Source organism: Delftia sp. Lp-1, assembly GCF_020523835.1.
In the GTDB taxonomy this organism is placed as follows: domain Bacteria; phylum Pseudomonadota; class Gammaproteobacteria; order Burkholderiales; family Burkholderiaceae_C; genus Comamonas; species Comamonas acidovorans.
Genome location: NZ_JAJALJ010000001.1, coordinates 1,136,538 through 1,194,208, shown reverse-complemented (window position 1 = coordinate 1,194,208; position 57,671 = coordinate 1,136,538). Strand labels below are relative to the sequence as shown.

At 67.5% G+C, this 57,671-nt stretch carries 47 protein-coding genes (2 of these 47 cut by a window edge); 16 read left to right on the top strand and 31 right to left on the bottom strand.

The features are described from left to right. The 23 genes from LGR64_RS05230 to surE all read right to left on the bottom strand — a co-directional run. On the bottom strand, positions 1-576 hold the beginning of the coding sequence (locus tag LGR64_RS05230) for a YncE family protein (protein ID WP_442873802.1). Its footprint begins 657 nt before the window's first position; the window shows 576 of its 1,233 coding nt (coding positions 1-576); its start codon is at positions 574-576; its stop codon lies off the left edge, out of view. A 182-nt stretch (positions 577-758) separates the two neighbouring features. Next, positions 759-1,283, bottom strand: coding sequence for a phosphoribosyltransferase (locus LGR64_RS05225; protein ID WP_012206807.1), 525 nt, complete (start codon positions 1,281-1,283; stop codon positions 759-761). Positions 1,284-1,326: 43 nt separating this feature from the next. Further along, on the bottom strand, positions 1,327-2,703 hold the full coding sequence (locus LGR64_RS05220; protein WP_012206808.1) for an adenylosuccinate synthase: 1,377 nt from the start codon (positions 2,701-2,703) through the stop codon (positions 1,327-1,329). Positions 2,704-2,742: 39 nt separating this feature from the next. Next, positions 2,743-3,891 (bottom strand): ATP phosphoribosyltransferase regulatory subunit, encoded by a 1,149-nt coding sequence (locus tag LGR64_RS05215; RefSeq protein WP_012206809.1) that lies wholly within the window; start codon positions 3,889-3,891, stop codon positions 2,743-2,745. Between the two features lie 200 nt (positions 3,892-4,091). After that, the gene (hflC, locus tag LGR64_RS05210) at positions 4,092-4,982 is read right to left on the bottom strand and encodes a protease modulator HflC (protein ID WP_063325331.1); all 891 of its coding nucleotides are present in this window, start codon (positions 4,980-4,982) and stop codon (positions 4,092-4,094) included. 12 nt (positions 4,983-4,994) lie between these two features. Then, positions 4,995-6,389 (bottom strand): FtsH protease activity modulator HflK, encoded by a 1,395-nt coding sequence (gene hflK / locus LGR64_RS05205; protein WP_012206811.1) that lies wholly within the window; start codon positions 6,387-6,389, stop codon positions 4,995-4,997. A gap of 71 nt (positions 6,390-6,460) precedes the next feature. After that, positions 6,461-7,675: a GTPase HflX gene (gene hflX / locus LGR64_RS05200; protein WP_141834423.1), complete on the bottom strand. Its 1,215-nt coding sequence runs from the start codon at positions 7,673-7,675 to the stop codon at positions 6,461-6,463. Positions 7,676-7,742: 67 nt separating this feature from the next. After that, the gene (hfq, locus tag LGR64_RS05195; protein WP_012206813.1) at positions 7,743-7,994 is read right to left on the bottom strand and encodes an RNA chaperone Hfq; all 252 of its coding nucleotides are present in this window, start codon (positions 7,992-7,994) and stop codon (positions 7,743-7,745) included. Positions 7,995-8,096: 102 nt separating this feature from the next. Beyond that, complete coding sequence (gene der / locus LGR64_RS05190; protein WP_012206814.1) at positions 8,097-9,443, bottom strand: ribosome biogenesis GTPase Der; 1,347 nt, start codon at positions 9,441-9,443, stop codon at positions 8,097-8,099. A gap of 15 nt (positions 9,444-9,458) precedes the next feature. Next, a complete protein-coding gene (gene bamB / locus LGR64_RS05185) occupies positions 9,459-10,616 on the bottom strand; it encodes an outer membrane protein assembly factor BamB (protein ID WP_141834795.1) in 1,158 nt (385 codons plus the stop codon). A gap of 20 nt (positions 10,617-10,636) precedes the next feature. Beyond that, positions 10,637-11,320: a YfgM family protein gene (locus tag LGR64_RS05180; RefSeq protein WP_012206816.1), complete on the bottom strand. Its 684-nt coding sequence runs from the start codon at positions 11,318-11,320 to the stop codon at positions 10,637-10,639. Positions 11,321-11,390: 70 nt separating this feature from the next. Beyond that, positions 11,391-12,650 (bottom strand): histidine--tRNA ligase, encoded by a 1,260-nt coding sequence (gene hisS / locus LGR64_RS05175; protein ID WP_216595210.1) that lies wholly within the window; start codon positions 12,648-12,650, stop codon positions 11,391-11,393. 179 nt (positions 12,651-12,829) lie between these two features. Then, positions 12,830-14,113: a flavodoxin-dependent (E)-4-hydroxy-3-methylbut-2-enyl-diphosphate synthase gene (gene ispG, locus LGR64_RS05170; protein ID WP_230355053.1), complete on the bottom strand. Its 1,284-nt coding sequence runs from the start codon at positions 14,111-14,113 to the stop codon at positions 12,830-12,832. A gap of 2 nt (positions 14,114-14,115) precedes the next feature. Continuing rightward, positions 14,116-15,111 carry a RodZ domain-containing protein gene (locus LGR64_RS05165; protein ID WP_230355052.1) on the bottom strand — a complete coding sequence of 332 codons (996 nt, stop codon included), beginning with the start codon at positions 15,109-15,111 and terminating at the stop codon, positions 14,116-14,118. Beyond that, complete coding sequence (gene pilW, locus LGR64_RS05160) at positions 15,104-15,964, bottom strand: type IV pilus biogenesis/stability protein PilW (RefSeq protein ID WP_442873801.1); 861 nt, start codon at positions 15,962-15,964, stop codon at positions 15,104-15,106. The genes LGR64_RS05165 and pilW overlap by 8 nt, the downstream gene beginning before the upstream one ends. A gap of 49 nt (positions 15,965-16,013) precedes the next feature. Further along, positions 16,014-17,138 (bottom strand): 23S rRNA (adenine(2503)-C(2))-methyltransferase RlmN, encoded by a 1,125-nt coding sequence (gene rlmN, locus LGR64_RS05155; RefSeq protein WP_230355051.1) that lies wholly within the window; start codon positions 17,136-17,138, stop codon positions 16,014-16,016. 92 nt (positions 17,139-17,230) lie between these two features. Beyond that, entirely contained in the window at positions 17,231-17,656 is a 426-nt protein-coding gene (ndk, locus tag LGR64_RS05150; protein WP_012206822.1) for a nucleoside-diphosphate kinase, read from the bottom strand. Between the two features lie 169 nt (positions 17,657-17,825). Further along, on the bottom strand, positions 17,826-19,229 hold the full coding sequence (locus LGR64_RS05145) for a pseudouridine synthase (protein WP_230355050.1): 1,404 nt from the start codon (positions 19,227-19,229) through the stop codon (positions 17,826-17,828). After that, on the bottom strand, positions 19,226-20,035 hold the full coding sequence (gene scpB, locus LGR64_RS05140) for an SMC-Scp complex subunit ScpB (protein WP_230355049.1): 810 nt from the start codon (positions 20,033-20,035) through the stop codon (positions 19,226-19,228). Before scpB ends, LGR64_RS05145 begins: the two co-directional genes overlap by 4 nt. Before the next feature lie 110 nt (positions 20,036-20,145). Continuing rightward, positions 20,146-21,216, bottom strand: coding sequence for an RluA family pseudouridine synthase (locus LGR64_RS05135; protein ID WP_230355048.1), 1,071 nt, complete (start codon positions 21,214-21,216; stop codon positions 20,146-20,148). Next, complete coding sequence (locus tag LGR64_RS05130) at positions 21,216-22,094, bottom strand: peptidoglycan DD-metalloendopeptidase family protein (protein ID WP_034396301.1); 879 nt, start codon at positions 22,092-22,094, stop codon at positions 21,216-21,218. Before LGR64_RS05130 ends, LGR64_RS05135 begins: the two co-directional genes overlap by 1 nt. A 13-nt stretch (positions 22,095-22,107) precedes the next feature. Continuing rightward, positions 22,108-22,896, bottom strand: coding sequence for a protein-L-isoaspartate(D-aspartate) O-methyltransferase (locus LGR64_RS05125; protein WP_013801166.1), 789 nt, complete (start codon positions 22,894-22,896; stop codon positions 22,108-22,110). Continuing rightward, positions 22,893-23,678 carry a 5'/3'-nucleotidase SurE gene (gene surE / locus LGR64_RS05120; RefSeq protein WP_043782596.1) on the bottom strand — a complete coding sequence of 262 codons (786 nt, stop codon included), beginning with the start codon at positions 23,676-23,678 and terminating at the stop codon, positions 22,893-22,895. Before surE ends, LGR64_RS05125 begins: the two co-directional genes overlap by 4 nt. Before the next feature lie 117 nt (positions 23,679-23,795). Here surE and LGR64_RS05115 point away from each other — a divergent pair, with 117 nt between their 5' ends. The 5 genes from LGR64_RS05115 (at position 23,796) to LGR64_RS05095 (ending at position 31,162) form a co-directional block, all read left to right on the top strand. Beyond that, complete coding sequence (locus tag LGR64_RS05115; RefSeq protein WP_012206829.1) at positions 23,796-24,776, top strand: NADPH:quinone oxidoreductase family protein; 981 nt, start codon at positions 23,796-23,798, stop codon at positions 24,774-24,776. Between the two features lie 58 nt (positions 24,777-24,834). After that, positions 24,835-26,433 (top strand): GGDEF domain-containing protein, encoded by a 1,599-nt coding sequence (locus LGR64_RS05110; RefSeq protein ID WP_141834415.1) that lies wholly within the window; start codon positions 24,835-24,837, stop codon positions 26,431-26,433. Positions 26,434-26,493: 60 nt separating this feature from the next. Further along, positions 26,494-28,128, top strand: a complete 1,635-nt coding sequence (locus tag LGR64_RS05105) for an alkaline phosphatase D family protein (protein ID WP_063325339.1) — start codon at positions 26,494-26,496, stop codon at positions 28,126-28,128. 137 nt (positions 28,129-28,265) lie between these two features. Further along, positions 28,266-29,495, top strand: coding sequence for a sodium/glutamate symporter (gltS, locus tag LGR64_RS05100; RefSeq protein WP_230355047.1), 1,230 nt, complete (start codon positions 28,266-28,268; stop codon positions 29,493-29,495). A 23-nt stretch (positions 29,496-29,518) separates the two neighbouring features. Next, positions 29,519-31,162 carry a phospholipase D family protein gene (locus LGR64_RS05095; RefSeq protein WP_230355046.1) on the top strand — a complete coding sequence of 548 codons (1,644 nt, stop codon included), beginning with the start codon at positions 29,519-29,521 and terminating at the stop codon, positions 31,160-31,162. A 16-nt stretch (positions 31,163-31,178) separates the two neighbouring features. On the opposite strand, the gene LGR64_RS05090 is transcribed toward LGR64_RS05095, so the two are convergent. Beyond that, positions 31,179-32,501 (bottom strand): NAD(P)/FAD-dependent oxidoreductase, encoded by a 1,323-nt coding sequence (locus tag LGR64_RS05090; RefSeq protein WP_013801159.1) that lies wholly within the window; start codon positions 32,499-32,501, stop codon positions 31,179-31,181. Between the two features lie 397 nt (positions 32,502-32,898). Between LGR64_RS05090 and LGR64_RS05085 the strand changes: the two genes are divergently transcribed. From LGR64_RS05085 to LGR64_RS05075, 3 genes are read left to right on the top strand one after another with little or no spacing between them, the layout of a single operon-like run. Further along, positions 32,899-33,174 carry a ParD-like family protein gene (locus tag LGR64_RS05085; protein ID WP_012206835.1) on the top strand — a complete coding sequence of 92 codons (276 nt, stop codon included), beginning with the start codon at positions 32,899-32,901 and terminating at the stop codon, positions 33,172-33,174. Then, positions 33,171-33,977, top strand: coding sequence for a type I methionyl aminopeptidase (gene map, locus LGR64_RS05080; RefSeq protein WP_034396318.1), 807 nt, complete (start codon positions 33,171-33,173; stop codon positions 33,975-33,977). Before LGR64_RS05085 ends, map begins: the two co-directional genes overlap by 4 nt. A 2-nt stretch (positions 33,978-33,979) precedes the next feature. After that, on the top strand, positions 33,980-34,315 hold the full coding sequence (locus LGR64_RS05075; RefSeq protein ID WP_012206837.1) for an SMR family transporter: 336 nt from the start codon (positions 33,980-33,982) through the stop codon (positions 34,313-34,315). Between the two features lie 27 nt (positions 34,316-34,342). Here LGR64_RS05075 and LGR64_RS05070 read toward each other — a convergent pair whose 3' ends face one another. The 3 genes from LGR64_RS05070 to LGR64_RS05060 form a co-directional block, all read right to left on the bottom strand. Then, positions 34,343-35,989 carry an acyl-CoA synthetase gene (locus tag LGR64_RS05070; RefSeq protein WP_192366349.1) on the bottom strand — a complete coding sequence of 549 codons (1,647 nt, stop codon included), beginning with the start codon at positions 35,987-35,989 and terminating at the stop codon, positions 34,343-34,345. Positions 35,990-36,462: 473 nt separating this feature from the next. Beyond that, entirely contained in the window at positions 36,463-37,935 is a 1,473-nt protein-coding gene (locus tag LGR64_RS05065; RefSeq protein WP_230355045.1) for a hypothetical protein, read from the bottom strand. Positions 37,936-37,938: 3 nt separating this feature from the next. Beyond that, complete coding sequence (locus LGR64_RS05060; RefSeq protein ID WP_230355044.1) at positions 37,939-39,273, bottom strand: SPFH domain-containing protein; 1,335 nt, start codon at positions 39,271-39,273, stop codon at positions 37,939-37,941. A gap of 247 nt (positions 39,274-39,520) precedes the next feature. Between LGR64_RS05060 and LGR64_RS05055 the strand changes: the two genes are divergently transcribed. The 5 genes from LGR64_RS05055 to LGR64_RS05035 all read left to right on the top strand — a co-directional run bounded on the left by LGR64_RS05055 (position 39,521) and on the right by LGR64_RS05035 (position 47,868). After that, positions 39,521-40,246: a response regulator transcription factor gene (locus LGR64_RS05055; protein ID WP_012206841.1), complete on the top strand. Its 726-nt coding sequence runs from the start codon at positions 39,521-39,523 to the stop codon at positions 40,244-40,246. Beyond that, a complete protein-coding gene (locus tag LGR64_RS05050; RefSeq protein ID WP_230355043.1) occupies positions 40,243-42,459 on the top strand; it encodes a sensor histidine kinase in 2,217 nt (738 codons plus the stop codon). Before LGR64_RS05055 ends, LGR64_RS05050 begins: the two co-directional genes overlap by 4 nt. 41 nt (positions 42,460-42,500) lie before the next feature. Beyond that, positions 42,501-44,534, top strand: a complete 2,034-nt coding sequence (gene dnaG / locus LGR64_RS05045; RefSeq protein WP_034396333.1) for a DNA primase — start codon at positions 42,501-42,503, stop codon at positions 44,532-44,534. 263 nt (positions 44,535-44,797) lie between these two features. Beyond that, complete coding sequence (rpoD, locus tag LGR64_RS05040) at positions 44,798-47,239, top strand: RNA polymerase sigma factor RpoD (RefSeq protein ID WP_013801152.1); 2,442 nt, start codon at positions 44,798-44,800, stop codon at positions 47,237-47,239. 149 nt (positions 47,240-47,388) lie between these two features. Next, the gene (locus LGR64_RS05035) at positions 47,389-47,868 is read left to right on the top strand and encodes a CYTH domain-containing protein (RefSeq protein WP_034396335.1); all 480 of its coding nucleotides are present in this window, start codon (positions 47,389-47,391) and stop codon (positions 47,866-47,868) included. 72 nt (positions 47,869-47,940) lie between these two features. On the opposite strand, the gene LGR64_RS05030 is transcribed toward LGR64_RS05035, so the two are convergent. Then, positions 47,941-48,447, bottom strand: coding sequence for a GNAT family N-acetyltransferase (locus LGR64_RS05030; RefSeq protein WP_230355042.1), 507 nt, complete (start codon positions 48,445-48,447; stop codon positions 47,941-47,943). Between the two features lie 41 nt (positions 48,448-48,488). Further along, complete coding sequence (gene pdxR / locus LGR64_RS05025) at positions 48,489-49,997, bottom strand: MocR-like pyridoxine biosynthesis transcription factor PdxR (protein ID WP_230355041.1); 1,509 nt, start codon at positions 49,995-49,997, stop codon at positions 48,489-48,491. A 145-nt stretch (positions 49,998-50,142) separates the two neighbouring features. On the opposite strand from pdxR, the gene gabT reads away from it, so the two are divergent. The 3 genes from gabT to LGR64_RS05010 all read left to right on the top strand — a co-directional run bounded on the left by gabT (position 50,143) and on the right by LGR64_RS05010 (position 54,046). Beyond that, positions 50,143-51,453, top strand: a complete 1,311-nt coding sequence (gene gabT / locus LGR64_RS05020; RefSeq protein WP_071956548.1) for a 4-aminobutyrate--2-oxoglutarate transaminase — start codon at positions 50,143-50,145, stop codon at positions 51,451-51,453. 30 nt (positions 51,454-51,483) lie between these two features. Further along, positions 51,484-52,941 (top strand): NAD-dependent succinate-semialdehyde dehydrogenase, encoded by a 1,458-nt coding sequence (locus LGR64_RS05015; protein ID WP_096913723.1) that lies wholly within the window; start codon positions 51,484-51,486, stop codon positions 52,939-52,941. Between the two features lie 127 nt (positions 52,942-53,068). Next, positions 53,069-54,046 (top strand): ketopantoate reductase family protein, encoded by a 978-nt coding sequence (locus LGR64_RS05010; protein ID WP_230355040.1) that lies wholly within the window; start codon positions 53,069-53,071, stop codon positions 54,044-54,046. Here LGR64_RS05010 and LGR64_RS05005 read toward each other — a convergent pair. Further along, positions 54,034-56,211: a TonB-dependent receptor domain-containing protein gene (locus tag LGR64_RS05005; RefSeq protein ID WP_230355039.1), complete on the bottom strand. Its 2,178-nt coding sequence runs from the start codon at positions 56,209-56,211 to the stop codon at positions 54,034-54,036. The two genes, LGR64_RS05010 and LGR64_RS05005, sit on opposite strands and share 13 nt — an antisense overlap. A gap of 212 nt (positions 56,212-56,423) precedes the next feature. Then, positions 56,424-57,671, bottom strand: the 3' portion of a protein-coding gene (locus tag LGR64_RS05000; protein ID WP_230355038.1) for a sulfite reductase subunit alpha. Its footprint extends 138 nt past the window's final position; 1,248 of the gene's 1,386 nt are visible here — the last part of the coding sequence; its start codon lies off the right edge, out of view — the gene reads right to left on this strand; its stop codon occupies positions 56,424-56,426.

Genomic DNA, 57,671 nt, shown 5'->3' with positions numbered 1-57,671 from the left:
CGGGCTGAAGCGCAGGTGATAGGGGTCGATGATGTCGCGGATCACGCGCTGCACCTCGCCCGTGCGCGGATCGACCAGGGTCAGGGTGTCGCCCAGCGCATTGGCCACGACCAGCGATTTCTCGTCCGGCGTGAGGTACAGGTGATGCGGCTCCTTGCCCGTGGGAATGCGGGCCGTCTCCTGCCAGGTGACCGGGTCCACGATGCTGATGTTGGCATCAAGCGAGTTGAGCACAAAGATGAGTGTGGGGCCTTGGGTCTGCGGTGGCGGCGTGACACGCGCGACCGGGGCCGTGGGAGCGGCCGTAGCCGAGGGAACGGACGGCGCGGCAGGAACGGCGGCCGCCTGGGCCGATGCGGCTTGCGCCTGCACGGCAGCAGACGTGGCCGAGGCCGCGCGGGCCGATTTGGATCCGGGCAGCGATGCCACGGCCAGCCAGGCCAGCGCACCGCCGCCCACAACCAAAGCCACAGCCGCGCTCAAGCGCCCGACGGAAAGACGTTTCACAAAGCACCACCTTCTGAGAATCTGCGCAGTGTAGCTGCGCCAATCAGCCCCTCGGACGCTCTGGGGCATCGGCTTTTGCTGCTGTGCAAAAAACCGACATTTGCGCGACGTTGGCCCGAGATATCGCGGCAAGCGCGCCAATCCATGACTTGCATCAAGGCATGACAACGGCGCATGGAAATACCCGCCACAACGAAAAAGGGAGCCGACAGGCTCCCTTCGCTGGCATGCACCCGAAGGCGCAGTGGCAATCAGATCTTCCACTTCTCCATGAGCTTTTCGGGACGCAGGGTGTCGTAGTGCTCGAAGGGCTGGTGGATCCAGGGGTTGGTCGGCAGGTAGTCCACCGAGTAGTCGGGCGTGAAGGCCGACAGGCCCTTGGTCCAGATCACGGCGCTGCGCAGCTCGGTGATCGGCGGGTAGTTGGTCTTGAGCATGGCGATCACGGCGTTCAGCGTGTGACCCGAATCGGCCAGGTCATCGACCAGCAGCACGCGGCCGGCGATCTCGCCCTTGGGCGTGGTGATGAAGCGCGCGATGTCCAGATGGCCCTGCACCGTGCCGGCTTCGGCGCGGTAGGAGCTGGTGGACATGATGGCCAGCGGCTTGTCGAAGATGCGGCTGAGCATGTCACCGGGACGCAGGCCGCCACGGGCCAGGCAGAGAATGGTGTCGAATTCCCAGCCGGACTGGTGCACTTTGATCGCGAGCTTTTCGATCAGTCCGTGGTATTCGTCGTAGCTCACATACAGGTGTTGACCGTCTTCCGTCAGCATGGAATGGCTCCTGGTTCAATCTTGGGGTTCAGCCGCCAGTGGTTCACTGGGCGGCGTAGGGGTTTTGCATCAGGATGGTGTGATCCCGGTCGGGGCTGGTCGAAACCATGGCGATGGGCACGCCCGTCACTTCCTCGATGCGCTCCAGATAGCGGCGGGCATTGGCCGGCAGCTTGTCGTAGTCGGTCACGCCCACGGTGGAATCGGTCCAGCCGGGGATGGACTCATAGATGGGCTTGCAGCGGGCGATCTCGTCGGCGCCCATGGGCAGCAGGTCGATCTTCTCGCCATCGAGCTCGTAGCCCACGCACAGCAGCAGTTCCTGCAGGCCGTCGAGCACGTCGAGCTTGGTGATGCACAGGCCCGACAGGCCGTTGACCTGGGCGCTGCGCTTGAGCAGCGCGGCGTCGAACCAGCCGCAGCGGCGCGAGCGGCCGGTGGTCACGCCCTTTTCGGCGCCCACGGTGCTCATGTGCCAGCCCGGCGTGCCTTCCTTTTCCCAATCCAGTTCGGTGGGGAAAGGACCGCCGCCCACGCGGGTGCAGTAGGCCTTGGTGATGCCCAGGATGTAGTGCAGCATGCCGGGGCCCACGCCCGAGCCTGCAGCCGCATTGCCGGCGACGCAGTTGGACGAGGTGACATAGGGATAGGTGCCGTGGTCCACGTCCAGCAGCGTGCCCTGCGCGCCTTCGAACAGCAGGTTGGCGCCTTCGGCGTGCGCGGCGTTCAGCTCGCGGGAGACATCGGCCATCATGGGCTTGAGCAGCTCGGCATGGCGCATGGCTTCTTCGTACACCGCGTCGAATTGCACTTCGCCATCCTTGATGTACGGCTTGAGCGCGTCACCGAAGGTGAAGTTCTTCGAACCCAGCACGTTGACCAGGATGTGGTTGTGCAGAGCCAGCAGTTCGCGCAGCTTGGTGGCGAAGCGCTCGGGGTACTTGAGGTCCTGCACACGCAGTGCGCGGCGGGCAATCTTGTCTTCGTAGGCGGGGCCGATGCCACGGCCGGTGGTGCCGATCTTCTCGGTGCCGCCCTGCTCGCGCGCAGCTTCGCGCGCCACGTCCAGCGCCGAGTGGAAGGGCAGGATCAGCGGGCAGGCTTCGGACACGCGCAGACGGTCACGCACCTGCACGCCAGCCTTCTCCAGGCCTTCGATTTCCTCGAACAGCTTGGCGGCAGAGAGCACCACGCCGTTGCCGATGTAGCACTTCACGCCGGGGCGCATGATGCCGCTGGGGATCAGGTGCAGTGCGGTCTTCACGCCGTTGATGACCAGCGTATGGCCAGCGTTGTGGCCACCCTGGAAGCGGACCACGCCCTGGGCGCTTTCGGTCAGCCAGTCCACCAGCTTGCCCTTGCCTTCGTCACCCCACTGGGTGCCGACCACGACCACGTTGCGACCTTTGGTAGCTTTCATATTCAAATCCGATGAAATCCGAAGAAATTGACAAATGCGTCAGATGGCTTGCACGGCCCACTGCCCGGCAACCTGCACGAGCTCGCGGTCGCAGTGGAATTCGTCCACTTCGCTTTCATGCCCTGGCAGCACGCAGACCACGGTCTCGCCCTGCCGGCGCAATGCAGCAATGGCAGCCGCAACCTGGGGATCGTCGCCCCAGGGCGCGCGGATGGCAGCCTTGAGCGGGCGCTCGGGCACGACGGCGACGAGCTGCTTGATGTCCAGGCTGAAGCCGGCGGCGGGCCGGTTGCGGCCAAAGACCGCACCCACCTCGTCATAACGGCCGCCGCGCACCAGCGCATCGCTGGCACCCGGCACATAGATGGCGAAGCGCGTGCCGCTGTAGTAGGCATAGCCGCGCAGATCGGCCAGATCGAAGCTCACGCTCACGCCCTCCAGGCGCTGCGCCAGCCAGCGCAGCTGGTCCAGCAGCGGCTGCACGCCTGCGGTGCGGGCCAGCAGCTTCTCGGCGCGGTCCAGCACCTCGATGCCGCCATACAGCTGCAGCAAGGCCATCAGTCCCTCGCGCGAGGCGGCAGGGAAGTCGCGCGTGAGGCGCTCGAGTTCGCTCGCATCCTTGGCGGCCAGCGCAGCGTGCACGCCGCGCAGCACCTGCATGTCCACCATCACGCCAGCAAGCAGGCTGCGCACGATGCGCACATCGGCCAGATCGACATTGATGTTGGTGACGCCTGCGCTGCGCAGGCAGTCCAGCGCCAGGTGCAGTGCCTCCAGGTCGGCTTCCATGCCCTGGTGGCCGTAGATCTCGGCACCGAACTGCAGCGGCTCGCGCGTGGCGCGGGGGCGGTCAGGGCGGGCATGGACGACGGGGCCGCAGTAGCACAGGCGCGTGAGGCCCTTGCGGTTGAGCAGATGGGCGTCGATGCGGGCCACCTGCTGCGTGGTGTCTGCACGCAGACCCATGGTGCGGCCTGTCAGCTGGTCGATGAGCTTGCAGGTCTGCAGGTCCAGCGCCTCCCCTGTGCCGGTGAGCAGGGATTCGAGGTACTCCAGCATGGGCGGCATGACCAGTTCATAGCCATAGCCACGCGCTGTATCGAGCAGGCCTCGACGCAATTCTTCGATGTGCCGGGCCTCGGAAGGCAAGACATCGGCGATGTGATCCGGCAGGACCCAAGCAGACATGGAAAAGGGGGAGGCTGTTAAAAACGTGATTCTACCGGCTGTTGCGGGCCAGCCCAAATTGGGGGTGACCCAAGGCCCACGGCGGGTGTTCGGTATTCCGAATCGATTCGGTGCACGGGCGACAGCGGCGGCGCAAGAAAAAACGGCGCCCCAACAGGGGCGCCGTGCAGGGGCCGGGCGGCGTTGCCGCTCAGGCGCGCTTATTTTCCAGAGCTTCCACCACTGCGGTAGGCCTTGAAGAAATCGGTCTGCGAAGGATCGAGCACGAGCACATCGCTCTTCTTGGCAAAGCTGGCCTTGTAGGCCTCCAGGCTGCGGTAGAACTGCGCAAACTGCGGGTCCTTGCCAAAGGCCTCGGCGTAGGTCCGGGCGGCTTCGGCATCGCCCTCGCCCTTGACCTTCTGGGCATCACGGTAGGCATTGGCGATGGTGATCTCGCGCTGGCGATCGGCCTCGGCGCGGATCTTCTCGCCTTCGGCGGCGCCGGTGGAGCGCAGCTCGTTGGCCACGCGCTTGCGCTCGGCTTCCATGCGGCGGTAGACCGATTCCGTGATCGTCTCGGCATAGTCCACGCGCGTGATGCGCACATCGACCACGTCCACGCCCCAGGGCTTGGCGCCGCGCACGGTCTCCAGCACTTCGCGCTTGACGTCGTTCATCAGCGCATCGCGCTTGCTGGACAGCAGTTCGCGCACGGTGCGGCGGTTGATTTCCTCCTGGAAGGCATTGCGCACCACGCGGTTGAGCTGCATGGCGCCGGCCGACTCGTCCAGGCCCACATTGCGGATGTACTCCGACGGATCGGAGATGCGCCAGCGCACGTACCAGTCGATGACCACGCGCTGCTTTTCGGCAGTGAGCATGGGCTCGGTGTCGGTGCTGTCCAGCGTGAGCAGGCGCTTGTCGATGTAGCGCACGTTCTGGAACGGCGGCGGCATCTTGATGTTCAGGCCCGGCTCGGTGATCACTTCCTTGATCTGACCCAGGGCATAGACCACGCCGAACTGGCGCTGATCGACGACGAACAGCATGGAGCTGAGCAGCGCGAGCGCCAGAAGAATGCTGGTGATGAAAAATCCAACTCGGTTCACTTGGGCTGCTCCTCAGCGTGCTTCGCGGTCACGGCTGCGACTGCTGTCGCGGCTGCGCGCATCGTTCGAAAGGCCGGGAATGGCGGCAGGCGCAGGCGCCTGGGTGCTGGGGGCCGCCGAGCTGTCGGCTGCCGGCACATTGCCGCTCACGCCTTGCATGATCTTGTCCAGCGGCAGGTACAGCAGGTTGGAGCCCTGGCGCGATTCCACCAGCACCTTGGTCACGTTGCCGTAGATCTGCTGCATGGTTTCCAGGTACATGCGGTCGCGCGTGACCTGGGGAGCCTTCTGGTACTCGGTGAACACCGAGCTGAAGCGCTGCGCATCACCCTGGGCCTGGGCCACGATGCGGGCCTTGTAGCCGTTGGACTCTTCCAGCAGGCGCGCCGCCGAGCCGGCTGCGCGCGGCACCACGTCGTTGGCGTAGGCCTGCGCTTCGTTCTTGGCACGCTCACGCTCCTGGCCTGCACGCAGCACGTCGTCGAAGGCGGCCTGGACCTGCTCGGGCGGACGCACGCCGCCTTGCTGCAGGTTGATGCCCACGACTTCCACGCCCACCTTGTAGCGGTCCAGGATGGTCTGCATCAGGTCGCGCACGCGCGGGGCGATCTGGTCGCGCTCCTCGGCCAGCGCCGTGTCCATCTTCATCTTGCCGACGACTTCGCGCACGGCAGTCTCGGCGGCCTGGACCACGGCCTCGGACGGGTTCTTGCTCTCGAACAGCCAGGCGCGCGCGTCGCTCAGGCGGTACTGGACGGCGAACTTGATCTCGACGATGTTCTCGTCCTCGGTGAGCATGGCCGACTCGCGCAGGCCCGTGCTCTTGATGATGGTGTCGCGCCCCACGTCGGCCGAGCGGATCTGCGTCACGAAGACCAGTTCATGGCGCTGGATCGGGTACGGCAGCCGCCAGTTGATGCCGGCGCCCACCGTGCTCTTGTACTTGCCGAACTGGGTGATGACGGCCTGCTGGCCTTCCTGGACGATGAAGATGCCCGTGCCCATCCAGATGATGAAGGCAATGCCGGCGATCAGGCCCACGCCCATGCCGGCGCTGCGCATGTCCGGCGGCTGGCTGCCGCCGCCATTGCGGATGGGCGGCTGGCCACGGCCGCCGCCCGGCTTGCCGCCGAACAGCCCCGAGAGCTTGCGGTTGAGGTCGCGCCACAGCTCATCCAGATCAGGCGGCTGGCCGCCGCCCGACGAGGGGCGGTTGTCACGGCTGTCGCGGTTGTCGCGTGCAGGTTCCGCAGGCGGGGGCGGCGGCGCGGGACGGTCGGCATCGGGGCGCGAAGCATCGTCGTTCTTGTCGTCGCCACGTCCCCATCGCGGATCATTCAGGTTGAACATCCCGCGAAGGCGCTGCGGCAGCATCGCCCAGCGATGGGCGCGTTGTGAAAGATTCATGCGAGAAGTCTCGGTTTCTTCGGTAAAGACAGGGACCCAATCGGCATTTTGCCCAATCAGGGCGCTAGCCCCTAGTATTCGGCGTCCTGCCCAGGGGGCATCGCGCCATCCACCTCCTCCTGATCCCGCTCATCACCACCGTGCGCTTCGGCGTGTTCCGCCTCCGCGCGCAGCGCATGCTCGGCCAGCAACTGCCGCAGCTGCGGCAGCCCCTCGCCGGAGCGGGCGCTGACGAACACCCGTGAAACAGGCAGCCCGTCAAGCTCGTACTGGTCCTGCAACTGCGCTGGAAGCCGCTCCGGATCGACGGCGTCCAATTTGTTGAAAACCAGTACCAGAGGCACCTCCTGGGCACCGATTTCCTTCAGAACTTTCTGGACTTGTTGGATTTGCTCTGGGAAATTCGGATTGGAGGCGTCGACCACATGCAGCAGAAGATCGGCATCGATCGCCTCCTGCAACGTGGCCTGGAATGCATCGACCAGGCCGTGCGGCAGGTCGCGGATGAACCCCACGGTATCCGACAGGGACACCGATTGCTGGGCTTCATTCAGGTACAGCTGGCGCGTGGTCGTGTCCAGCGTGGCGAACAGCTGGTCGGCCGCATAGGCGCGCGCCTTGACCAGCGCATTGAACAGCGTGGACTTGCCGGCGTTGGTGTAGCCAACCAGAGAGATATTGAAGATGCCATGGCGCTCGCGCCGCCGACGCTGCGTGGCGCGCTGCTTCTTGACCTTCTGCAGCCGCTCCTTGGTGCGCTTGATCGACTCGTCGATCATGCGGCGGTCCAGCTCGATCTGCTTTTCGCCAGGGCCGCCACGGCCGCCGATGCCGCCCATCTGCCGCTCCAGGTGGGTCCAGCGCCGCACGAGGCGCGTGGCCACGTATTGCAGGCGCGCCAGCTCCACCTGCAGCTTGCCTTCATGGCTGCGGGCGCGCTGGGCGAAGATCTCCAGGATCAGCAAAGTGCGGTCGTTGACCGGCATCTGCAGATGGCGTTCCAGATTGCGCTGCTGGGCCGGGCTCAGGGCCTGGTCGAACAGCACTTCCTGGGCACCGTGCATCTGGGCGAGCATGCGGATTTCGTCGGCCTTGCCACTGCCCACGAACAGCGCCGCATCGGGCACCTTGCGCTTGCAGGTCAGGCGTGCAACGGGACGCAGGCCGGCCGTGCCGGCCAGCAGGCCCAGCTCTTCCAACTCGCCATCGAAATGGGGAAAGCCGAAATCCACGCCCACCAGCAGCACTGGCGTTGGCGTGGGCCGGTCAAAAGATTCAGAACTCAAGAAAAACCTCTCCCGAAGGGTGAGGAAGCTCCCCGGCTGTGCGGGGAGGCATCAGGGCGCCGCGAGCTCAAGCGCTGGCGTCGCTGCCGGCAGCTTCGGCCGTGGAGAAGTTCACGGCGCGGCCGGGAACAATGGTGGAGATGGCGTGCTTGTAAACCATCTGCGTGACGGTGTTGCGAAGCAGAACCACGTACTGGTCGAAGGATTCGATCTGGCCTTGCAGCTTGATGCCGTTGACGAGGTAGATGGACACCGGAACATGTTCGCGGCGAAGCGCGTTCAGGAACGGGTCTTGGAGGAGTTGGCCTTTGTTGCTCACGATATTCTCCGTGTTCGAAGAGTGTTGTTGTAAACCGACACCTTACCACAGTGTTTTGGGGCCCTTGTTCGCACAAGGGTTTTCCCGAAATCCCGTGGCTTGTTACTTGTCCTTGTCGGCAAAAGGATTATGAGAGGTTTTCAACTCGATCCGCAACGGCGTGCCGACCAAATTGAATTCCTTGCGGAATCGCCCTTCGAGGAAGCGCTTGTAGGCTTCCGTCACATGCTCGAGCGAATTGCCGTGTATGACGATGACCGGAGGGTTCATGCCGCCCTGGTGCGCATAGCGCATCTTGGGGCGGTAGATGCCCGTCTTCTTGGGCGTCTGGAACTGTACGGCCTCCATCAGCAGGCGCGTGAGCACCGGCGTGGGCATCTTGCAGGTGGCAGCCTTGTGCGCCTGGATGATGGAGTTCCACAGCGGACCCAGGCCCTGGCGCTTTTCCGCCGAGATGAAATGCATGGGAGCGAACTTGAGGAAGGACAGGCGCGTCTCGATCGAGCGCTCCAGCATCTGGCGCTGGTAGTCGTCCACCGCATCCCATTTGTTCACGGCCAGCACCACGGCACGGCCGCTTTCCAGCACGTAGCCGGCAATGTGCGCATCCTGGTCGGTCACGCCCTGCGTGGCATCGATAAGCAGCAGCACGACGTTGGCGCTTTCGATGGCCTGCAGCGTCTTGACCACGGAGAACTTCTCGATGGCCTCGAACACCCGGCCCTTGCGGCGCAGGCCTGCCGTGTCGATCAGCTCGAACTTCTGGCCGGCGCGCTCGAAGGGCACCGAGATGGCGTCGCGCGTGGTGCCCGGCATGTCGAAGGCGACCAGCCGCTCCTCACCCAGCCAGGTGTTTATCAGCGTGGATTTGCCGACATTGGGGCGCCCTGCCACGGTGAGGCGGATGGGCTTTTGGGCCACATCGTCGAACGGGTCGTCTTCCTCGGGCTCGGGCAGGTTGAGCTGGCCCAGGGCCAGGTCGAGCAGGTCGCGCACGCCCTGCCCGTGTGCTGCGGAAACCGGCAGCACATCGCCCAGGCCCAGTTCGTAGAACTCGGTCAGCTGCACGCCTTCCTTCATGCCCTCGGCCTTGTTGGCCACGAGCACGCAGGGCTTGCCCAGCCGGCGCAGGTACTTGGCGATGTCGTGGTCCTGGGCGGACATGCCCAGGCGCGCATCGACAACGAAGACCACGACGTCAGCCTCGGCAACAGCCTGCTGCGTCTGGCGCGCCATCTCCTTGAAGATGCCGCTGGATGCATCTGGCTCAAAACCGCCGGTATCGATCACGATGTACTCGTGCTTACCCTGGCGGCCCTGTCCATAGTGGCGGTCACGCGTGAGGCCCGCGAAATCCGCGACGATTGCATCCCTCGACTTGGTCAGCCGATTGAACAGCGTCGATTTGCCCACATTGGGTCGCCCTACCAGGGCAATAACTGGCTTCATTCCCGAAAATACCTATCAATCCGGCCTGAAGCCGTACACAGTTCCGCTGCGGCTTACCACCACCAGCGTATTGGCAGCCGATACCGGGGGCGAGGCCACGCCGGAGTCGTCCGTCTTCAATCGTGCCAGCGCCTGTCCGTCCGTCTTGGACAGCAGGTGCACCACACCATAGTCATCACCAAACACCACCGAGCGGCCCAGCATCAACGGCGCCGTCAGGCGGCGGTGCTGCAGCTGGTCGATGGACCACACGCGCGAGCCGTCGCCGCGGCGCCAGGCCTGGACGGTGCCATTGCTCTCGGCGCCGAACACGGCATCACCATCGCCGTCGATGCCATCTGCACCCTTGGACGGCTGGGTCCAGCGCACCGATGCGTTTTGCGTATCCACACAGCCCACGGCAGCCTGGAAGGCACGCGCGCAGACGCTGTCACTGACACGGCTGACGCGGCCCACGAGGTCTACCAGGCGCTCCACGTCATTGGTGCCGCGCGGGCTGGCCAGCGGGGCCTCCCAGCGCACGGCGCCGGTGTCGGGATCAATACCCACCATGCGGCCCGACAGGCCGGCCACCAGCGTGTTGCCCACGGCGATCAGCACGCCGGGCTGGCGCAGCACCAGGGGCTCGCCCGGGCGCTGCGCGGTCCACAGCTTGCGGCCGTTGGCGGCATCGAAAGCGGCCAGCGAGCGGTCGGCTGCCAGCACGAAGACGCGGCCTCCCGCCACCAGAGGCGGCGTGTAGGCGGCTGCGGGCAGCGGCTGCTTCCACAGCTGCTTGCCTTGCGAGTAGACGATGACCTGGTTGCTGCGCGTGAGCACGGCCTGGCGCTCGGCGTCACCGCCCACGCCCGCGGTCAGCGGCTCGCCCACGGTGAAGCGCGACAGCTGGCTGCCGTTGCGTGCATCGAGGGCCGTGACGCTGCCGTCCTTGGCAGCGATCAACAGCGTGTCGCCCTGCACATGGATGTCGGTGGCCAGCGGCACTTCGGCGCCGAGCTTGGCGGTCCAGGCCTGGTGCACGGCCAGCAGGCCGGGGTTGGCACCCAGCTCCTGGGGCTTGGGCTTGGTGTCGCTGCTGAACCACGAGGACACGGTGGAGCAGCCACCCAGGGCACCGGCCAGCAGGCCCAGAGCCATCCAGCGCGCAACGCCGCGCGGGCGCGAAATCGCCATCAATTGATCAGCCGAGGTTTTCAAGGTTGCTTCTCCGAAGTCGACGTCTTGGCCTGTGCCAGCACGGTGGGTTCAGCACCCAGCGCATTGAGCTTGAACTCGATCAGACGGCCATAGTCCACGCCCTTGTCCAGGGCGGCATGGGCGCGCTGGTAGGCGTCAATGGCCTCGGCCTGCTTGCCCTGGGCCGCAAGAATGTCGCCACGGCGATCGGCCACGATGCCGGCGAAGGATTCGGGCATGCTGCCTTCCAGCGCCTTGAGGGCTTCGTCGTATTGCTTTTGCTGCTCCAGCACGGCGCTCAGGCGCAGCTTGGCCAGGGCCTTGTAGCCTTCGTCGCCCTTGTCGGCCACCCAGCTCAGGGCTGCCTTGGCGTCATCGAGCTTGCCTTCGTCCACTGCAGCCTTGGCCAGCAGCAGGCCGGCCTGGGCCGCCTGCGTGGTGCCGGCGTACTTGTCCTTGAGATCGGCGAAGGCCTGGCCGGCGCGCGCCGCGTCCTTGCCAGCCAGCGCCACGTCAACGGCATGCGCCAGAGCGGCAGCCTGCGTGGCCTGGCGCTTTTCCCAGTACTGGTAGCCATTCCAGCCGGCAAAGCCGACGAAGATGACCACGAGCACGCCGGTGATCAACGTGCCCCAGGTATTCCAGAAATGCTTGAGCTGCTCTATCTGCTCTTGTTCTTCGAGATCGAAATGGTTTGCCATGGATCGCCTGTGTCGCTTTATGTATGGAGGTCGCCGCTGGAGCGGTCGCTTGAAAAGCTGCGGATGCTGGTCAAACCGCCGATTGTAGGGTGGCAGCCCATTGGGCCGCATCAGCCAGGGCTTGCTGCACCTGCTGGCCCGCGCCGTCGCGCAGCGACTTGACGGTGACCAGGCCCTGCTGCAGCTCATCGGAGCCGAAGATCAGCGCGAAATGCGCGCCGCTGGCATCGGCCTTCTTGAACTGCGACTTCATGCTGCCCATGCCTTCGGCGCTGGCCGCGTGCATCTGCACGCGCACACCGGCCTCGCGCAGCTGCTGCAGGGTGCGCAGCGCCACGGGCATGGCCGCCACATCGGGGACGATGGCATAGGCATGCAGCGTGGGCGCGGGAATGTCGGTGCCGAGCTCCTTGACGAGTTCCAGCACGCGCTCCACACCCAATGCCCAGCCCACGGCAGGCGCGCTCTTGCCGCCCACCTGTTCGATCAGGTAGTCGTAGCGGCCGCCCGCGCAGATGGTGCCCTGCGAGCCCAGCATGTCGGTGATGAACTCGAACACCGTCAGGTTGTAGTAGTCCAGGCCGCGCACCAGGCGCGGGTTCACGGTCCAGGGCACGCCGTTGGCGTCCAGGATGGCCTTGAGCCCGTCGAAGTGGGCCAGCGAGCCCTCGCCCAGGAAGTCCAGCAGGCGCGGCGCGCCGTTGACCATGTCCTGCATGGCGGGGTTCTTGGTGTCCAGCACGCGCAGCGGGTTGCTGTACATGCGGCGCTTGGCCTCTTCGTCCATCACGTCCTGGTGCTGCTCCAGGTAGGCGATCAGGGCCTGGCGGTGTGCCTGGCGCTCCTCGGGCTGGCCCAGGCTGTTGATTTCCAGGCGCCACTGGGTCAGGCCCAGCTGCTTCCACAGGGAAACGGCCAGCATGATGAGTTCGGCATCGACATCGGGGCCGGCAAAGCCCAGGGCCTCGGCGCCGATCTGGTGGAACTGGCGGTAACGGCCGCGCTGCGGGCGCTCATGGCGGAACATGGGCCCCATGTACCACATGCGCTTGCCGCCGTCGTACAGCAGATTGTTCTCGATGGTGGCGCGCACCAGGCTGGCCGTGCCTTCGGGGCGCAGCGTCAGGCGCTCGCCGTTGAGCTTGTCCTCGAAGGAGTACATCTCCTTCTCGACAATGTCCGTCACCTCGCCGATGCCACGAACGAACAGCTGCGTATGCTCGACGATGGGCGTGCGCACGTTGCGGTAGGCAAAGCGCGCCATCAATTCACGCACCTGCGCTTCCAGCCATTCCCAGCGAGCGGACTCGGCGGGAAGAATGTCGTTCATGCCTTTGACGGCGGAAAGTTTTTCGGGTTTGGCCACGTTGTTCTCGTTCGATGAATGCTCGGAAACAGGCGCTGACCCCGCTTTTTTCGCCCCATGCTCTCAACGCCTGTTTCGCGTGAGAGCCAATGAGGCAAAGCGTGGCGCGCTATCTATTTTGCAATAACTGCAGGCGCAGCCGCTCAGGCGGGTGCAGCGGCGGTGGCGCCATAGGTGCGCGCCACATAATTTTCGACCAGTGCCTGGAATTCCTCGGCAATCCGCTCGCCGCGCAGCGTGAGCGCCTTTTCGCCGTCGATGTAGACGGGGGCGGCGGGCGCCTCGCCCGTGCCGGGAAGGCTGATGCCGATGTTGGCGTGCTTGCTCTCGCCGGGACCGTTGACGATGCAGCCCATCACGGCCACCTTCATCGCCTCGACACCGGGATACTTCATGCGCCACAGCGGCATCTGGCCGCGCAGATAGTCATCGATCTGCTTGGCCAGTTCCTGGAAGGTGGTGCTGGTGGTGCGGCCGCAGCCCGGGCAGGCCGTGACGCTGGGCACGAAGATGCGCAGGCCCAGGGCCTGCAGGATTTCGGAGGCGACCACCACTTCCTGCGTGCGCGCCTCGCCGGGCTGGGGCGTGAGCGAGACGCGGATGGTGTCGCCAATGCCTTCCTGCAGCAGCACGGACAGCGCGGCGGCCGAGGCCACCGTGCCCTTGGTGCCCATGCCGGCTTCGGTCAGGCCCAGGTGCAGCGCATAGTCGCAGCGCTGCGCCAGGGCGCGGTAGACCGAGATCAGGTCCTGCACGCCGCTGACCTTGCACGACAGGATGATGTTGTCGCCATTCAGGCCCATAGACTCGGCCAGGCGCGCGGAATCGACGGCCGAGGAAATCAGCGCCTCGAACATGACCTGGCGCGTGTCCCAGGGCTGGGCGCGGCGCGAGTTCTCGTCCATCAGCCGGGCCATCAGTTCCTGGTCCAGCGAGCCCCAGTTGACACCAATGCGCACGGCCTTGTCGTAACGGGCCGCCGCCTCGATCATCTGGCCGAACTGCTTGTCCTTCTTGTCGCCCTTGCCCACGTTGCCGGGGTTGATGCGGTACTTGGACAGTGCCTCGGCGCAGGCCGGGTATTCGGTGAGCAGGCGGTGGCCGTTGTAGTGGAAGTCACCCACCAGCGGCACGTACTCGCCCATGCGGTCCAACTGCTCGCGGATATAGGGCACGGCGGCGGCAGCCTCGGGCGTGTTGACGGTGATGCGCACCATCTCCGAGCCGGCCTGGGCCAGCTGGCGCACCTGGATGGCCGTCTCGACCGCGTCCACCGTATCGGTGTTGGTCATGGACTGCACGCGCACAGGCGCATCGCCGCCCACGGTGACGACGTTGTTGCGCCAGACCACACGGGCCTGGCGGGACTTGCGCGGCAGCGTCGAGGCAATCGCTATCGGCTGCTGCGTGATGGGGAGATCTTGCACGGTCACTTCACCTCAAAGCGGGCCACATTGTCGCGGGTGGTCTTGGCGACTTCCAGCAATTCGCCACGCACACGCACCTCGGTGCCGCTGGCATTGCCGATGATGACCGACAGCGGCAGGGCGCCCTCGGCGCCAATGGATTCACCGGCCGCCAGCGTCTTTTGCAGCACCACGCGGCCGCTGGAATCCTTGACCTGTACCCACGATTGTGCGTTGGCCTTCATGACCAGCACGCCACCAGGCGTTTGCGCCGCGGTGGCTGCCGATGTCGCTGCTGCGCCCTCGGCAGGCGCATCGGCTGCAGGGGCAGCAGGCGTTGTGGTGGACGCAGGAGCCGGAACGGCTGCCGCTGCAGGCGCTGAAGTTGCCGGTGCAGATGCAGATGCAGATGCGGGGGCAGATGCAGCCGGCACATCGGCCGGCGGCGTCGCCGCAGGCGCAACGGGCTCCTGGGCGGCCACGGGCTCGGACACAGTCCCTGCAGGCTGCACCAGGGCAGCGGCATCGGAAGCGCCGGCCTGCGGCTCTTCGGCGTCGCCTTCATGCTTGGGCAGGAAGTAGACGGCAGCGGCAGCGGCCAGCAGCAGCAGCACGATGATGGCCACCTTGCGCGAGCCGTTTTCACGTCCCAGCGATGTTCCGGTGGCCTTGAAGGAGCGCTCCTTGAACGTGGCGTTGATGCTGCCGCGATCATCGGCCAGGCTCTTGAGCTGGGTGCGCGGCAGCAGGGCCAGCACCGATGCCGAGTCCATGCGCAGCGTGCGGCAGACGCTTTGCGCCAGAGCCCGCATGAAGACATGGTCCTGGAATGCGGCGTAGTCATCCGCCTCCAGCGCCTCCAGCTTGGGGGCTGGCACCTTGAGTGCCGCCGCCAGCCCGGCCAGAGACAGACCCGCCGCCTCGCGCGCCTGGCGCAGCAGCGTGCCCGCCGTCATGGAAGTTTGTGCGTTCTCGCCTTGCGTACCTGCTTCGTCATGCACCGCCAACACCTCACTCATTGAATGCTCCACGCTCGTAGGCCAGCCATTGGCGGGACTCGGGGAAGCGCTGGTGCAGCTGGTCAGCCAGCTGCCGCATCGCTGCAGATTGCTGCAGCGCCCTCTCTATCTTGATCCCCAGCCACAGGCTTTCCGCATTGGACTGGGGACTGCTGTTCAGGCGCCGGATGTAGAACTGCGCCCTCTTGGCGTCGCCGCCCTGCAGCATCACGTTGCTCAGGTGGTAGGCGATCACCGGGTTGGCGGGATCGAGTTCATAGCCCTTGAGCAGCGCCTGCTGGGCCTCGACCAGCAGGCCGGCCTGCTGCAGGCACAGGCCCTTGGCCATCCAGGTTTTGGGGCGCTCCAGGTAGCCGGGCTGGGCCAGGGCCTTGTCCAGCCATTCCTGGGCTTGCGCGTATTGCTTGCGCTGGCACAGCAGCCAGCCATAGTTGTGCTGCAGGTCGCCGTCCTGGGGACGCAGCGACATCGCCTTGCGCAGGCTGGCGTCGGCCTGGTCCCAGTCCTGGTTGCGCATGTAGATCAGGGCCAGCAGGCCGTAGCCGTCGGCGGAACTGGGGTCGGAGGCCAGCGCCTGGTTCACCTCTTCCAGGGCCACATCGATGCGGCCGGCCTGGAAATAGGAAGCCGCCAGCTCCAGGCGGATGCTTGCGCGGCGGCGGGGATCGACCTCGGCGGCAGAAGCCATCGAGGCATTGGAGACGGAGGAAGCGTTGCCGGAGCCAGAATTCGTCGGGGGCACCAAAGGCTGCTTGCCTGCGCAGCCCGCCAAGAAAAGAACCAGCGCGGGCACTGCCCAGCGCATGCCTGTATCGAAATCCCCCGTTCGCAGCCGCCGAGCCACTGACTTCATGAACTGTCCTTTGTTCCGTCGGGGCATGCCAGGCATGCCCCAGGTCTTCTCAAGGCACCTGCTTGAGAACAATGGTGCGCTGCCTGGCCATGCGCTCGGCAGCGCGCGTGCGGTCCTTGACATCGCCAGCCAGCTGTCCGCAGGCTGCGTCGATGTCGTCGCCACGTGTCTTGCGCACCGTGGTCACGATGCCGGCATTGCTCAGCAGGCTGGCGAACTCCGACACCCGCGCTGCGGGTGAACGCAGCAGCCCCGAGGCCGGGAACGGATTGAACGGAATCAGGTTGAACTTGCACCAGCTGCGGCCATCGCCACGCGCGCGGACCAACTCTATCAGTTGGCGCGCATGCTCAGGCTGGTCATTGACGCCATCGAGCATGCAGTATTCGAACGTGATGAAGTCACGGGGCGCGAACTCCAGGTAGCGCTCGCAGGCATCAAGCAGCTCGTGGATGGGGTACTTGCGGTTCAACGGCACCAGAGGGTCGCGCAGCTCGTCATTGGGCGCATGCAGCGACACCGCCATGGCCACGGCGCAGTCCTGGGACAGCCGGTCGATCATCGGCACCACGCCCGAGGTGGACACGGTCACGCGGCGGCGCGAGAGGCCGTAGCCATGGTCATCGAGCATGGCGCGCAGCGCCGGCACCAGGGCCGTGTAGTTCTGCAGCGGCTCGCCCATGCCCATCATCACCACGTTGGAGATGACGCGCTCGCCGCCCGTGCCCAGGCGCTTGCGCAGCGCATGCTCGGCATACCACAGCTGAGCCAGGATCTCGCCCGTGCTGAGGTTGCGGCTGAAGCCCTGGTGACCCGTGGAGCAGAAGCGGCAGCCCACGGCGCAGCCCGCCTGGGACGACACGCACAGCGTGCCCCGGTCATCTTCGGGAATGAAAACGGCTTCGACGGCATCGCCGCCCCCCACGTCGAACAGCCACTTGACTGTTCCATCGGCAGACACATGCTCGGTCAGAACCGGCAGGGCCGTGATGTGGGCACACGCCTTGAGCTTTTCGCGCAGGGACTTGGCCAGATCGCTCATCTGGTCGAAGTCGCTGGCGCCTCGCTGGTGGATCCAGCGGAACAGCTGCGTCGCGCGGAAACGCTTCTCGCCGAGTTGCTCGCAGTAAGCGGCAAGTCCGTCGAGATCAAAATCTAGCAAATTGGTATTCATGTCGGCAGGCCGGTGCCACGCCGCTCTCGGCTCTTCCGCGGCAGGCATGGCCTGCACCGGACAGACCATGACGGCCGCGGAAGACGCGGGGATTAGCGCGAGTAGACGTTCATGCCGGGGAAGAAGAAAGCCACTTCCACGGCTGCAGTTTCAGCGGCGTCAGAGCCGTGCACGGCGTTGGCGTCGATGCTGTCGGCGAAGTCGGCGCGGATCGTGCCCTTCTCAGCCTTCTTGGGGTCGGTGGCGCCCATCAGTTCGCGGTTCTTCAGGATGGCGTTCTCGCCTTCCAGAGCCTGGATCATCACGGGGCCGGAGACCATGAAGTCCACCAGGTCCTTGAAGAAAGGACGCTCCTTGTGGACGCCGTAGAACTGCTCGGCTTCGCCGCGCGACAGGTGCACCATCTTGGCAGCGATGACCTTCAGGCCAGCGCCTTCGAAGCGTGCGTAGATCTGGCCGATCACGTTCTTGGCAACGGCGTCGGGCTTGATGATGGAAAGAGTGCGTTCGATGGCCATTTGAATGGTTCCTAATCAGGGTTACTATGGATTTTTGTCAATTGGACAAAACCGTTGATTCTAGCTGTGCCATCAAAGTCCTTGATGACATGGTGCTGCCAAATGGCAGGCTTACAGGGCGGGCCGACCGCCGCTGAATGAACCAGAAGGCGGACGGCCCGGCCGCCTTTCAGCGGCGTCCTCCCGGCTTGCGCTTGGCGTTCTGGCGTGCACGCGACAGGCTGTCGGAGCCGATGTAGCCCACCGATGTACGCATCGGATCGGGCTGCTGGCTGCCGCCGCCCTTGCCCCGCCCGCCTGCGCTGCCCTGCCCCTTGCCCTGTCCCTGGCCGCCGTCAGCCTTGCCGCCCTTGGCTGCAGGCTTGGCACGCGGGCCGTCGAGCATGGCGTTGGGCGCCGGGCGATTGCCGTCGAAGTAGCGGCCGCCGCCTTCGCGGCGAACGGTGTTGCGGTCTGCCGGGCCACCACGGCGGCCTCCGGCCGGTGGCTTGGGTGCAGCGGGCGCACGCGCCTGCATGCCGGCTGCCGAAGCCAGGGACTGGATATCGGCCTGGTCCAGCTCCACCCAGGCGCCGCGCTTGAGGCCGCGCGGCAGCACCATGGCGCCGTAGCGGATGCGGATCAGCCGGCTCACGGCATGGCCCACCGCCTCGAACATGCGGCGCACTTCGCGGTTGCGGCCTTCGGAAATGGTCACGCGGTACCAGCAGTTGGCGCCTTCACCACCGCCGTCCTCAATGGAGCCGAAGGCGGCCACGCCGTCTTCCAGCTGCACGCCGTCGGTCAGGCGCTGCTTTTCTTCCTTGCTGAGCGCGCCCAGCACGCGGGCTGCGTATTCGCGCTCCAGGCCGAAGCGCGGGTGCATCAGGGAGTTGGCCAGCTCGCCCGAGCTGGTGAACAGCAGCAGGCCTTCGGTGTTCAGGTCCAGGCGACCCACCGATTGCCATTTGCCATGCTGCAGGCGAGGCAGCTTGCGGAACACCGTGGGACGGTTTTGCGGATCGTCATGCGTGACGACCTCGCCCACGGGCTTGTGATAGGCGATGACACGCGCCGGCGGCGGGTCGATGCGAAAGCGGATGGGCTGGCCATTGACCTTGATCTGGTCGCCGAACTGGATGCGCTGGCCCACGTGGGCAGGCTCGTTGTTGACCGAGATGCGGCCTTCAAGAATGAGCTGCTCCATTTCGAGGCGCGATCCCAGCCCGGCCTGGGCCAGCACCTTGTGCAGCTTGGGCGAATCGACCTGGGGCAGCAGCACGCGCTTGGCAGGCGCGGCATCGTCGCGCTCTTCGGCAGCGTCGAGCTCGCCCGAGATGACGTCCGCAAAACCGTAGCCTTCGACAGACCCTGAGTCGGTCGGCTCTGATGCATCAGCCGTCACCAGCTCTTGCACGGTGTCTTCGGCATGCACCGCCTCGGCGGCCGGACGCGGCTTGCGCACAGGCTTGGCGCCGGGCCGCGCCCCGGCCTTGGCAGCGCGCGAGCGCGCGGGGCGGGCCTTGCGCTGCGCGCCGGCCTCATCGGACGCCGGCTGGGCGTCCTGGTCTTTGGAGATATCACTACCCGTCATGGCTTTCCTTCTTCGGCCTGCTTTGCAGTGCCGTCCGTATCCGTTGTATCCGCTGTATCCGTTGCGTCTGTTGTCTCTGCCGCATCCGCTGCGTCTGCCGCATCCGCCAGGTCTGCTGTATCTGCTTGAGCCGTATCTGCTGCCAATGCGGCATCTGCCCCGGCCGATCCCATGGCATCTGCCTCGCCCGGGGGCTCTTCGGGCAAGAGAGCGTCACCGGCTGCCGCGGCCTCGTCCGCAACCAATTCCTGCGCACCCGACTCTTCCAGCGCCTTGAACAGGCTTTGCTGGGATTCGGGCTCCTCGAGCATGGGCAACTGGTCCAGCGACTGCAGGCCCAGGTCGTCCAGAAACTGGCGCGTGGTGGCGAACAAAGAGGGCCGGCCCACGGTTTCCCGGTGGCCAATGACCTCGATCCATCCCCGGTCTTCCAGTTGCTTGATCAGCAGGCTGTTGACCGTCACGCCGCGTATGTCCTCGATGTCGCCACGCGTCACTGGCTGGCGGTAGGCGATGATCGCCAGCGTCTCCAGGGTCGCGCGGGTGTAGCGTGGCGGCTTTTCGGGATGCAGCCGGTCCAGATAGACCCGCATCTCGGGCCGGCTCTGGAAGCGCCATCCAGACGCCACCTGCACCAGCTCCACACCCTTTTGCGCCCAGTCTTTCTGCAGGTCCAGCAGCAGGTCCTTCAGCGTGTCGGAGCCCAGCACGTCATCGAACAGCGAGCGCAGCTCACGCAGCGTGACAGGCTGCGGCGCACAGATCAATGCAGTTTCCAGGACCCGCTTGGCATCTACCGTATTCATGGCTCAGCGTCTCGGGAACAAAGGCGCGCGTGCCACCAGAGGTGGCAGCCAGGGTGCGCCGAATCAAAGAAGAGGAAGCAAGCGCTCCACGGATGCCATGCGAGAGATGGTCAGAGGCTTTCGGCGGGATTGTAGCTCAGCCCCCAATTTTCCAGCGCCTGTGCCATATCGGGCGGCAGCGGCGCGCGCAGCACCAGGGCCTGGCCTGTCATGGGATGGATGAAGGCCAGCCGGAAGGCGTGCAGCGCCTGGCGCGCCATGCCGCCAGCCTCCTTGCCGCCATAGACGGCATCGGCCACCAGCGGGTGGCCCAGCGATGCCATGTGCACGCGGATCTGGTGGGTGCGGCCCGTGTGCAGCGTGCAGCGCACCAGGCTGACTTCCTCGTTGCCGGCCAGCAGGTCGATGTCGGTGCGCGCGGTCTTGCCTGCATGCTGCGCCAGGTCGACCACGGCCATGCGCAGGCGGTTGCGCGGGTCGCGGCCGATGGGCGCATCGACCTCGCGGCGCTTGCGCGGGCCCCAGGCCTTGTGGGCCAGCGCCAGGTACTGGCGGCTGACATCGCGCGCGGCGATCATGGCCACCAACGCGTCCATGGCGGCGCGGCTGCGCGCCACCACCATGAGTCCGCTGGTGTCCTTGTCCAGGCGGTGGACGATGCCGGCGCGCGGCACCTCCCGCGCCTTGGGGTCGCGCCCCAGCAGGCCATTGAGCAGGGTTCCCGTCCAATTGCCCGGAGCCGGGTGCACGACCAGGCCAGCCGGCTTGTTGACGACCAGCAGGTGCTCGTCCTCATACACCACGTCCAGCGCCATGTCTTCGGGCTGGAAGGCCATGCTCTGCTGCGTGGGCCGCATCTCCAGCACCATCCGGTCGCCGGCGGCCACCTTGGTGGCCGGCTTGACCAGCACACGCCCATTGAGCGTGACCGCGCCCTGCGCCAGCAGTTGCTGCAGATAGCTGCGGGAGAACTCGGCCACGCATTCGGCCAGCACCTTGTCGGCGCGCAGGCCGTGCTGGGCCGGCGGCACGGTGATCTCGCGCAGCTCGGCTGCGGCGGCCTCGACCTCGCCGCCTTCGGCCTCGTCCTCGACCGGCTCCCACGGCGATTCGCCGGGCGCAGAAGAAACAAGCCCCTGCGGGGCAGGGGCTTGTCCGGTTTGCCTGGTGCTGCGGCTCATCAGCGCGAAGGCAGGTAGCGCGAAGGATCGACAGGCTTGCCCTGGCGACGCACCTCGAAGTGCAGCTTCACGCGGTCCGCGTCGGTGCTGCCCATCTCGGCGATCTTCTGGCCCTTGCGCACGGTCTGGTCTTCCTTGACCAGCAGCGTCTGGTTGTGCGCGTAGGCCGTGAGGTAGGTGTTGTTGTGCTTGAGGATGATCAGGTTGCCGTAGCCACGCAGGCCGGCGCCGGCATAGACCACGCGGCCATCGGCAGCGGCCATCACGGGATCGCCGGCCTTGCCTGCGATGTCGTAACCCTTGTTGCGCGCCTCGTCAAAACCGGCGATCAGGCTGCCCGATGCAGGCCAGATGAAGTCCACATCGTCGGCGCCCTTGCCGGCTGCGGGTGCAGGGGCGGGTGCCGGGGTCGGTGCGGGTGCAGGCGTTGCCGTGGTGCCGCCCGACGATGCCACAGGCGGCAGCGGCGTTGCCACCACGGGCGAGCCGCTGGGCGTGGAGGAGGCGGTGGACGAGGGGCGCGTGCCGACGCTGTCCGAGCTGGTCGGCGGCACGACACGCACCACCTGACCGACTTCGATCAGGTTGGGATTCTCCAGATTGTTCCAGCGCGCGATGTCCTTCCAGCTCTGGCCGGTTTCCAGGCCGATGCGGATCAGCGTGTCACCGGGCTTGATCGTGTAGTAGCCGGGCTTGCCGGCGTTTTCGACGCCGGGCAGCGGCTTGACGGCTGCCGATGGCGAGGAAGAGGTGGAGGAGGTGGTGGTCGTTCCACGGTCCTCCACGGGAGCCCTGTTCACTTGGGATGTGCAGCCTGCCAGAACCATGCCGGCCAGCACCACCGTTCCCCAAGCCCCAAGACTTCGCGATACCAACATAAGTTATTCCCTTCTAGGCGATGCCCGATTTTAGGGGGACAAAGTTCACGGCCTCCAAAATCGACTGCGTAAACCCGTGTGAACTCTTGTCAATCACCAGCAGTGCCTGCTTACCACCCGTAACCACCATGGGGGCGACAAGCCGCCCGCCCACGGCCAGTTGGTCGCACCAGGCCGAGGGCATGCTCTCGCCGCCAGCGGCCGAGATGATGCCCGCATACGGCGCGCCGCTGCCATAGCCTTCCATGCCATCTCCAAAGATCAGATGGACATTGGTCAGCCGCCAGGGACGCAGGTTGCTGCGCGCTTTCTCGTGCAGGCCGCGCAGGCGCTCGATCGAATAGACCTCGCGTGCCACGCGGGCCAGCACCGCCGCCTGGTAGCCGCAGCCCGTGCCGATTTCCAGCACGCGGCCCAGGCCCGACTTCGCGGCTTCCGAACCCAGCAGCAGCTCGGTCATGCGGGCGACCACGCTGGGCTTGGAGATCGTCTGGCCCAGGCCAATGGGCAGGCTGGTGTCTTCATAGGCCTGGTTGACCAGGGCGCTGTCCACAAAGCGGTGGCGCTCCACCGATCCCATGGCGGCCAGCACGGCCGGCGACTGTATGCCGGTGGCAGCCAGCCGCTGCACCATGCGGGCGCGCACGGCGGCCGAGTCCAGGCCGATGCCCGAAGGCTGTTGCGGGACACGGGCACCGGCCGGCGCCAGCGCAGAGCGCGCAGGCGCCGCGCGCGAGGCCGGCGCAGGGGTCTGCACCGAGCGCGCCACCCACGAGGGAACTCCGGGACGGCGCTCGCTCACGGTTGCACCGCCCCGCCCTGGCCGGCCGACGCCAGCCTGGCCGCCGTCTGCGCCCAGTAGCCCAGGTTGTCGTGGTCGGTCAGGTCCACCTTCAGCGGCGTGACGGACACATGGCCGTGCGCCGTGGCATGGAAGTCCGTGCCCTCCGAGTCATCCTTGGCCGCACCTGCGCTGCCTATCCAGTACATCATTTCGCCGCGCGGGCTCTCCTGGGTGATGACGCGTTCGGCCGCATGGCGGCGGCCCAGCCGGCACAGCTTGAGGGGCTTGAGCGCGGACAAGGGCATGTTGGGAATGTTCACGTTGAGCAGCCAGGGCGACAGGCCGATCAGTTCCTGCGATTGCATGTCCATGACCAGCTGGCGCGCAGCGGCGGCAGCGGCCTCGATCTCGGACCAGCCCTTGTCCACCTGCGAGAAGGCAATGGAGGGAATGCCGAACAGAAAGCCCTCCATGGCGGCGCCCACGGTGCCGGAATAGATGGTGTCGTCGCCCATGTTGGCGCCGTTGTTGATGCCCGAGACCACCAGGTCGGGCCGGTAGCCCAGCAGGCCGGTCAGGGCGATGTGCACGCAGTCCGCAGGCGTGCCATTGACATAGCGAAAGCCGTTGTGGGCCTGGTGCACATACAGCGGCGCGTTCAGCGTCAGGGCGTTGGACTTGGCACTGTTGTTGTGCTCCGGTGCCACCACCTCGACGTCTGCCACCGTGCGCAGCGCCTCGTACAGGGCCTGGATGCCGGGCGCCTGGTAGCCGTCGTCGTTACAAATGAGAATCTTCATGGATACAGCAGGGATTGCGGGCGATTGTAGGCGGGCGTCTCGTCGCCCGAGGGACAGGAGGCATTCCCACCACACTCCTATCATCGGCCAGGCATTCAATCACAGGAGACAACCACCATGCACGCTTGGCTTTGCACCACGCCCACAGGCGTCGATCAACTGCAGTGGACGCAGCTGCCCACGCCCACGCCGGGCCCGGGGCAGGTACTGCTCGAAGTGAAGGCGGCCAGCCTGAACTTTCCCGATCTGCTGATCGTGCAGAACAAGTACCAGATGAAGCCTGAGCTGCCGTTCGTGCCGGGCTCGGAATACGCGGGCGTGGTCCAGGCGGTGGGTGAAGGCGTGAGCCACCTGGCCGTGGGCCAGCGCGTGGCCTGCCTGTCGGGCACGGGTGGCTTCGGCACCCATACGCTGGCGCCGGCCGCGCTTTGCATGCCGCTGCCAGACGGTTTCAGCTTCGTCGATGCTGCGGCCTTCATCATGACCTATGCCACCTCGCACCATGCGCTGATCGACCGCGGCCAGCTGCGCGCGGGCGAGACCGTGCTGGTGCTGGGCGCGGCGGGCGGCGTGGGCACGGCCGCCATCCAGATCGCCAAGGCGGCGGGTGCGCGTGTGATCGCAGCGGCCTCCACCGACGAAAAGTGCGCGCTGTGCAAGGCACAGGGCGCCGATGCCACCATCAACTACAGCCAGGGCGATCTGCGCGCTGCCATCAAGGAAGCCACCGACGGCAAGGGCCCGGACGTGGTCTACGACCCCGTGGGCGGCGACTTCGCCGAGCCGGCCTTCCGCTCCATCGCCTGGCGCGGCCGCTATCTGATCGTGGGCTTTGCCGCAGGCCCGATTCCTGCCCTGCCGCTGAACCTGCCGCTGCTCAAGGGCGCATCGCTGGTGGGCGTCTTCTGGGGCGAGTTCTCCCGGCGCGAACCCAAGGCCAATGCGGCCATGATGCAGGAGCTGGCGCAGTGGTACGGCCAGGGAAAGATCAAGCCCGTGATCGACCGCACCATGCCCATGGCCGAGCTGCACGCCGCCTATGCGCGCATGGGATCGCGCCAGGTGCAGGGCAAGCTGGTGATGGTCAACGAGCAGTGAACCGAGCGCCGGCCATGCCACACTGGAGGGCATTGCATTCTGAAACAACTGCCCACCCATGGCCGAGCGCTCCGCTTCCGAACTGGCACGCGAAACCCTGCGGCAACTGGCGCTGAACCGCCTGCCGCCCACCCCGGAAAACTACACCCGCCTTTATGAACAGGCGGCCGGCGAGCCCGGCCCCGCCAGCTTTCCCCAGGGCCCGCTGCGCCATGTCCACGCGCTGCTGCCTGCGCAGACGCCCGGCCAAAAGCGGTTGCGCGACCAGTTGGGCGCCGCCATAGAGCGCAGCGACTGGCAAGGCCTGCAGCAGGTCATCACCGCCTATGCCAACGCGGCCCTGCAGCCGCCTGCCCATGAGGCCAGGCCCGTGGAGCTGCCCGTGCCGCCGCCCGTCCAGGCCCTGCCCGACGACCTGACCCAGCAGTTGGCGCGGCGCTTCGAGGCCTTGTCCACGCTGCTGGACACCCAGGACACAAAAACCGGGCAACTGCACCAGCAGCTGATGGAGCAGCTGCAATCGCCGCCCGTGGATGCCAAGGCCCTGGCGCGGCGCCTGCACGACCAGCACTACCAGCTGTCGTTCGCCATCGCCGACCAGCTTCAGGTCCTGCAGCTGATGCAGGAGTTGCTGCAGACCCTGGTGCAGCACCTGGCCCAGGACCCCACGCATGGCAGCTGGCTGGTGCAGCAGCTCACGGCCATCGAGCAGGCCATCACCCCGCCGCTGTCGCCCGCGCCTCTGGCCGATGCACGGCGCGAGCTGCAGACCGTGATCCACCGGCGCCTGCAGTTGCAGGACGGCATGGCCGCCGCGCAGCAGGCGCTCAGGGACATGCTGGGCGGCTTCGTCCAGCACCTGGCGCAGATCACGAGCAGCAACGAAACGCTGGGCGCCCGCATGGAAGAGGCGGCACGCCAGCTGGACGGCATCCAGCGCCTGGAAGACGCAGCCCCGCTGCTGCAGCAGGTGCTGGAGGCCACGCGCACCATGGCCGCCGGCAGCCGCGTGGCCCAGGAGGAGCTGCAGGCGCTGCGCGCCCATGTCGATGCCTGCGAGGCCCGCATCGAAACACTGCAGCAGGAGCTGGACGAGGCCGCGCGCCGCGCGCGCCACGACCCGCTGACCGGCCAGCTCAACCGCCTGGGCGTGAGCGAGGCACTGGACCGCGAGGTGGCACGCGCACAGCGCCATGGCCAGCCGCTGAGCGTTGCCCTGGTCGATATGGACGGCATGCAGGCCCTCAATGCCGAGCTGGGGCATGCCATGGGTGATGCCGCGCTGGTGCATGTGGCCCAGCTGGCGCGCCAAGGGCTGCGCCCGGAAGACGTGGTGGGCCGCTATGAAGGCCAGGCCTTCGTGCTGCTGCTGCCGCAGACCCCGGAGACGGCAGGCGCCCAGGCACTGCAGCGCCTTCTGCAGTTGCTGGAGCAGGCGCCTTTGCCCGCATCTGCGCAGACCCCAGGCCAGCCCGCGCCCCGGCCCCTGAGCTTCAGCGCGGGCGTTGCCCAGTTGCAAGGCCACGAAAACGGCATGGACGTGCTGCGCCGCGCCGACACCGCCATGCTGCAGGCCAAGGAGCGCGGCAAGCACTGCATTGCCACGGCATCAGGCGCACAATGGCAGCCAGTTGGAAATGCAGGCGCCGGCCTTTGATCCACCCAAGGCCACGCCCCGTCTTTCCCCGCTTTTTTGCGCCACCTGCCCCGAACCGCCATGCACCTGCCCTTCAGCGCCTCCGTCCCTGCACCGCGGCGCCAGTTTCTGGTCGGCTCGGGCCTGGCCACGGCGCTGGGCCAGTTGCCTGCCTGGGCCCGGCTGGGCGAGCGGCCTGCGCACAACCCCTTCACGCTGGGCGTGGCCAGCGGCGACCCCGAACCCGACAACGTGCTGCTGTGGACGCGGCTGACGCCACCGCTGGCCCAGCTGGGCGAGACCGACACCACGGCCATGCCTGCGCTCAAGATCCGCTGGGAGCTGGCGCACGACCCGCTGTTCCGCCACATCGTGCGCAGCGGCGAGGCCATGGCCCAGCCCGAATGGGGCCACGGCGTGCATGTGCAGGTGGGAGGACTGGCGCCCGACCGCTGGTACCACTACCGCTTCATGCTGGGACAGGCGGTCAGCGGCACGGGCCGCTGCCGCACGGCGCCCGCCCCCGGCAGCATGCCGCAGCGCCTGCGCCTGGCCTATGCCTCCTGCCAGCGCTGGGAGCACGGCTACTACGCGGCCTGGCGCCAGGTGGTGCAGGATGCGCCGGATCTGGTGATCTTCCTGGGCGACTACATCTACGAATACGCCACGCCCGCCATGACGCTGGGCCTAGCCCGCACGCACAACCTGCGCGCCGCGCAGACCCTGCAGGACTACCGCGACCGCTACGCCCTGCACAAGAGCGACCCGCTGCTGCAGGCCGCGCATGCCCTGTGCAACTGGTCCGTGGGCTGGGACGACCATGAGGTGGAGAACAACTACGCGGGCGACCAGGGCCAGGGCGATGCCGCGCGTTTCCTGGCCCGGCGCATGGCCGCCTGGCAGGCCTTCTACGAAAACATGCCGCTGCGTGCCAGCGCGCTGACAGGCGCCGGGGCATCGCATGGCGGCGGCGGACTGCAGCTGTACCGCAGCCTGCAATGGGGCCGGCTGGCCCGGCTGCATCTGCTGGACGGCCGCCAGTACCGCAGCGCCCAGGCCTGCCGCATCGAGGGCGAGGCAGACAAGGGCAGCGTGCGCCCTGCGCAATGTGCCGCCCTGTCGGATACGGCGCGCAGCTTCCTGGGCTGGACCCAGGAGCAGTGGCTGTACCGCCAACTGGCCGAGGACGCACGCCACCAGGGCAGCGAGGGGCCGCGCTGGAGCATCCTGGCCCAACCCACCCTGCTGTCGGCGCACCGGCCGCCCTCGGGATCGCAGGCCACGGACAGCTGGGACGGCTACCCGGCCGCGCGCCAGCGCCTGGTGCGCCACCTCACGCCGGGCGCCCAGCCCACGCCGCGCAACAGCGTGCTGCTGGGCGGCGACCTGCACCAGAACTACGTCTGTGCCGTGCACGCCGATCCCGAGGCCGCGCCCGAACGGCGCAACCCCATCGTGGCCAGCGAGTTCTGCAGCACCTCGATCACCTCGCGCAGCGGCACCACACAGGCCAAGGTCGATGCCATCGTCGCCCACAACCCGCAGGTGCTGTACGCACGCTGCGAGGAACGCGGCTATGGCCTGGCAGACATCACGCCCGAACGCTGGACCAGCGAGCTGCGTGCCGTGGCCAACCCCATGCGCGCCGACAGCCGCATCTACACGCTGGCCCGCTTCACCGTCGAGGACAGGCGGCCGGGCCCCGTAGCCAGCTGACAGGGCACTGACGCAGGGCACGACCGAAGGGCACTTTCAGCAGGCCTCGGAATCAGTGGCTATCCTGACATCGCCCCCCGGCATGCCGCCTATCGTATGGTGAGCTGCCTTGCCCCGCCCACCAGAACACGGAAGCCATGCACCTGACTTTCAGCGCCTACTACACCCTGATCTTCGCCGCCCTCGTCCTTTTGCTGGGCAAATGGCTGGTGCAGCACCTGCGCCTGCTGCGCGAATTCAACATCCCCGAGCCCGTGGCCGGCGGTCTGGTCGTCGCCGTCGCCCTGTTCGTGCTCAACCAGACCCTGGGCTACACCTTCAGCTTCAGCAGCGAGCTGCAGATGGCCTTCATGCTGGTGTTTTTCTCGTCCATCGGGCTGAGCGCCAATTTCGCCAAGCTGCGCGAAGGCGGCCGTTCGCTGCTGCTGTTCCTGGCCGTGGTCGCCGTCTTCATCGGCCTGCAGGACCTGGTGGGCGTGAGCCTGGCCACGATGCTCGGGCTTGACCCGTTGTTCGGGCTGATCGCAGGCTCCGTCACCCTGACGGGCGGCCATGGCACGGCAGGCGCCTGGGGCCAGGTTTTCGAGCGCGAATACGGTATCCAGGGCGCGGTCACGCTGGGCATTGCCTGTGCCACCTTCGGACTGGTGATCGGCGGCCTGATCGGCGGCCCGCTGGCCAAGGCCCTGATCACGCGCCGCAGGCTTGCCGTGTACGACCCTGCAGCCGCCCCCGAAAAACAGCCCCCGCTGGGCGAAAGTGCAAGCCACGGCGGCTTCGAGAATCCCGAGCAGACGCGCCTGATCACCACCAGCGCGGCCATAGAAACACTGGCCCTGTTCGCAGGCTGCCTGGGCTTTGCCGAGTTCATGGCGCAGTTCACCGCCGGCACCCTGTTCTCCCTGCCCACCTTCGTCTGGGCGCTGGCAGGCGGCGTCGTGATCCGCAATACGCTGGACTATGTCTTTCACTTCCAGGTATTCGACCGGGCCATCGACGTCTTCGGCAATGCCTCGCTGTCCATCTACCTGGCCATGGCCCTGCTGTCGCTCAAGCTGTGGGAGCTGGCGGGGCTGGCGGCGCCGCTGATGGTGATCCTGGCGGCCCAGACCCTGGTGATGGGCCTGTATGCCGCGCTGGTGACCTTCCGCATCATGGGCAGCAACTACGATGCGGCCGTGCTGGCCGCCGGCCACTGCGGTTTCGGCATGGGCGCCACGCCCACGGCCGTGGCCAACATGCAGGCCATCACCAACCAGTACGGCCCCTCGCACAAGGCCTTCCTCATCGTGCCGATGGTGGGCGCCTTCTTCGTCGACATCGTCAATGCCACGGTGATCCAGCTGTTCATCCGCTGGCTGCACTGACCACCGCAAACACCGAACGCACCATGCCCCTGCTGCGCCGCGCCCTTGCCGCCACCCAAGCGCTCGTCCTGGCCCTGCTGCTGGCAGGCTGCAGCCTGCCGCCCCTGGCGGGCCGCAGCGAATCCACGGCGCTGGCGCCAGAAGCCGCCCAGGCCACGCTGCTGGGCCAGGCGCTGGCACCGCTGCTGGACCAGCATCCGGGGCTTACCGGCATCCACGCGCTTTCCGATGCACGCAACGCCTACGCGGCGCGTGCCCTGCTGGCCCGCGTGGCCCAGCGCACGCTGGATGTGCAGTACTACATCTGGCGTGACGACACCACGGGCCACCTGCTGCTTGACGAACTGCGACAGGCCGCCGACCGGGGCGTGCGCGTGCGCCTGCTGCTGGACGACGGCGGCACGGCGGGGCTGGACACGCAGCTCAGCGCGCTGGACCGGCATCCGCAGATCGAGGTGCGGCTGTTCAACCCCTTTGCGCAGCGCACGCCCAAGGCGCTGGGCTATGTGACGGATTTCTCGCGCACGCAGCGGCGCATGCACAACAAGAGCTTCACGGCCGACAGCCAGGCCAGCATCGTGGGTGGACGCAACATCGGCGACGAGTACTTCGCGGCCACCGACGGCGTGCTGTTCGCCGACCTGGACGTGGTCGCCATGGGGCCGGTGGTGGCCGATATCGCGCACTCGTTCGATCAGTACTGGGCCAGCGCCTCGGCCTACCCCGTGGCCAGCCTGCTGCCGCCGCTGCCCGACTATGCGGTGGCGCGCGCCAGCGAGGCCCTAGCCACCGAGGTGCAGCGCCCCGAGGCCCAGGCCTATGTGCGCGCCGTGGCGCAAAGCCCGTTCACGCAAGAGCTGCTGGCCGGCCGCCTGCCCCTGCGCTGGGCCCGCGCCACCCTGGTCAGCGACGACCCGGCCAAGGTGCTGGGCCAGGTGCCCAGGCAGGGGCTGCTGATCACGCAGCTGGCACCCGCCATTGGCCAGCCGCAGCGCCAGCTGGACCTGGTCTCGCCCTACTTCGTGCCCACCGAGGCCGGTGTACGCGCCCTGGCCGGCCTGCGCCGCCAGGGCATTGCCGTGCGCGTGCTCACCAACAGCCTGGAGGCGACCGACGTGGCCGTGGTCCACGCCGGCTATGCCCGGTACCGGCGCCCGCTGATCGAGGAAGGCGTGCAGCTGTACGAGCTGCGCCGCCAGATCGGCGAGCCGGACACGCCCGCCGCCGATGCAGGCGTGCCCCGGCAGGGGCTACCATCGCCCGCCGCGTCCTCGGGCGGGAAGTCGGGCGGGAAGGCGGGCGTGGGTTCGGGCAGCCGCCCCGGCAGCTCGGGCTCCAGCCTGCATGCGAAGACTTTTGCGGTCGATGGCGAGCGCATCTTCGTGGGCTCGTTCAACTTCGACCCGCGCTCGGCCCACCTCAACACCGAGATGGGCCTGCTGATCGACAGCCCCGAGATGGCTTCGCAGATGAGCCGCATGCTCGACCAGAGCCTGCCGTCCGCCGCCTACCACGTGCAGATCGATGCACAGGGCCGCCTGAGCTGGACCACGGAAAGCGGCACGCCGCCTGCGCCACTCACCACCACCACCGAGCCCGGCAGCAGTGCATTCAAGCGCCTGATGCTGCGCGTGCTGGGCTGGCTGCCCATCGAGGGGCTGCTTTGATGCCGGGCCCCGCCGCTCAGTCCAGCCGGATCGACGGGCGCAGGCGCGAATTCATCAAATCGATCAGCCACAGCAGCCCCCCGCGCCAAAAGCCGTAGATGCGGGCCTGGTGCGAGCGGTACAGCATGATGTGGCTCAGCATGGCCATGCGCCCGCGGATCACGCCGCCGTTGAACAGGCCGAATTTGCCCAGCGATCCATAGGCGTCGTAATGGGCCAATGACACCAGGGCGCCAAAGTCGCGGTAGGCAAAGCCTTCGGGGCGGAAACCCGGCTCCTTCAGCAGGCGCGGCAGCGTCTCCACCAGATAGCGGGCCTGCTGGTGCGCCACCTGGGCAGTGGGCGGCAGCGGCACGCTGGCGCCGGGCAGGGTGAAGCTGGCGCAATCACCCACGGCGTAGACATGGGGGTCGCTGGTCTGCAGCTGGCCGTTGACCTTGAGCTGGTTGCCTTGCGTGGTCTCCAGTCCCAGCTGCGCCAGGAAGGCCGGGGCCTTCACGCCAGCTGCCCAGACACGCAGGCCTGCGGGAACGAACTCGCCGCTGGCCAGCACGAACCCCTCTTCGCTGGCCGACTGCACGCGGCCGTTGACGATCACCGAAACGCCCAGGGCCTGCAGCCGCAGGCGCGTGGCTTCGGAAATCTCTTCAGGAAAACCGGGCAGCAGGCGCGGCCCGGCCTCGATCAGCACGATGCCGAAGCGCGCGGCCTCGCCCAGCGCGCCGTAGGCGCGGGCGCTCTCGGCCAGTTGCACCAGCTCGGCCGCCAGCTCCACGCCCGTGGCGCCGCCGCCCACGATGGCCACGCGCAGCTGCTCGCCGCTGGTCATGCAGCGCACCATGCGCAGGCGGATCTCGCTGTTGAAGGCATCGGCCTTGCGGCGCGAGTCGATCATGAAGCAGTGCTCGTCCACGCCCGGCGTGCCGAAATCATTGGCGCCGCTGCCCACGGCGATCACCAGCCTGTCGTAGGCAATGCGCCGGCCCGGCACGATCTCGCGGCCATCGGGCGCCTCGATGGGGGCCAGCAGCACCTCGCGGGCCTCGCGGTCCAGGCCGCACATTTCGCCGGGCTGGTAGGCAAAGCTGGCGTCGCTGGCCTGGGCCAGGTAGGTGGTCTGCTGCTGGGCCAGGTCGCGCGTGCCGGCTGCAATGGTGTGCAGCATGGGCTTCCAGACATGGGCCGAATCGCTGTCCACCAGGGTCACCGAGCCGATGGCGTCCGTGCGCCCCTTGCCCAGCGCCGTGGCAATCTCCAGCCCCGCCACGCCACCGCCCACTACGACGATGCGCGCCCCGCCCGACCCCGTTGCCGAACCCGCTTCTTGTTCCTTGCCCATTGCTGCTCCCTGCCGGAAGGCCCGACCGGCCGCACCATGCGCCGGCTTGCAGGACATTCGCTTCCAGACAGTCTTGATTCTTGTCAGTTTGGGTAGCAGGCGACTTGCTAGGGGTAAGCCCCAAATCTGCAACAGATATCTGATAGAAGACCGTCGATCGCGCAAGGCCCAGTCTTGTACAGGACCGCGCTGCAGGAAAAACATCACCTTTGCCGGATGACCAGCCGGACGTGATCATTGCGCTATCAACACAAGAGCATCCACCCCGTCCGTCACGCAGCATTGCCGACGACATGGCGGCCTGCATCTGAAGGCCTGCACGAATGCCCCGCCTCCGGGCCCGCGATTTGCGATTGTCAATATACGAAACGTATATTCCCCGTATGATCGCCACCCCATGGGAATCGTCAAAATATCCGACCAATTGCACGACCAGATCCGCCTGTCCAGCGCGGCCCTGGGTCGATCCATCAACGCCCAGGCCGAGCATTGGCTGCGTGTCGGCCAGCTGGCCGAACACCATCCCCATCTCGACTACGCAGGCATCTGCGCCCTGCTGCTGCAAGAGGCCGCGGCCACGCTGAAGCTGGGCGAGCCCGAGGCGGCACCGGCTCCCGCCGATACGGCAGCACGCCGCCCGCGCCCCGTGCGCCTGTCGGGAGGCCTGCAATGAGGGGCGCCAAGCTGCGCAGCGTCCCGCTGCACGATGCCCTCGATATCGGGCAATCACGCAAGGCCGGTGGCCTGGCCGCCCGTGTCCTGCAGATGCTGGTGCCCCACGTGCAGCCGGGCGTCAGCACCGAGCACCTGGACAAGCTCTGCCATGACTTCATCGTCGACGAACTGCGCTGCGTGCCCACCAACGTGGGCTACCACGGCTTTCCGAAGACGGTCTGCACCTCGCCCAACCACGTGGTCTGCCACGGCATCCCCGACGCCCGGCAGATCCTGCGCGAGGGCGACATCCTCAATGTCGATGTGGCCGTGACCACGCCCGAGGGCTGGATCGGCGACACCAGCCGCATGTACTACGTGGGCCAGCCCTCCAACCAGGCGCGCCGCTTGGTGGAGACCACCTACGAGGCCCTGCTGGCCGGCATCCGCGCCGTACGCCCCGGCGCCACGCTGGGCGACATCGGCCATGCCATCCAGACCGTGGCCCAGCGCGAGCGCTTCAGCGTGGTGCGCGAGTACTGCGGCCACGGCATCGGCAAGGTCTACCACGACGACCCCCAGGTGCTGCATTACGGCCAGCCAGGCCAGGGCATGGTGCTGGAGGCCGGCATGATCTTCACCATCGAGCCCATGCTCAACGCCGGCAAGGCGGCCACGCGCGAACTGGCCGACGGCTGGACGGTGATCACCAACGACAAGTCGCTGTCCGCCCAATGGGAGCACATGGTGGTGGTGACCGACACGGGCTTCGACGTACTCACGCGCTGGCCCGAGGGCACGGGCAGCTACGCGGCCATCTGAGCATGGCGTCCAACTACCTGTACCTGGGCCTGGCCATCGTCGCCGAGGTGGCGGCCACCTCCTGCCTCAAGCAGTCCGAAGGCTTCACGCGGCTGTGGCCCAGCGTGGTCACGGTCCTGGGCTACGCGCTGGCCTTCTACTTCCTGTCGCTGACGCTGCGCACCGTGCCCACGGGCGTGGCCTATGCGATCTGGTCCGGCGCGGGCATTGTGCTGATCTCCCTGGTCGGATGGCTCTGGCAGGGCCAGACGCTGGACCTTCCCGCGCTGGCGGGCATGGGCCTGATCGTGGCGGGCGTGCTGGTCATCCAGCTGTTTTCCAAGACGGCCGGACACTGAGCCGCTGCCCGCGCTGCGGCCCGGCCCTCAGCCCGTGATGGCCTGGACCGATCCGGCCTGGCGGCGCAGCTCGAACTTCTGGATCTTGCCCGTGCTGGTCTTGGGCAGCTCGCCAAAGACCACGGCGCGCGGCACCTTGTAGCCGGCCAGGTGCTTCTTGCAGTGGGCCACGATGTCTTCGGCCGTGGTCTGCGCGCCGGCCTTCAGCTCGATGAAGGCGCAGGGCGTCTCGCCCCACTTGGGATCGGGCTTGGCCACCACGGCCGCGGCCAGCACGGCCGGGTGGCGGTAGAGCACGTCCTCGACCTCGATGGACGAGATGTTCTCCCCGCCCGAGATGATGATGTCCTTGCTGCGGTCCTTGATCTGTATATAGCCGTCCGGATGCTGCACGGCCAGGTCGCCCGTGTGGAACCAGCCGCCGCGGAAGGCCTCGTCCGTGGCCTGCGGGTTCTTCAGGTAGCCCTTCATGGCAATGTTGCCCTGGAACATGATCTCGCCCATGGTCTGGCCGTCATGGGGCACGGGCTCCATGGTCTCCGGATCGAGCACGCTGGCCGAGCGCTGCAGGTGGTAGCGCACGCCTTGGCGGGAATTGAGGCGCGCGCGTTCGCCGATGTCCAGCGCATCCCAGGCTGCATGCTTGGCGCAGACCGTGGCCGGGCCGTAGACCTCGGTCAGGCCGTAGACATGGGTGATGTCGAAGCCCAGCTGCTCCATGCCCTCGATCATCGAGGCCGGTGGCGCGGCGCCTGCCACCATGGCCTTGACTCCGGCGGGCACGCCCTCCTTCATGGCGGCCGGCGCATTGACCAGCAGGCCGTGCACGATGGGCGCGCCGCAGTAATGCGTGACGCCGTGGTTGCGGATGGCGTCGAAGATGGCCTGCGCCTCCACCCTGCGCAGGCAGACATTGACCCCCGCGCGTGCCGCCACCGTCCACGGAAAGCACCAGCCGTTGCAATGGAACATGGGCAGGGTCCACAGGTAGACGGCGTGCTTGGGCATGTCCCACTCCAGCACATTGCTGATGGCATTGATGGCCGCACCCCGGTGGTGGTAGACCACGCCCTTGGGGTTGCCCGTGGTGCCGCTGGTGTAGTTCAGCGCAATGGCGTCCCACTCGTCGGCGGGCAGCTGCCAGTCGAAACCGGCATCGCCGCCGGCCACGAAGTCGTCGTAGTCCAGGCTGCCCACCTGCTCGGCGGCCGGGCCGTACAGCGCGTCCTCGACCTGGATCACCAGCAGCGGCGCGCTGCGCTGGCGCAGCTTCAGCGCCTTGGCCACCACGCCCGTGAACTCCGGGTCCACGATCAGCACCTTGGCCTCGCCGTGGTCCAGCATGAAGGCAATGGTTTCCGCATCCAGCCGCGTGTTCAGCGCATTGAGCACGGCCCCCGCCATGGGCACGCCGAAATGCGCCTCCACCATGGGCGGCGTATTGGGCAGCATCACGGCCACGGTGTCGTTCTTGCCCACGCCCGCCTTGTGCAGGCTGCTGGCCAGCTGGCGGCAGCGCGCATAGGTCTCGCCCCAGCTGCGGCGCAGCGTGCCGTGGACCACGGCCAGCCGCTCGGGATAGACCTCGGCCGTGCGGGCAATGAAGCCCAAGGGGCTGAGCGGCGCATGGTTGGCGCTGTTGCGCTCCAGATGCTGGTCGTAAATGTGGGTCATCGTGGTCTCCGGTTCGCTGGGTTTTCTGGTGAGATGCCCGCCTGCCGCCGCAGGCTGGCGAAACCTGAAGATATAGCAAGACAGGCTTACACAAGCTTGATGCGCATCCACCCGGCTCGCCACCGCACAGGCCCGGATAACCAAAGCGGCATGCATGGTCTTTGCAGGGCATCACAACTTTCAGAATTTCATGGAAACTGAAAATACCTATGCAGAACAATCACTTGATCTGCCTGCAGGCGCGCCTGCGACTGTCCCCCAGGCGACTGCACAACCACAGTCCTCTATAAGACATCATTTATCAGATGACTCGGCCGCACGGCCCCGGCTTCACTCGTAGAATCGCCGCTTGGATTCGCCGGCCAGCACCGCTGGAAGGCGAACAAGGAGTTCCTAGAGGAGTCGCCTGGCAACGCTCCAGGCATCGTTGGAGACGAGCCTGCACCCCACCGGTGCAGGCTTTTTTTTTTGCTTCAGCGCAGGCTCAGGGACTGGCGCTTCCAGGCCGGGTCCTGCCAGCGCTGGAACAGCGGCAGGGCCGACACATCGCCGGTCACGCGCTCGGTGGCCAGGCCGTCCAGCCGCACCACTTCGAAGCTCTTGCGGTAGCGGCCCTGGCCACGGGCCTCGCGCGCCACCAGCATCAGCTGCCCGCCAGGCACCCAGCCCGCCCATTCGGCCACGCCGGTCTCCGGGGCGGTGGCGGCCGGGGGCAGCACGTCGGCCAGCCAGCCGCCTTCGGTCTTGCGCAGCACCCACAGTTCGCGCCAGCCTTCCAGCGGCTGCACGGCCAGGGCCACGGCCGTGCCCTCGCGGTTGGTGCTGGCCGATGCAGCCCACACCACGCCATAGGTGCAGCGGCGCAGCAAAGGGGCCTTGGCGCCGTGCTGGGCGTCCACCAGCAGCACGCAGGTTTCGCCGGGAGCACCGGGCTCGGTCAGCAGCGTCGGGCGGGCTCCGGCAGCAGGAGCCGCAGCAGCAACAGGCGACAGCGCCCAGCGCACGGCGCTCACCCGCATGGCCGCGTCGTTGTAGGCGCTCTGGTCTTCATCGGGCAGCTCGGACTTGCTGACGCCCGTGAACTCGGCCAGCGCCCGGGCGGCCGATGCCGCCACGGCAGGGTCGGCCATGCCCTTGCGCGCCTGCTGAAAGGCCAGCGCCGCCCACACGCTGGCGCGGCGCATCTGCACGCGGCCGCGCAGGTAGGGCGGCAGGCCGGTCACGTCCACGCGCTCCAGCACATCGGCCTGCCAGGCATGCATGCGGGCGCGCTCATGGGCCGGCAGATCGGGGTCCACGCATTCGGGCCGTGTCAGGGCCAGGGCGGCGCGGGCGCGCTGCGGCGCGTCGGCGGCGGGCATGGCCAGCACGCGGCGGAAGAATTCGCCTTCATAGCAGACCTGCATGCGGCCTTCGACCTCATAGGTCGCAAAGCGCAGGCCGTAGCCGTTGGCCACATCCAGGTGGGCCGACAGCGTGGCGCCCGAGGCCTTGCCAGGCGCAGCGGCGGAGGCGCGCCGCGCCAGCCGGTCGGCAAAGCCGCCCAGTGCGTCGAAGGCCTGCGCGCCTTCGGCGCCGGCCAGGGTCCTGGCGGGCGCGGCCTGCAGGTAGGCGGCCGCAAGGCCGATGCCCAGCGCCTCGGCACCGGGCGTGTCCTGCACGAAGCGCAGCACGGCCAACAAGGCGGGGGCATCGGCCTCGGTCATGGCCACGCGGCGCACATCGCCTGCGCGGATGAAGCCGCCGCGCTCGCGCTTGTGGTCCCAGACCTGGAGGTAGTCCAGGCGTTCGCCCCTGATCTCCAGCACCTCGCCCTGCCACAGGCTGGCCTGCTGCTGGGCGCCATCGCGCGGCGCGGCGCGCAGGCTGGCCTGGTCCTGCACCACGATGGCGCTGCCCATGCCGGTGGCCAGCGCTGCGGCGGCCAAGGTCGATACGGTCAGCATGGCTTATTGCTCCTGAACGGCTGCGTTGGCATCTTCGGCCACCACGGAGGCTGCGCCGGCCTGTGCATTGCGGCTGCCGCCCAGCAGGGCCGCACCGATGAAGTCGCCATTGGTCGGCGGGGGCGCGATGATGACCTGGATCTTGTCCGAGAGCTTGTCGGCCAGCGTCTTCTGGATCAGCAGCGGGTAGCGCGTGACCAGGGTGCCTTCGCGCGCCATCTGCTCGGCGTTGACCTTGCCCAGGCGGTCCATGCGGAAGGCCTCGGCCTCGGCCAGCTTCTGGCGCGCATCGGCTTCGCCATTGGCCTCGATGCGGCGGGCCTGGGCGCTGCCCTCGGCGGCTTTCACGCGGGCCACGCGCTCGGCCTCGGCCTCCAGCTGGCGCTGCTCGATCTGGCGCTGCTTGAAGGGCAGCACATGCTTCATGGCCTCTTCCTGGGCACGCGCCGCAATCACCTGCTCGCGTGCGGCGGCTTCGGCGGCCACTTCGCGGCGCACCTTGTCGGCATTGGCGTCCAGCTCGGTTTCCTTGACGCGCTTGTCCTTGAGCTCCAGCGTGTAGCGCATCTTCTCGGAGGCCAGCTCCTCGGCCAGCAGGCTGTCCATGCCGCGACGGTACTCGGTGGGCAGGTCCACCTTGCCGATCTGGATGCTGCGCAGCGTCACGCCGTCGGCCGCCAGGCGCGTGCGCAGTTCGGTCTCCATGATCTGAGCGATCTCGGCGCGCTTGGTCGAGAAGATTTCGCGCACGGTGTAGCGCGCAAACACCTTGTAGACCAGGCCCTGCACGGCGGGCTCCACGATGTCGCCGCCTATGTCCAGAGGCAGGTTGCCGGCCTTGACGGCGGGCGATGCGGGATCAAGCGCATAGCGCACGTTCAGGTCCAGACCCAGGGACAGGCCCTCGACCGACTGCAGGGGTGCGCTGCCATTGGCCTGGCGCATGGCCTCCGGGCGGTAGCTCTGGTCGCGCAGGGAGAACACGCGCACCGTGTGCAGGCCTGGCACCACCCACACGCTGCCATCGCGCCACAGGCTGACCGAGCCCGTGAACTGGTTCAGGCGCACGCCCAGCGTGCCCTGCTCCAGGTGCTGCACGGGCGGGTTGCGCACCACCACCAGACCTGCCGCCACCACCACGGCGCCGATGGCCAGCCAGCGCACGGTACGTGCCGTGGGCAGCAGGACCGCCCAGTCCACGGGCTGGCGGCGGGGCGCGTTGCCCGGCAGCGTTGCAGCATCGGACCCGGCTGCGGGCGCGGCAGTGGCGGCTTCGTCCAGGCGGGCGGACTTGCGGCCCGTCAGGGCCTGCATGATGCGGTTCCAGGTGGCTTTCATGGTGTTCTCTCTCTCGGCTGTTGTTGGCTGTTTCTGAGGCACCGGAAACAGGGGTGGCTCATTGAGGACCGATTGTTCGGATCCACCCCGGAAGCAACAACGCGGCGCGCGGCCCAATGCGTTCACGGCGCCAGCGCAAACGCTCCGGCCCCGGAAGAAAAACTCACACCCGGGCCGGCGCAGGGCCGAGATAATCCCGCGAACACCGCCACGGCGGCCTCCCCCGACCCCACCACTGCACAGCCCCATGACCCGTATCGCCGTGATCGAAGACGACCTGCCCACCAGCAACCAGTTGGCGGGATGGATACGCAGTGCGCGCAGCGGCATCGTGATCGACCAGTGGTTCACGCGCGACGAGGCCGAGGCCGCCCTGGCCCGCGAGCACTACGACGCCGTGGTGCTGGACATCGAGCTGGGCCGCGAGCGCCACGCGGGCGTGGCCCTGATCAACGCCATCAACAAGCTGGGCCAGGGCACGCCGGTGCTGGTGGTGTCGGCCATGCCGGCCGCCATCTACCGCAGCATCATGAAAGCGCTCGACGCCTGGGACTACCTGCAAAAGACCACGTTCGAAGAGGCGGACTTCATCGAGACCTTCCTGGACATCCTGCGCACCACGCAGCGCGCGGCGCCCGTGGCCGCGCAGGCAGCCGCAGCGCCCGCAGGCGACGCCCTGGTGCTGGACCCGCTGTGGCAGCGCACGCCCACCTGGCGCGGCGAGCGCATCAACCTGCCGCTGACGGCCCAGCGCATCCTGGCCACGCTGCACCAGCGCAGCGGCGAAGTGGTGTCCTACGACGAGCTGTTCGAGGTGGTCAAAAGCGGCCGCAACCGCGACAACGTGCGCAAGCACGTCAGCACCATCCGCGAGGCCCTGCGCGAGGTGGACCCGGGCTTTGAAGGCATAGAGAACGTGCCCATGCGCGGCTTTCGCTGGGTGGGCCAGGCCGGCGCCGCCGTCCGCACATGAAGCGCCTGCTCAACCCCAGGCTGGAGCTGCCCCGGCTGGAAGTGCCGCGCCTGGGCCTGGCCGCCTTCCGCCAGCGCATCCTGCTGCGCGGCGTGTTCGTGCTGCTGGCAGTGGCCACGGTGTCCTTGAGCGTGGTGGTGCTCAAGGACGAGAAGGAACGCGCCTGGCAGGCCTACCAGCACGGCTTTGTGCGCAGCCAGGCCGAGGTCATGGCGCGGCTGCGCCATCCTTCGGGCCGGCTGGCCCTGCTCAACGCCGGCCACCTGGGCCAGGGCTTGACGCCGCTGGCGCCGCTGCTGCTGCCCTACGCGGCCATCGACTTCGACGATCCGCAAAAGTCCCAGCAGGCCGTGGAGATGGCCGGCTGCTCGGTGCAGTATCCCGATGGCGCCTCGCTGTGCGCGGCCATTGGCAACAATCCCTACGCAGGCGGATTCATCTATCTGGTGGGCAGCTTCTTCTCAGGCGAGCTGACACCGCGCGAGCGCGGCTCGCGCGAGCCCGCCCAGGCGCACCGCGCCCGCATTACGCTGGACATGCGCGGCAGCACCTACCGCTGGATCGCGCCCTATGAGGCCATGCCGCAGCAGGGCAACAAGTCCGGCAACGGCGAGCACGGCCGGCTCACCGGCTTTGTGGACAACGGCACGCCCCAGCTTGAGGCCCGCGCGCGGCCCGTGCGCGATTTCCGTGGCTGGCTCTGGCAGAACGGCCATTGCCGCGACCTGCCGCCTGGCGTGCAGGGCAATGCGGGCAATGACAAGACACCCCCTGCAGCCGACTGCCTGCGCCGCACGCACTACTCCATCCGCCTGCCGGTCGAGCTGTTCCGCGAAGCCCTGTTCCGCAGGGACGTGCGCCCCGTCTGGCCGCCCGAAGACCTGGGCAGCATGCGTGTGCGCGTGGAAATGCTGGCCCCCGGCGACACGGAGCCGCCGCTGTTCGACAGCAACTCGCCTGGGGCGCAGCTTGCGGCCTCGCTCAACGACATCTCGCGCAGCCTGCTGCCGGGCGAGCGCGTGCAGATCCGCAAGGTGGGCGCCGACGAAGCCAGCGCCATCACCCTCAAGGGCGTGGATGTGCAGGCCGCGCCGTCGGCGCCCTGGCTGCTGCGCCTGATCAGCTGGCTGCCGCTGGATGCAGCCGGCGTCTCCGCCGCCACCATGACCCCGGCCGTGCCCACGGGCCAGGACATTCTGGACACGCCCACGGGCAATTACACCGTCAGCTTCACCGGCCACCCGCGCGATGTGGAGCAGGGCCTGGCCGCCGTGGCCACGCGCCTGTCCTGGTACCTGGGCGCCATGCTGGCCGCCATTGCGCTGGCCTGGCTGATCGTCGAGCTGGGGCTGATCCGCCGCGTGACCGCCCTCACCCGGCGCGCCGCCGCCGTGTCCTACAACGTGCAGGACGGCCATGTCGGCCCACGCCTGGGCGACCTTGAAGTGTCGGACCTTCGTGGTTCCGACGAGCTGGGCATTCTGGCCGGCGGCCTGGCCGACCTGCTGCAGCGCGTGAAGGACGACCTGCAGCGCGAACAGCTGCGCGCCCAGCAGGAACGCGACATGTGGCATGCCGTGGGCCACGAAATCATGTCGCCCCTGCAATCGCTGATGGTGCTGTACGGCCCCGACGACCCCGGCCACCGCTACGTGCAGCGCATGCAGCAGGCCGTGCATGTGCTCTACGGCACGGCATCGCCTGCCGAGGCGCTGCAGGCCGCCAACGTGCCCGAAGGCCGGCTGGACCTGAACGCCTTTCTGTCCCACGTGGCCGCCAACGCGCACTTCGCGGGCATTGCCAACGTGGTCTACGAAGGCGGGAGCGGGGGCGGGAACAGGGACGTCACGGGCGCCGTGATCGTGCGCGCCGACGAGTTTGCGCTGGAAGACGTGGTCACCCACATCCTGCGCAATGCCGACAGCTACCGCCCGGCGGGCACGGCCATCACGCTGTCGCTGTCGGCCTCGGAGTCCGCCGCCAGCGCCACGCTGCACAACCAGGGCGCCACCATTGCGGAGGACCTGCTGGAGCGCATCTTCGAGCTGGGCGTGTCCGCCCCCCAGGAGCCGGCGGCCGCCGGCAGCGCCGAGCACCGGGGCCAGGGCCTGTTCGTGGCCAGGACCTACATGGCGAAGATGGGCGGCACGATCAAGGCGCACAACACGCGCGATGGCGTGGCCTTCACGCTGACCTTCCAGCGCCTGGGCTGAGGGCCGGGCACCGCCGGCCAGTGCCCCCGGGGCACGGCCGGATGGCCCCGCGAAGGCACAATACGCGGGTGTCCATTCCCCAATCGTTCATCCAGGAATTGCTCTCGCGCGTCGACGTGGTCGATATCGTGGGACGCTACGTGCAGCTCAGGAAGGGCGGCGCCAACTTCATGGGCCTGTGCCCGTTCCACAGCGAGAAGTCGCCCTCCTTCACCGTCAGTCCCAGCAAGCAGTTCTATCACTGCTTTGGCTGCGGAAAAAATGGCAACGCCATCGGCTTTCTGATGGACCATGCCGGCATGGGCTTCGTCGAAGCCGTGCAGGATCTTGCCGGCCAGGTCGGCCTGCAGGTGCCGCAGGACGACATCAGCCCCGCCGAGCGCGAGCGCCAGGCCGCGCAAAAGCAGAAACAGGCCACCCTCACCGACGTGCTGGAGAAGGCAGGCGACGCCTACCGCAAGCACCTCAAGGCATCGCCCCAGGCCATCGACTACCTCAAGCGCCGCGGCGTCTCGGGCGAGACCGCCAAGCGCTTCGGCCTGGGCTACGCGCCTGCGGGCTGGCGGTCGCTGGCCAGCGTGTTCCCGCAGTACGACGATCCCCAGCTCGAAGAATCGGGCCTGGTCATCGTTGGCGAGGGCGACGACAAGCGCTACGACCGCTTCCGCGACCGGCTGATGTTTCCCATCCGCAACGTCAAGGGCGAGTGCATCGGCTTCGGCGGCCGCGTCTTCGGCGACGAGAAGCCCAAATACCTGAATTCGCCCGAAACCCCGGTCTTTCACAAGGGGCGCGAGCTCTACGGCCTCTTCGAGGCCCGCACCGCCCTGCGCGACATGGGCTATGCGCTGGTCACCGAAGGCTATATGGACGTGGTGGCCCTGGCCCAGCTGGGCTTTGCCAACGCCGTCGCCACGCTGGGCACGGCCTGCACGCCCGACCATATTCACAAACTGTTTCGATTTACCGAAGCCGTCGTCTTCAGCTTCGACGGAGACGCGGCGGGCCGGCGCGCCGCGCGCAAGGCGCTCGATGCGGCCCTGCCCTATGCCAGCGACACGCGCAGCGTCAAATTCCTCTTCCTGCCCGCCGAGCATGACCCGGACAGCTTCATCCGCGAGTACGGCAGCGAAGCCTTTGCCCGCTACGTGGGCGACGCGCTGCCGCTGAGCCGCTTTCTCATCGAAGCCGCCAGCGAAGGCTGCGACCTGGGCCAGGCCGAAGGCCGTGCCCACATGGCCAGCAATGCCCGCCCGCTGTGGACGGCCCTGCCCGACGGCGCCCTCAAGCGCCAGCTGCTGGGCGAGATCGCCGAACTCGTGCAGCTTGATGCGCGCGATCTCTCGGACCTGTGGTCGCAGGAAGCCGCCCGCAGCGGCCCGGCACGGGGCTCCATGGCCGGCGGCGCCCACCATCCGGGCCAGGCCAGCCATGCACCGGCCGCGCCCGACTGGGGCCAGCCGGCCGAATACAACGCGCCTTCGGGCTGGCCCGAGGGGGGCAGCCAGGGCGGCGGCGCAGGCGGCTGGCGCGCAGGCGAGCCCGGGCGCGGCGGCAAAAAGCCCTGGCCTCGCAAGCCCTGGGACAAAAATGGCCGCAGCGACTTCAACCCGCCGCCCATGGGGCCGCGCGTAGCCCCCGCCACGCGCACGGACCAGGCGGCGCGCCTGCTCATGGCGCACATGGAGTTCATGGAAGAACTCACCCACGAAGACTTCGAGGCGCTGGCGCGCTGCGCCGCCGGGCACGGCGCGCTGTTCCGCTGGATGGAAGCACAGTTCCAGGAATCCGGCCCCCGGCCCTTTGCCGTGCTGCGCGAGCAGTTGCGCGGCCTGCCCCATGAGGTGCTGGCCGACAAGCTGATGAGCGGCCCCCACGCCCATCCCGAAGGCGAGCTGTCCGAGCTGCGCCGCGAGCTGCGCGGCGTGCTCAACCGCATCGTCATCGACCACATCAAGGCCCAGATCGACGAAGCCGTGCGCGACATGGCACGGGACCCCAGCGCCGCCCAGCGCTATCGCGATCTCTTTGCCCGACAGCAGGTCCTGGAAAACCAGATGCGTACTTCCTCTTGAAATCGAGGTAAGCAGATATAATTAGGGGCTATCGGCAAGAGCGACAGCAGCACCTCCGGACCGGGCCCCGTGAAGAACTCACGTGATTGCAGCAACTGCACGGCCCAATTTCCCGCAAGGACTGCACACCAAATGTTCGCCCAGACATCTTGCCTGGAACGTTTTTCGCTTCCCTGGCGGACCTAGTCCGTCCGCGCGTGCGCCTAGGCGGCGCTTGTTTGAGTTTCCCTTTGTGTGTGTTCGCTCCTGACCGTGAGGTGCTCATGCCCGTTTCAAAGTCCGTGAAGTCCAAGCAGGCCCCCGAAGCTCCAGCGAAGCCCAAGACTTCGACAACCTCTTCAGCCCCGGCCAAGGCCGGTGCCGGCAAAGCCGCTGCAGGACCGAAGAGCGCCGCATCTGCGGCCAAAGCAAAGAAAGATACCGACGTGGTAACCAAGTCCCAAGCCGAACTCAAAGCCATGGCCGACGAGCTGCTCGCCGCCGCGACCCCCAAGCGCGGCCGCAAGAAGGCAGCCGAAGGCGACGACGCCCCCGCCCAGACCGAAAAGAAGCCTGCCGCCGCCAAGAAGGCGCCGGCCAAGGCAGCCGCAAGCTCCACCGCCGCTGCCAAGACCCCCGCCAAGCGCGGCCGCAAGCCCAAGGCCAAGGAAGGCGGCGACGACATCGATGATGCCGACCTGTCCGATATCGATGGCGACATCGACGGCGAAGGTGAAGGCGAGTCCGAGGTCGAGACCGAAGTGGAAGTCGAGGTCGAGACCACTTCGGCCCCGGCCGAAAAGGTCAAGCCCCTGCGCATGAAGATCAGCAAGGCCAAGGAACGCGCCTTGATGAAGGAATTCGGCCTGGACGAAACCGTCCTGACCGAAGAGGAAATGTCCACCCGCCGCCAGCGCCTGAAGGCGCTGATCAAGCTGGGCAAGACGCGCGGCTACCTGACGCACAGCGAAATCAACGACCACCTGCCCGACAAGCTGGTCGATGCCGAGACGCTGGAAGTCGTGATCTCCATGCTCAACGACATGGGCGTGGCCGTCTACGAGCAGACTCCCGATGCGGAAACCCTGCTGCTGAACAACACGGGCCAGTCCGCCACCACCGAAGAGGAAGCCGAGGAAGAGGCCGAAGCCGCCCTGTCCACGGTGGACTCCGAATTCGGCCGCACCACCGACCCCGTGCGCATGTACATGCGCGAAATGGGCACGGTCGAGCTGCTGACGCGCGAAGGCGAAATCGAAATCGCCAAGCGCATCGAAGGCGGCCTGATGGACATGATGGAGGCCATCTCGGCCTCGCCTGCCACCATCGCCGAGATCCTGGCCATGTCCGAGGAAATCCGCGAAGGCAAGGTCGTCATCTCCACCATCGTCGACGGCTTCGTCAACGCCAATGAGAACGACGACTACGTGGCCGAAGAAGACTTCGACGAATACGACGAAGAGGACGACGACGACGGCAAGGGCGGCTCCAAGGCGCTGACCAAGAAGCTCGAAGAGCTCAAGAACGAGGCGCTGCGCCGCTTCGACGCCATGCGCGAGAACTTCGACAAGATGCACAAGGTGTACGACAAGGACGGCTACGGCACGCCCGTGTACATGAAGGTGCAGAAGGCCCTGACCGAGGAGCTGATGACCATCCGCTTCACGGCCAAGACCATCGAGAAGCTGTGCGACCTCGTGCGCGCCCAGGTGGATGACGTGCGCAAGAAGGAACGCGAGCTGCGCAAGATCATCGTGGACAAGTGCGGCATGCCGCAGGAGACCTTCATCGCCCAGTTCCCGCCCAACCTGCTGAACCTGCAGTGGGTGGTGCAGCAGGTCGCGGCCGGCAAGCCCTGGAGCAACGTGCTCGAGCGCAACATCCCGCCCGTGCAGGAGCTGCAGCAGAACCTGATCGACCTGCAATCGCGCGTGGTCGTGCCGCTGGACGAGCTCAAGCGCATCAACAAGCGCATGAACGATGGCGAGCGCGCCAGCCGTGACGCCAAGAAGGAGATGATCGAGGCCAACCTGCGCCTGGTGATCTCCATCGCCAAGAAGTACACGAACCGCGGCCTGCAGTTCCTGGATCTGATCCAGGAAGGCAACATCGGCCTGATGAAGGCGGTGGACAAGTTCGAATACCGTCGCGGCTACAAGTTCTCGACCTATGCCACGTGGTGGATCCGCCAGGCCATCACGCGCTCGATCGCCGACCAGGCGCGCACCATCCGTATCCCGGTGCACATGATCGAGACCATCAACAAGATGAACCGCATCTCGCGCCAGCATCTGCAGGAGTTCGGCTTCGAGCCCGATGCGTCCATCCTGGCGGCCAAGATGGAGATCCCCGAGGACAAGATCCGCAAGATCATGAAGATCGCCAAGGAGCCGATCTCCATGGAAACGCCGATCGGCGACGACGACGATTCGCACCTGGGCGACTTCATCGAGGACACCAACAACACCGCTCCCGTGGACGCCGCCATGCAGGCCGGCCTGCGCGACGTGGTCAAGGACATCCTCGACGGCCTCACCCCGCGCGAAGCCAAGGTGCTGCGCATGCGCTTTGGCATCGAAATGTCCACTGACCACACGCTGGAAGAAGTGGGCAAGCAGTTCGACGTCACGCGCGAACGCATCCGCCAGATCGAGGCCAAGGCCCTGCGCAAGCTCAAGCACCCGAGCCGCTCGGACAAGCTGCGCAGCTTCATCGACTCGCTGTAAGGCGCTGTGGATGCCGGACCCCGGGCCGGCAACCGCCCCCTGGAAAGCCCCGCACTCCCCTGCGGGGCTTTTTGTTTGTGGCGGGCCATCTGCCGGGCAGGGCGACGGTGGCGCGATAGACTGCCGCCTTTGTCTGCACGGGCAACAGCATGGCTCTCGAAATCGAACGCAAATACCTGGTGGCCGACCCTGGCATCGTGGCAGGCCTGACCGGCGTGCGCATGGCGCAGGGATACATCGCCGACAACGGCATGTGGGTGCGGGTGCGCATCGCCGGAGACACCGGATTTCTCACGCTCAAGGGCCCGGCACGCGGCATGAGCCGCGCCGAATTCGAATACCAGATCCCGCTGGCCGATGCCGAGACGCTGCTGGCCCAGCACTGCGCGCATGGCGCCATCGACAAGGTGCGCTACATCGTGCCGGTGGACGGCTTCGACTTCGAGGTCGATGTGTTCGAAGGCCCCCTGGCCGGCCTGGTCACGGCCGAGATCGAACTGGCGAGCGAGGATATCCAGCCGCCATCGCCCGCCTGGCTGGGCGCGGAGGTCACCTCCGACCTGCGCTACAGCAATTCGCAACTGGCCAAGACCCGGCAGTTGCCTTCGCCGGCCCTGCTGCCGGGTTGACGCAGGACGGCCCTGTGGACGCCCCGGGGCTATAGGGACTGACTGCCGGAACTGCCTGCGCTGTGCAGCGGTTCAGCCGCCGGCCCGGTCCAGGGCCATCATCTGCACCCGCAGTTCGCAGCCCTCGCGCAGCGGCTGCAGCCCGCCCACAGGCCGGAAGCCGTGCGCCAGGTACAGGCGCATGGCGGGAGAGTCGGCATCGGTCACACCCAGCCGCACACGCTGCATGCCCTTGTGCCAGGCCCAGGCGACGGCCTGCGCCAGCAGCGCTTGGCCTGCGCCCCGGCCACGCGCGGCAGGATCGACCCACATCTGGAAGAGATCGGCCACGCCGGGCTCGGGGGCACACAGCTTGCACCAGACCAGGCCACAGGCCTGGCCGCCGTTGACGGCGAAGAGCACCCTGTCCCTGCCGCCGGCAGCAGCGGCCTGCAGCCGTGCAGCCCAGTCCGCGTCAGCCCTTGCAGCCTCTGCCGCCCAGGTGCTGCCGAAGGCGTCGGGGGCATCGCGCAGGGCAAGCAGGCGGATATCGCGGTACTGCGGCCATTCATGGGGGTCAACGGGGCGGATGGAGATCATGGAGCTTTCTGCGTCAGGCAAAGGGGTTGGGAAAGAGAACCTCAGCCCCGGCCATGCCGGGCTGCGAGCACCGCCAGCATACGGAAGAAGGCGGCACCGATCTCCTCCTCGCAGACGCAGGCGTATCCCAGCAGCAGGCCGCGCCGCTTGTGCGGGCCTGCGTAATAGCGCGACAGCGGCTTGACGAAGATGCCCGCCTGCCGGAGATCCCCGGCAAGCGCCACATCGTCGTCCTGGCCCGGCAGCTGCATCACGAAATGCAGGCCTGCGCTGCTTTCCACCCAGGGCAGGTGGTCGGCGCCCAGGTAGCGCTCGATCAGGGACAGCAGCATGCGGCGGCGCTTGCCGTAGAGCAGGCGCATCTTGCGGATGTGGGCGGCGTAGTGGCCTTCGGTGATCAACTCGGCAATCACCTGCTGCGGCAGCTGGTGCCCCTCGCGGTACAGCTCGGAATGGATGCGCCGCAGGGGCTCGGCCAGCGCCGGTGGCAGCACCATGTAGCCCATGCGCAGCCCCGGATAGAGGGTTTTGCTGAAGGTGCCTATGTAGATCACGGGCGCACCTTCCTCCATACCCTGCATGCTGGGCACGGGACTGCCGGAGAAGCGGAATTCGCTGTCGTAGTCGTCCTCCACGATCCAGGCGCCCACGCGGCGCGCATAGGCAATCAGCGCACGGCGCCGGGCCATGCTCATGACGGCGCCCAAGGGATACTGGTGCGAGGGCGTGACGAAAATCAGCCGGGGCGCGGGCAGGCCTTCGGGCAGTTGCATGCCCTCCTCGTCCACGGGCACGCTGTGCAGGTGCAGCCCGTGCTGCATGCGCAGCACGTTGGCAATGCCCCAGTAGCCGGGCTCCTCCATCCACACGCAGTCGCCGGGATCGGCGAGGCTGCGCACCACCAGGTCGATGGCCTGGTGCACGCCTTCGGTGATCAGCACCTGGCCCGGCCCGCAGTCCACGGAGCGCGCCACGCGCAGGTGCTCGGCCAGGGCCTGCTTGAGCGCGTCCACGCCGCCGCGCGTGCCGTAGGTCAGCAGTTGCGGCCCGGCGTGGCGCAGCAGGCGGTTGTGGATGCGCGCATAGGTGGCGCGCGGAAATTCGGTCACGTCGGGCACGCCGGGCATGAAGGCGCCCCATTGCTGCTCGGAGGCCTGGGCCGTTTTCAGCAGGGCCTGCGCCTGTGCAGACAGGCCGCCGCCCGGTGCGGGCGCCGCGGCGGTGGCGCGGCGTGCGGGCGCACGCCCGCCGCTCAGCAGCAAGGCCGCAGGCAGGGTGTCCACCACATGCGTGCCCCGCCCCACCTGGCTGCGCACATAGCCCTCCACCTGCAGCTGCTCATAGGCGTGGTTGACGGTGTTGCGCGACACGCCCAGCTCGCGCGCCAGGTCACGCGAGGCAGGCAGACGGCTGCGCGGCAACAGGGCCCCGCTGTCTATGGCCTGACGGATGGCCAGGTACAGGCCCCGGTTGAGATGGGTGCGGTCGCCGCCCAGCCCGCGCCAGTCCATCTGGAGGATGAGATCCGCGCACACGGAGGGTTTTGCCATGCCTGCCTTGGTGGAGTGAGGATAGAGGTGGAGGTGGAGGCGCGCTCAATTGGCACCACCATCTTTTCAAAAGATGGCTCCAGTCATGGAACCAATGGCCACTATAACGGGAAGCCTTGCATCCCCATCAACGGAGAACCCTCTCATGTCCAGCGCCACCGCCTCTTCCCCGAACCAGCAACTCCAGAACCGGCGCAACGCCGCCATGCCGCGCGGCGTGGGCGTGATGTGCGGCTTCCATGCCGTGCAGGCCGACAATGCCCTGCTGACCGATGCCGAGGGCCGGCAGTACATCGATTTCGCGGCCGGCATTGCCGTGCTCAACACGGGCCACCGCCATCCGCGCGTGGTCCAGGCCGTGCAGCAGCAACTGGAGCGCTTCACGCACACGGCCTTCCAGATCGTTCCCTACGAAAGCGCCATTGCGCTGGCCGAGCGCATCAATGCGCTGGCGCCCATCGCCGGCCCGGCCAAGACCGCCTTCTTCACCACGGGCGCCGAGGCCGTGGAGAACGCCGTCAAGATCGCGCGCCATGCCACGGGCCGCTCGGCCGTGATCGCCTTCCAGGGCGCCTTCCATGGCCGCACCCAGCTGGGCATGGCACTGACGGGCAAGGTGGCGCCCTACAAGCAGGGCTTCGGCCCCATGCCGGGCGAAGTCTTCCACGCCCCCTTCCCCAGCGAGCAGGCGGGCGTGAGCGTGCAGCAGTCGCTGGACGCCATTGCCATGCTGCTCAAGACCTCGGTGGACCCGCAGCGCGTGGCCGCCATCATCGTGGAGCCCGTCCAGGGCGAAGGGGGCTTTCACCCCGTGCCTGCCGCCCTGTTCACCGGCCTGCGCCAGCTGTGCGACCAGCACGGCATGCTGCTGATCGCCGACGAGGTGCAGACCGGCTTCGCTCGCACGGGCAAGCTGTTCGCCATGGAGCACTACGGCGTGCAGCCCGACCTGATCACCATGGCCAAGAGCCTGGGCGGCGGCCTGCCGATCTCGGGCGTGGTGGGCCGCGCGGCCGTCATGGACGCGCCGCACCCCGGCGGCCTGGGCGGCACCTATGCCGCCAACCCGCTGGCCGTGGCCGCAGCCCATGCCGTGCTCGACGTGATCGATGAAGAACGGCTGTGCGAGCGCGCCCACGCACTGGGCAACCAGCTGCGCGCGCGCCTGCAAGCCCTGCAGGCGCAGGATGCCGGCATTGCCGACGTGCGCGGCCTGGGCTCGATGCTGGCCGTGGAGTTCCGCCTTCCCGGCAGCGGCGAGCCCGACGCGCAGCGCGTGGCCGCCGTCGTCCGGCACGCGCAGGAGCAGGGCCTGCTGCTGTTGACCTGCGGCCTGTACGGCAACGCCATCCGCTTTCTCTATCCGCTGACGATTCCACAGCCGCTGTTCGCCAGGGCCCTGGACATCATCGACAGCGCCATCACCCAGAGCGCGTCCCAGCCAGTCGCCGCCTGAATCCCCATCCCAGCCACACCCTGCTGCACCATGAGTCTTTCACTGCAACGCCCCGATCTGTTCCGCCAGGCCTGCCTGCTCGCCGAGGGCTGGCGAGCCGTGGGCTCCGGCCCCGCCATCGACGTCTTCAACCCCGCCACGGGCGAGCGCCTGGGCCAGGTGCCCGCCCTGCAGGCCGGCGAGACCGAAGCCGCCATCACCGCCGCACAGCGCGCCCTGCCCGCCTGGGCCGCGCTGACGGGCAAGCAGCGCGCCGGCATCCTGCGCCGTTGGTTCGACCTGATGCTGGCGCACCAGGACGATCTGGCGCGGCTGATGACCCTGGAGCAGGGCAAGCCCCTGGCCGAGGCGCGCGGCGAGATCGCCTACGCGGCCTCCTTCATCGAATGGTTTGCCGAGGAAGGCAAGCGCGTGGACGGAGAACTGCTGCAGTCGCCCACGGCCGGCCAGCAGCTGCTCACGCTGCGCGAGCCCATTGGCGTGTGCGCCGCCATCACGCCCTGGAACTTCCCGGCCGCCATGATCACGCGCAAGGCCGGCCCGGCGCTGGCCGCCGGCTGCACCATGCTGGTCAAGCCGGCCGAAAGCACGCCCTTCACGGCCCTGGCCCTGGGCGTGCTGGCCCAGGAGGCCGGCATTCCAGCCGGTGTGTTCCAGGTGCTGACCGGCCATCCGCAGGACATCGGCCAGGCGCTGACCCAAAGCCCCGTGGTGCGCAAGCTCAGCTTCACGGGCTCCACGGCCACCGGGCGGCTGCTGATGCGCCAGTGCAGCGACACGGTCAAGAAGCTGTCGCTGGAGCTGGGCGGCAATGCACCGCTGATCGTGTTTGACGATGCCGATATCGACCAGGCCGTGGCGGGCATCCTGGCCTCCAAGTTCCGCAACGCGGGCCAGACCTGCGTATGCGCCAACCGCATCTATGTGCACGACCGCATCCATGACGAACTGGCCCGCCGCCTGGCGCGGGCCATGGCGGAGTTCAAGGTCGGCAACGGGCTGGAGCCCGGCGTGACGCATGGCCCGCTGATCAACGAGGCCGCCGTGCAGAAGGTGGAAAGCCATGTGGCCGACGCGCTGTCCAAGGGCGCACGCCTGCTGGCCGGTGGCAGGCGCCCGGTGCCGGGCAAGCTGTTCTTCGAGCCCACGCTGCTGGCCGATGTGAACGACAGCATGCGGGTCTGCGAGGAAGAGACCTTCGGCCCGCTGGCGCCGCTGTTCCGCTTCCATGACGAGGACGAGGTGGTGCGCCGCGCCAACGACACCATCTACGGCCTGGCCGCCTATCTGTTCACCAACGACAACCGCCGCATCTGGCGCGTATCGCGTGCCCTGGAGTACGGCATGGTGGGCATCAATACCGGCCTGATCTCCAACGAGGTCGCGCCCTTCGGCGGCGTCAAGCAGTCCGGCCTGGGCCGCGAGGGCTCGCGCCACGGCATCGAGGAATACCTGGAAACCAAGTACCTGTGCCTGCAGACGGCATGAGCACGGCATGAGCACGGCATGAGGACGGCCTGAAGTCCACAGTGCCCCTCGGCAGGGAAGACAGCATGGGGCCTTGACGGCAGCCTGGCTAGACTGGGCGCCATCAAAGGCCTATCCGATTCGCACCATGGACGCTTCTTCCGCCAGCCCCTCCTCCCCCACCGCGCCGCTGCGCATCGCCGTCATGGGCGCAGGCGCCGTGGGCTGCTATTTCGGCGCACTGCTGGCACGCGCCGGCCACCAGGTCACGCTGATTGGCCGTCCCGCCCATGTGCAGGCCGTGCAGCAGCATGGCCTGCGGCTGGAGACGGCGGCGCTGGACATCCAGGTGCCCATGCAGGCATCGACCGAGGCCAGCGCCGTGCGCGATGCCGATGTGGTGATGTTCTGCGTCAAGTCCACGGCCACCGAGGAAGCGGCCCGCGAGATGCAGCCGCACCTGGCGCCGGGCGCCCTGGTGCTGACCATGCAAAACGGCGTGGACAACGACGAGCGCGTGCGCGCCGTGCTGGGCCCGTCCGTTGCCGTGGCGGCCGCCGTGGTCTATGTGGCCACGGCCATGGCCGGTCCGGGCCATGTGCGCCACTTCGGGCGTGGCGAGCTGGTCATCGCGCCCTCTGCACTCAGCGAACAGGTGGCCCGGCAATTTGGCGAGGCGGGCATTGCCGTGCAGGTATCGCCCGACGTGCGCGGCGCGCTGTGGGCCAAGCTGGTGATCAACTGCGCCTACAACGCGCTGTCGGCGCTGTGCCAGCTGCCCTACGGCCCGCTGGTGCAGGCGCCCGGCGTGGCGCACGTGGTGGACGACGTGGTGGCCGAATGCCTGGCCGTGGCCAGGGCCGACGGCGTGGCCCTGCCCGGCGACGTGCCCGCTGCCGTGCGGGGCCTGCCGGCCACCATGCCGGGCCAGTTCTCATCCACCGCCCAGGACCTGGCGCTGGGCAAGCCCAGCGAAATCGATCACCTGAACGGCTACGTGGTGCGGCGCGGCGAGGCCCTGGGCGTGCCCGTGCCGCTGAACCGCACGCTGCAGGTGCTGGTCAGGCTGGCCCCTTCACGCATGCAGGCCAGCCAGGCGCCCCGGAACCCGCCTCAGAACTCGTAGTTGGCAGACACCCACAGGCGGCGGCCTTCCTGGTTGTTCGCGTAGCGGTTGCCAAAGATCACGGTACCCTGGACCTGGCCCGGTACGTTGTACGGCTGGTAGTCCACGAAATCCTTGTTGAACAGGTTGTAGATGGCCGCGTTGATGGTGAACTGCTTGCTAACGCGGTAGCTGCCGCCCAGGTGGAACTGGGTATAGGCCTTGTAGTTGCCCAGCGCGGCCTTGGCGGCCTGGGAGCTGGCGCTGGTGCCGGGGTCACGGTAGCGCTCGCTGCGGTACTCGGCACGCAGCCACAGGTTCCACTGGGCACCCGGCTCCCAGTTCAGGCGGGCGTTGAGCGCATGCTTGGGCGTGTCGCTCAGCGGGTTGCCCCGGTTGGGGCCGCTCTTTTGCTCGCTCTTGGTGAAGGTGTAGTTGGCGCTGGCGTTCCAGCCCTGGGCCAGCGGCATGCGCGCACTCAGTTCCAGGCCGCGCGTGACGGCCTCGTCCACGTTGATGGACTGGCCGAAGGCATCCACCAGCGGCCAGTCGCCGAAGCTCACGCAGCCGGGGCGGTTGGGCGCTGCCGCAAAGTCGCAGTTGATCAGGCCCGGGCCGCTGGTGATCTTGTCCTTGAACTCGTTGTTGAACACCGTGGCGCTGCCTGCAAAGCCCGTGGGGCTGTCGAAATAGACGCCCAGTTCGGTGGTGCGGCTGGTTTCGGGCTTGAGGTTGGGGCTGCCCACCAGCGGCAGGCGGCCCTGCTGGCCGAAGCCGTTGATGCCGGGCGCCAGCTGTTCCACGCGCGGCGTCTTGTAACCGTTGCTGACGCCGCCCTTCACGGTCCACTGCGGCGCGGCATTCCACACGCCGTAGATGCGCGGGCTGAGCTTGCCGCCGAAGAGGCTGTGGCGGTCATAGCGCGCGCCCATGGTGAGCTTGAAGGCGTCGGTCAGGCTCCATTCGTCTTCGGTAAACAGGGCCTTCTGCGTGAAGGCGAACTTGTTCGGCGCCACGCCGTCCTTCATCTCGGCATCCCACCACTGGCCGCCCAGCGTGGTCAGGTGGGCACCCCAGGGCAGGACCAGCTTGCTGTCCAGCACCTTGCTTTCCACCTCCAGCGTGCGCGCGGCACCTGGCGTCGCGCCCGGGGTTCCCCGGGGAATGGTCCGGCCGATGGTCTCGGTCCGGTTGACCATGAAGCTGGTGTCCCAGGTTCCGAAGCCGTAGCGACCGGTATGGGCTAGCGTGAGCTGGTCACGGTTGTATTTCTGCTCGGGGCTGTAGCCCCCCGTGCCCAGCGTACCCAACTGGCCCTGCGAGTTGTCATAGGTCTGGCGGCCCGAGTCCAGGTCCAGCGTGATGTCGTGGTATCTGTTGGGCGTGAGCGCCAGGCGCAGGCCCAGGTTGTTGATCTCGGACTTGACGGGGTTGCCGCCCATGATGGGAACGGCTGGCTGGCCGTTGGCGCCCGCATAGGTGATGTCCGAAGCGGCCCGGCGCTGGGTGCTGCCGCGGATCGACAGGCCCAGCAGGTCCTCCTTGATGGGGCCGCTCAGGTAGAACTTGCCGGACTTGACATCACCGAACTCCGACTCTTGCTGCAGCGTGTAGTCGGCGCTGACGCTGCCCGTCCAGGTCTTGCCGACCTTGCGCGTGATGATGTTGATCACGCCGCCCATGGCGTCGGAGCCGTAGAGCGTGGACATGGGGCCGCGGATGACCTCGATGCGCTCGATGGCGCCGATGGGCGGCATGAAGCTGGTCTGCGTCTCGCCAAAGCCGTTGGGCGTGACATTGCCGGCCGAATTCTGGCGGCGCCCGTCGATGAGCACCAGCGTGTAGTCGCTGGGCATGCCGCGGATGCTGATGTTCAGGCCGCCGGTCTTGCCTGCGGGGGCGCCCACGTCGATGCCTTCCACGCTTTCCAGCGCGTCGGTCAGGCTGCCGAAGCGGCCCTTCGCCAGTTCCTCACGCGGGATGACGGTGATGGAGGCCGGTGCCTCCTTGATGTCCTGCTCGAAACCCGAGGCGGAGACCACGACTTCGCGCAGCTCCGTGGCGGGCGCGGCATTGCCTGTTGCCGTCTGTGCAGAGACGGCGCCCGAAGCGCAGACGGCAGCCACCACAAGGGCCAGATGGGAAGGACGCGACGGAAGAACTCCGCGCAGATCGCGATACGACATGCAAACACTCCAGAAACGGAAAACGGGCCGGGAGGCCCGTGCAACTCGCTTTGAAATGATTGGTTATGCGATGGGATGGGGATATGTAACGAAATTATATGAACATTGAGAATCATTTCCATTCTCATGAGCGCAATAGGATTTATCTGTCGTGCCGATGCTACGTTCCTAGGAGCAAACCGGGCCCATCTTTGCGCTGGCGCAAGCGGCGTTCAGTACACATCGCGCCGGTATCGGCCGCTGCGCACCAGCAGCTCCATCTGCGCCTTGCCCAACACGGCGTGCAGCGCCTGGTCCACGCCCTGGGCCATGCCCTGCAGGCTGCCGCACACGTAGATGGCTGCGCCCTGCGCCACCCATTGGCGCAAGACATCGCCGGACTGCGCCAGCAAGTCCTGCACGTAGCCGCGCGGCGCGCCTTCGCTGCGGTCGCGCGAGAAGGCCAGGTCCAGGCGCTGCAGCACGCCGCCATCGCGCCATGCCTGAAGTTCGTCGCCGTACAGCCGGTCGTGCGCCGCATTGCGCTCGCCGAACAGCAGCCAGTTGGGACCCAGACCCGCCGCAGCACGCGCGCGCAGGTGGCTGCGCAGGCCGGCCAGGCCCGTGCCGTTGCCGATCAGCACCAGCGGGCGCTGCAGGTTGTCTTCCAGCCGGAAATTGCGGTGCGCACGCAGCCGCAGGGTGATGGCTGCCCCCAGGGGCGCGCCCTGCGTGAGCCAGCCCGAGGCCAGGCCCGGCGAGCCATCCTCGCGCCGCGCCTGGCGCACCAGCAGGTGCACGCAGCCATCCTGGGCGATGGAGGCGATGGAGTACTCGCGCGGATGCTGCGGGTCCGCAGGAATGCAGACCTGCGCCAGGTCGCCGGACTCCCACAGCGCGGGCTCCGTTGCAGGGGGCTGCAGCTCGATATGGAACACCGGCTCGCCTGCGCTGCCCGGGTTCATGTGCCGGCGCGCGGCCAGCGTCCATTCGCTGAAGACCGGCTGCTCCCATGCCGGCATGTCGCCCAGGCTGCTGATCTGGGTCAGCTGGTGCTGCCAGGCGGTCTGCGCCTGCGGCGCGCCGTTGTCCATTTCAATGCGCTCGAACCAGGGCCGGGCGCCACCGGCACGCAGCCAGCTGTCCAGCGCGCGGCCAAAGCCGCAGAACTGCGCGTACTGCCGGTCGCCCAGCGCCAGCAGACCGTATTGCAGATGGGACAGGTCCTGCGCCTGCGCCATGGCGTGCGCCAGGAACAGCGCCGCGTTGTCGGGTGGGTCACCTTCGCCATAGGTGCTGGCGATGAACAGCGCCCTTTGCGTGCGCGCCAGCAAGTCGGCATCCACAGCATCCAGGGCGCACAGGTGCACGCTTTCTCCGGCCGTGTGCAGCAGCCGGGCGGTCTCGCGCGCCAGCTCCTCGGCCTGGCCGGTCTGGCTGGCATAGGCCACGAGCAGGGGAAGCGCGCCCTCGCGTGCGCT

What these genes read in the sequence shown, in the direction of transcription:
- rpoD (WP_013801152.1), top strand. Translation starts at nt 44,798, where the DNA reads ATGCCCGTTTCAAAGTCCGTGAAGTCCAAGCAGGCCCCCGAAGCTCCA.
- LGR64_RS05055 (WP_012206841.1), top strand. Translation starts at nt 39,521, where the DNA reads ATGACCCGTATCGCCGTGATCGAAGACGACCTGCCCACCAGCAACCAG.
- LGR64_RS05165 (WP_230355052.1), bottom strand. Translation starts at nt 15,111, where the DNA reads ATGAGTGAGGTGTTGGCGGTGCATGACGAAGCAGGTACGCAAGGCGAG.
- LGR64_RS05145 (WP_230355050.1), bottom strand. Translation starts at nt 19,229, where the DNA reads ATGACGGGTAGTGATATCTCCAAAGACCAGGACGCCCAGCCGGCGTCC.
- LGR64_RS05105 (WP_063325339.1), top strand. Translation starts at nt 26,494, where the DNA reads ATGCACCTGCCCTTCAGCGCCTCCGTCCCTGCACCGCGGCGCCAGTTT.
- gltS (WP_230355047.1), top strand. Translation starts at nt 28,266, where the DNA reads ATGCACCTGACTTTCAGCGCCTACTACACCCTGATCTTCGCCGCCCTC.
- dnaG (WP_034396333.1), top strand. Translation starts at nt 42,501, where the DNA reads ATGGCCCCGCGAAGGCACAATACGCGGGTGTCCATTCCCCAATCGTTC.
- hisS (WP_216595210.1), bottom strand. Translation starts at nt 12,650, where the DNA reads ATGAACGACATTCTTCCCGCCGAGTCCGCTCGCTGGGAATGGCTGGAA.
- LGR64_RS05130 (WP_034396301.1), bottom strand. Translation starts at nt 22,094, where the DNA reads ATGTTGGTATCGCGAAGTCTTGGGGCTTGGGGAACGGTGGTGCTGGCC.
- LGR64_RS05090 (WP_013801159.1), bottom strand. Translation starts at nt 32,501, where the DNA reads ATGGGCAAGGAACAAGAAGCGGGTTCGGCAACGGGGTCGGGCGGGGCG.
- der (WP_012206814.1), bottom strand. Translation starts at nt 9,443, where the DNA reads ATGAAGCCAGTTATTGCCCTGGTAGGGCGACCCAATGTGGGCAAATCG.
- map (WP_034396318.1), top strand. Translation starts at nt 33,171, where the DNA reads ATGAGGGGCGCCAAGCTGCGCAGCGTCCCGCTGCACGATGCCCTCGAT.
- LGR64_RS05085 (WP_012206835.1), top strand. Translation starts at nt 32,899, where the DNA reads ATGGGAATCGTCAAAATATCCGACCAATTGCACGACCAGATCCGCCTG.
- scpB (WP_230355049.1), bottom strand. Translation starts at nt 20,035, where the DNA reads ATGAATACGGTAGATGCCAAGCGGGTCCTGGAAACTGCATTGATCTGT.
- rlmN (WP_230355051.1), bottom strand. Translation starts at nt 17,138, where the DNA reads ATGAATACCAATTTGCTAGATTTTGATCTCGACGGACTTGCCGCTTAC.
- pdxR (WP_230355041.1), bottom strand. Translation starts at nt 49,997, where the DNA reads ATGGCAAAACCCTCCGTGTGCGCGGATCTCATCCTCCAGATGGACTGG.
- LGR64_RS05110 (WP_141834415.1), top strand. Translation starts at nt 24,835, where the DNA reads ATGGCCGAGCGCTCCGCTTCCGAACTGGCACGCGAAACCCTGCGGCAA.
- LGR64_RS05095 (WP_230355046.1), top strand. Translation starts at nt 29,519, where the DNA reads ATGCCCCTGCTGCGCCGCGCCCTTGCCGCCACCCAAGCGCTCGTCCTG.
- LGR64_RS05065 (WP_230355045.1), bottom strand. Translation starts at nt 37,935, where the DNA reads ATGCTGACCGTATCGACCTTGGCCGCCGCAGCGCTGGCCACCGGCATG.
- LGR64_RS05225 (WP_012206807.1), bottom strand. Translation starts at nt 1,283, where the DNA reads ATGCTGACGGAAGACGGTCAACACCTGTATGTGAGCTACGACGAATAC.
- LGR64_RS05010 (WP_230355040.1), top strand. Translation starts at nt 53,069, where the DNA reads ATGGACGCTTCTTCCGCCAGCCCCTCCTCCCCCACCGCGCCGCTGCGC.
- LGR64_RS05015 (WP_096913723.1), top strand. Translation starts at nt 51,484, where the DNA reads ATGAGTCTTTCACTGCAACGCCCCGATCTGTTCCGCCAGGCCTGCCTG.
- LGR64_RS05115 (WP_012206829.1), top strand. Translation starts at nt 23,796, where the DNA reads ATGCACGCTTGGCTTTGCACCACGCCCACAGGCGTCGATCAACTGCAG.
- hflK (WP_012206811.1), bottom strand. Translation starts at nt 6,389, where the DNA reads ATGAATCTTTCACAACGCGCCCATCGCTGGGCGATGCTGCCGCAGCGC.
- LGR64_RS05035 (WP_034396335.1), top strand. Translation starts at nt 47,389, where the DNA reads ATGGCTCTCGAAATCGAACGCAAATACCTGGTGGCCGACCCTGGCATC.
- LGR64_RS05030 (WP_230355042.1), bottom strand. Translation starts at nt 48,447, where the DNA reads ATGATCTCCATCCGCCCCGTTGACCCCCATGAATGGCCGCAGTACCGC.
- LGR64_RS05180 (WP_012206816.1), bottom strand. Translation starts at nt 11,320, where the DNA reads ATGGCAAACCATTTCGATCTCGAAGAACAAGAGCAGATAGAGCAGCTC.
- ndk (WP_012206822.1), bottom strand. Translation starts at nt 17,656, where the DNA reads ATGGCCATCGAACGCACTCTTTCCATCATCAAGCCCGACGCCGTTGCC.
- LGR64_RS05005 (WP_230355039.1), bottom strand. Translation starts at nt 56,211, where the DNA reads ATGTCGTATCGCGATCTGCGCGGAGTTCTTCCGTCGCGTCCTTCCCAT.
- LGR64_RS05215 (WP_012206809.1), bottom strand. Translation starts at nt 3,891, where the DNA reads ATGTCTGCTTGGGTCCTGCCGGATCACATCGCCGATGTCTTGCCTTCC.
- bamB (WP_141834795.1), bottom strand. Translation starts at nt 10,616, where the DNA reads ATGGCGATTTCGCGCCCGCGCGGCGTTGCGCGCTGGATGGCTCTGGGC.
- LGR64_RS05220 (WP_012206808.1), bottom strand. Translation starts at nt 2,703, where the DNA reads ATGAAAGCTACCAAAGGTCGCAACGTGGTCGTGGTCGGCACCCAGTGG.
- surE (WP_043782596.1), bottom strand. Translation starts at nt 23,678, where the DNA reads ATGAAGATTCTCATTTGTAACGACGACGGCTACCAGGCGCCCGGCATC.
- LGR64_RS05135 (WP_230355048.1), bottom strand. Translation starts at nt 21,216, where the DNA reads ATGAGCCGCAGCACCAGGCAAACCGGACAAGCCCCTGCCCCGCAGGGG.
- LGR64_RS05050 (WP_230355043.1), top strand. Translation starts at nt 40,243, where the DNA reads ATGAAGCGCCTGCTCAACCCCAGGCTGGAGCTGCCCCGGCTGGAAGTG.
- pilW (WP_442873801.1), bottom strand. Translation starts at nt 15,964, where the DNA reads ATGAAGTCAGTGGCTCGGCGGCTGCGAACGGGGGATTTCGATACAGGC.
- LGR64_RS05070 (WP_192366349.1), bottom strand. Translation starts at nt 35,989, where the DNA reads ATGACCCACATTTACGACCAGCATCTGGAGCGCAACAGCGCCAACCAT.
- gabT (WP_071956548.1), top strand. Translation starts at nt 50,143, where the DNA reads ATGTCCAGCGCCACCGCCTCTTCCCCGAACCAGCAACTCCAGAACCGG.
- LGR64_RS05075 (WP_012206837.1), top strand. Translation starts at nt 33,980, where the DNA reads ATGGCGTCCAACTACCTGTACCTGGGCCTGGCCATCGTCGCCGAGGTG.
- LGR64_RS05060 (WP_230355044.1), bottom strand. Translation starts at nt 39,273, where the DNA reads ATGAAAGCCACCTGGAACCGCATCATGCAGGCCCTGACGGGCCGCAAG.